A 55,491-nucleotide genomic window follows, 5' to 3' on the forward strand; every position below is an offset into this window, starting at 1 on the left:
CCCGTGAGGGGTGGTGGAGGTATCAGAAGTGCGAATGCTGACATGAGTAACGTAAGGGGAGTGAGAGACTCCCCCGCCGAAAGACCAAGGGTTCCTGCTTAAAGCTAATCTGAGCAGGGTTAGCCGGCCCCTAAGACGAGGCGGAAACGCGTAGTCGATGGGAACCACGTTAATATTCGTGGGCTTGGAGGTAGTGACGGATCATTGAGGTAGTCCAATCTTATCGGATTGAACGGGCTGCTGCGTGGTTCCAGGAAATAGCTCCTCCTTATAAACCGTACCCGAAACCGACACTGGTGGTCTGGTAGAGTATACCAAGGCGCTTGAGAGAACTATGCTGAAGGAACTCGGCAAATTGCACGCGTAACTTCGGAAGAAGCGTGACCCTTTTCTACGCAAGTAGAGGAGGGTGGCACAGACCAGGGGGTAGCGACTGTTTATCAAAAACACAGGGCTCTGCGAAGTCGCAAGACGACGTATAGGGTCTGACGCCTGCCCGGTGCTGGAAGGTTAAGAGGAGGGGTGCAAGCTCTGAATCGAAGCCCCAGTAAACGGCGGCCGTAACTATAACGGTCCTAAGGTAGCGAAATTCCTTGTCGGGTAAGTTCCGACCTGCACGAATGGCGTAACGACTTCCCCGCTGTCTCCAGCATAGACTCAGTGAAATTGAATTCCCCGTGAAGATGCGGGGTTCCTGCGGTTAGACGGAAAGACCCCGTGCACCTTTACTATAGCTTTACATTGGCATTCGTAGTGGCATGTGTAGGATAGGTGGTAGGCTTTGAAGCCTGGGCGCCAGCTCAGGTGGAGCCACCCTTGAAATACCACCCTTATTACTATGGATGTCTAACCGCGGCCCGTTATCCGGGTCCGGGACAATGTATGGTGGGTAGTTTGACTGGGGCGGTCGCCTCCTAAAGAGTAACGGAGGCGCGCGATGGTGGGCTCAGAACGGTCGGAAATCGTTCGCTGAGTGCAATGGCATAAGCCTGCCTGACTGCGAGACTGACAAGTCGAGCAGAGACGAAAGTCGGTCATAGTGATCCGGTGGTCCCGCGTGGAAGGGCCATCGCTCAACGGATAAAAGGTACGCCGGGGATAACAGGCTGATGACCCCCAAGAGTCCATATCGACGGGGTTGTTTGGCACCTCGATGTCGACTCATCGCATCCTGGGGCTGGAGCAGGTCCCAAGGGTATGGCTGTTCGCCATTTAAAGCGGTACGTGAGTTGGGTTCAGAACGTCGTGAGACAGTTCGGTCCCTATCTGCCGTGGGTGTAGGAATATTGAAAGGATCTGTCCCTAGTACGAGAGGACCGGGATGGACGGATCTCTGGTGGACCTGTTGTGGCGCCAGCCGCATAGCAGGGTAGCTATATCCGGACGGGATAACCGCTGAAGGCATCTAAGCGGGAAACCCACCTTAAAACGAGTATTCCCTGAGAACCGTGGAAGACGACCACGTTGATAGGCCGGGTGTGGAAGAGCGGCAACGCTTGAAGCTTACCGGTACTAATAGTTCGATCGGCTTGATCGTTCTCATTCCTTATGCCCATCTGACAAAGTCAGATGGTCTGTTCTCACTCACGCTTGTTCCGCCCTGCGGGCGGCGCTACGTGGGTGCGGCGCATCAGCGCCGACGGTCGGTCGACCTTGCGAAGCTTCGCTTCGAAAGGCGCCAGACCAAGAACCGTAAAGGCACACAAAGACCAGCGAACAGCCCCGAGAGGCACCCGACAGCTCCGCTGCCGATGTCTCTTTGTGCCCTTCGCTCAAAAGCTTCTCGAACAACGTGCGTTTTGCCGACCTGGTGGTTATGGCGGAGCGGCTGCACCCGATCCCATTCCGAACTCGGCCGTGAAACGCTCCAGCGCTGATGGTACTTCGTCTCAAGACGCGGGAGAGTAGGTCGCTGCCAGGTCTGCCAAACGCACGTTGATCTCACATCCAAATCGGATGGAGAAAAATCTTCTCTTTATGAAATGGCCCGCCAAGGGATCACGGGCCGCGTAAGCGGCCCTTTCATTTGGTCAGCCATATACCTATCTGTAGGCCTCGGCTTACACAAAAATTGACGCGGGGTGGAGCAGCCCGGTAGCTCGTCAGGCTCATAACCTGAAGGTCACAGGTTCAAATCCTGTCCCCGCAACCAAATTCAAAAAAGCCCGCCATCGTGCGGGCTCTTTTGTTTTATGCCGTGCTGTGCTGCCGGCCTGTCATCAGGCGCCCGCAACCAGCCAAGCCAAGCCGCCAGACAGAAAACAAATCCTCTCCCCAAAACCAAACTTCAAAAACAGCCCGCCAGCCACAAATGCCCGCGCGCCGTTTTGATATGCGGCTGGGGTGGCCATCGATCTGCCCAGGCTCAGGCCCCCGAAAGCGAAGCCGAAGCTGCAGCCGACTTTCTGGCCAAGCGGACATATGGAGAGCGTCACGCTGCGCCCGGAACAGATCTATCAAAGACAGGATCGGGGGCTTCAGGCGATAAAGACGCGGCCGGCGGGAGGGTACCATGCGAGCCCCCCGTGCGGATACTCCGCCACCCTCTCCGGTTTCGCGGCCAAAGGCCGGTAAGGCCTTGCCCAGCCCGTACGGCATCTTGGCGGCCGCGCCCAGCCTCGTCGACCGGAGCGTAGGAATCCCCTTGAAGTAGAGTATGAAATATATTTCACTATGTGAATTATATTGACAATGCGCGCCCGGGCTGTAATGTCCCGATCGTCGGCTTTCGGAGGAAGGTCGGCATCATCAAATCCATACGGCAGCGCTCACTGAGTGCCTGCAACGGTCATTGAGGATGGCTTCGGCCAAGGGAGGAAACTTGCGCAAATTTCTGAGCACGCTCGCAATCGCGGCGGCTGCATCGACCTGCTTCGGGTCGATGCAGGTACGCGCCGAAACCCCTAACCCGTTCAAATGCGAGCCGGGTGAAAAATACGTCATGAACGTGATGGTCTCGGGCGTCGAATACTGGTTCCCGGTCTATGAAATGTTCAAGCAGGCCGGCCAGCAGTTCGGCTGCGAGACCGCCTATACGGGTACGCCGGAATACGACGTCAACAAGCAGATCGCGACCTTCGACCAGGCGCTGGCGCAGAAGCCTGCCGGCATACTGGTACACCCGATGAACTCCGATCCGTTCATCGAGCCGATCAACCGCGCCATCGAGCAGGGCACCGCGGTGGTGACCTTCGCCGCCGACTCGCCGAATTCCAAGCGCGTCTCCTACATCACCTCCGACAACAATGCCGAAGGCACCTATGCCGCCGACGCCGTTGCCAAGGCGATGGATGGCAAGGGGGAATATGCGGTGCTGGAGAATCCCGGCCAGGACAACCACGACAAGCGCGTCAACGCCTTCGTTGCCCGCATGGAAGCCAAATGGCCTGACATGAAGCTCGTCGGCCGCGCCGCTTCGAACCAGGATCCGACCAAGGCCTATCAGGCGGTTCTGAGCTTGGCGCAGGCGCATCCGGACCTCGGCGCCGTCTTCATGCCGGAGGCCAACTCGGCCATCGGTGCTGCCCAGGCCGCCAAGGAAGGCGGCGGCAAGATCCGCGTCATGCTCGCCGACGTCAACGCCAAGATCCTCGACATGATCAAGGCCGGCGAGATCTTCGGCTCGGTCAATCCCAACCAGGGCATGCAGGGCTATATGGGCTTCATGCTGTTGTGGATGGCCAAGCATCCCGGCCTGATCGATCCGATGAACGACGCCAAGCGTTCGGGTTTCAACCCGATGAGCGTGCCCTTCGTCGACAATGGCTTCTCCATCGTCTCCAAGGACAATGCGGACGACTTCTACTGGGACAAGTACCTCAAGCGTCGCGGCACCAAGGGCATCGAGGAATAGTCTCGATCGCCGCCCCGGCCTCCACAAGGCCGGACCAACCGGGAAGGAGGCTTCGGCCTCCTTCCTCCCCCGCAAGCATCGCAGGAGCATGGCGTGACCCAGTCGCCCATTCTTGAAATCCGCGGCCTGTCCAAGGCGTTCGGCCCGGTCAAGGCACTGAACGACGTGCGGTTCGAGCTGCGGCGCGGCGAAATCCATGCGCTGTGCGGCGAGAACGGCGCCGGCAAGTCGACGCTGATGAACATGATCGCCGGTGTATTGCAGCCCGACGAGGGCGACATCCTGATCGATGGCGAGCGAGTTTCGATCCACTCGCCCGCGGCCGCCCAACGTCTCGGCATCGCGCTCGTCCACCAGGAGATCGCGCTCTGCCAGGACGCCACCGTTGCCGAAAACATCTACATGGCCGCGATCAACAGCCGGCGCGCGCCGCTGATGAATTTCCAGAAGCTCTACGCTGACGCCCAGAAGGTCGTGGACCTGCTCGCGCCCATTCCGGTGCGCACCAGGGTCGCCGACCTCTCCATTTCCAACCAACAGCTTGTCGAGATCGCCAAGGCGCTGACGCTCGACTGCAAGGTGCTGATGCTCGACGAGCCGACCGCCGCACTCACCGAAAGCGAAGCGCAACGCCTGTTCTCGATCGTGCGCGGGCTTAGGGAACGTGGCATTTCGGTGGTCTATATCAGCCACCGCATGGCCGAGATCTTCTCGCTCTGCGACCGCGTCACCGTCTTCCGCGACGGCCGCTACGTGGCGACCGATGCGATAGCCGCCGTTTCACCCGACGATGTCGTGCGCAAGATGGTGGGCCGCGAAATCACCCAGCTCTATCCCGACAAGCTGGCGCCGCAAGAGCCTGGGCGCCTTCTCCTGTCGGTCGAGGGGCTTTCCGATGGGCGCCGCTTCGCCGACGTCGATCTGCAGCTTCGCGCTGGCGAAATTCTGGGCATAGGCGGCCTGATCGGCGCCGGCCGTAGCGAGATCGCACAGACGGTCTGCGGCCTCAGGCCAATGACCTCTGGAACCGTCGCGCTCGACGGAAAGCAGCTGCGGCTGCGCAGTTATGGCGATGCGGTCAAGGCGGGGCTGGTCTATCTCTCTGAGGATCGCAAAGGCTCCGGCGTGTTCCTCGATCTGCCGATCGCGGCGAACATATCGGCGCTCGACCTCGGCCGGCTCACCGGGCGCCTCGGCCTGCTCGACCGCAAGGCCGAGGATCGTCAGGCGCGGGAGCTGACCGGCAGGCTCGGCGTGCGCATGGCCGGCATCGAGGCCACTGTGTCGACGCTGAGCGGTGGCAACCAGCAGAAGGTTGCCATCGCCAAGCAGCTGTCCGTCAGTCCCAAGGTCATCATCATGGACGAGCCGACGCGCGGGATCGATGTCGGCGCCAAGGTCGAGATTCACCGGCTGCTGCGCCAGCTAGCCGGCAGCGGTGTCGGCGTCATCATCATCTCGTCCGAACTGCCGGAGCTGATTGGCTTGTGCGACCGCGTTCTTGTGATGCGCGAAGGCAGGATCGCCGGCGAACTCGCCGCCAGCGAGCTCGGCGAGGAAGCCATCATCATGCTCGCCTCGGGCGTCCAGGACAGTTCAATTCAAAGGCAGGCCCAGAATGTCGCCTAGGGAATCAGGAGAAGCGCTCGTGCACGCCGAGATCAAGTCCGCCGGGCGGCGCATCAACTTCGCTCACCTCGCCTCGATGCGCGAGGCCGGGCTGATCGTCATCATCCTGGCGCTGTGCATCGCCATGAGCTTCGCCTCGCCGCACTTCCTGACATGGGGCAATTTCCGCGCCATGCTGATGAGCTTCTCCATCGAAGGCATCGTCGTCGTCGGCATGACCGTCCTGCTCATCGTCGGCGGCATCGACCTTTCCGTCGGCTCCGTCGTGTGTTTCTCGATGGTGGTCTCGGGTGCGCTGTTCCTCGCCGGGCTCGATCCCTGGACGGCAAGCCTGATCGGCATCGGCGTCAGCGCGCTGATCGGCGCGGCCATGGGCTTCTTCGTGACCGTGATAGGGCTCAATCATTTCATCACGTCGCTGGCCGCCATGGTCATCGTGCGCGGCATGTGCCTGGTGGTCACCAAGGGCACGCCGCTGTCGCTGTTCACCTTGCCGCCGGCCTTCAAGGCCATCGGCCAGGGCAGTTTCAACAACATCCCCTATGTCATCCTGATCTTCATCGTCGTGGTGGCGATCTTCGACTTCCTGCTGCGTCGCGCCACGGCCTTCCGCAAGGTTTTCTACACCGGCTCCAACGAGAAGGCCGCGCAGTTCTCCGGCATCAGGACCAATCAGGTGAAGTTCTGGGTCACGGTGCTGTGCTCGACCCTCGCCGGAGTGGCCGGCGTCATCTACATGGCGCGCTTCGGCGCGGCGACGCCGACCTTCGGCGCCGGCATGGAGCTCAACATCATCGCCGCGGCCGTCATCGGCGGCGCCTCGCTGAATGGCGGCTCGGGCACCATCTTCGGGGCGATCCTCGGCATGGCTCTGCTGTCGGTGGTGACGAGCTCGCTTATCCTGCTCGATGTCTCGGTCTATTGGCAGGACATGATCAAGGGATGCATCCTGCTGGCAGCGGTGTCGATCGATCACTTCCTGCACCGCAAGAAGTCCTGAACCTCAAAGGCGGCGAAACAAGACCATGGCCCCTCCCAACACCCGCGACGACATCGCCGCTGTTCGTCAGATGCACCAGGCGCTTGTCCTGCATTATGTCGAAGGCAAGACCCAGGCCGAGATCGCCGGGGAACTCGGCATCTCGCACGCGACCGTCAACCGGCTGATCAAGCGCGGTCACCAGCTCGGTCTCGTCGAGATCAAGATCAAGTCGCCGATCGACCATCTGGTCGACCTGGAAGCGCGGCTGGTGGCGCTGGGCGGCATCGAGCGGGCGATGGTGGTGCCGTCGGTCTCCGAAAATCCGCACACCGCCCTGCAGCGGGTCGGCGAGGCTGCGGCTGGGCTGCTGCTCGACACCATCAAGGACGGCGACACCATCTCGATCACCGGCGGCAAGGGCGTCAGCGCGCTGGTCGCCGGTCTCAAGCCGGGGCGCCGCTACGACGTCGAAATCATTCCCGCCACCGGGCTGGTGCAGGGCAAGCACTACACCGATGTCAACCACGTCGCCTCGCTGATGGCCGACAAGCTCGGCGGCCGCGCTTACCAGATCCATGCGCCGTTGTTTGCCGATACCGCGCAGCAGCGCGAGATGCTGATGGGCATCAGCTCCGTCGCAGACGTGTTTCGCAAGGCGCGCGAGGCCGATGTCGCGGTGGTGGGTGTCGGCTCCATCCTGACCGACGATTCCAGTTACTACGATTTGCATCCGTCCTCGAATGCCGATCGCCAGGCGATCGAGAAGTCCGGGGCAACAGGCGAACTGCTCGCCCATCTCATCGACCGCCGGGGCAAGCTCTGCAACTACTCGCTCAACCGTTCACTGGTCTCGCTGACGCTGGACGAGTTCGCGACCATCCCGCGCTCGATCGGCATTGCAAGCGGCGCCAGCAAGGTCGCGCCGATCCTCGCCGCAATGCGCGGAAATCATCTCGACACCATCGTCACGGACGAGGCCACGGGGCTCCAAATCCTCGAGCTGGCCGAACAGGAGGCAGCATGAATTCTCGACAGATCCAGCGGCAGATCGGCAAGTCCGGCATATCGGCGTCGGCCGTGGGCCTGGGCACCTGGGCGATTGGCGGATGGATGTGGGGCGGCACCGACGAGAAAGAGTCGGTGCGGGCGATAGAAGCCTCGATCGACGCCGGCCTCGGCCTGATCGACACAGCGCCGGCCTACGGTCTTGGCCGCAGCGAGGCGATCGTCGGCACCGCCATCAAGGGCAAGCGCGACAAGGTGGTGATCGCGACCAAATGCGGGCTGAACTGGCATTCGGGCAAGGGCGGCCATTTCTTCGACCAGGACGACAAGCCTGTGCATCGCTATCTCGGCGCCGACGGCATCGCCTATGAGGTCGAGCAGAGCTTGCGGCGTCTCGGCACCGATCATATCGACCTCTACATCACCCATTGGCAGGACCCGACGACGCCGATCGCCGAGACGATGGCGGTATTGGAAAAGCTCAAGGCAGCCGGCAAGATCCGCGCCATCGGCGCCAGCAATATCAGCGCCGAGGATCTTGGCCATTATATCGACGCCGGCCAGCTCGATGCGATCCAGGAGCGTTATTCGATGATCGACCGCGACATCGAGAGCAGCCTGCTGCCGATTGCTCGCGCGCACGACATCGCCACCCTCAGCTATTCGTCGCTGGCGCTGGGCCTGCTCACCGGCACGGTCGAACCCGGCCGCACATTCGGCGGCGACGACCAGCGCAAGGACAACCCGCGCTTTTCCATGGCCAACCGGCAGAAGGTGGCAAAGCTGAAAGAGGCCATCGCCCCTATCGCCGAGAGCCACCAGGCGTCGACGGCGCAGATCGTCATCGCCTGGACGCTCGCCCAGCCGGGCATCACCTTCGCCCTGTGCGGCGCGCGCAATCCCGAACAGGCGCTCGACAATGCACGGGCCGGGGAGATCACGCTTGCGGCAGGCGAGCTTGCGGCAATCGACGCCGCGGCAGCCGCGCATCTCACTGCGATGGATGCCTGAGAAAAAAGGCAACAGCCCCGATGAACCGTAGCCATACGTTAGCCGGTCTGCGCGACCGGCCTGATATCGCCGTGCTCGTCATCGGTGGCGGCATCAACGGCATCAGCGTCTTTCGCGAACTGGCGCTGCAAGGCGTCGATGTCGTGCTGGCGGAAAAGGGCGATTATTGCAGCGGCGCCAGTGCCGCCCTTTCACGCATGGTGCATGGCGGCCTGCGTTATCTCGAAAACGGCGAATTCAAACTGGTGCGCGAATCGCTGCTCGAACGTGACCGGCTGCTGAGGAATGCCCCGCACTATGTGGCCCCGTTGCCGACGACGGTGCCGATCTTCGACATTTTCTCCGGCCTTGCCAACGGTGCGGTGCGTTTCCTGGGTCTGACGCGGCGGCCGAGCCGGCGTGGTGCGCTGGTCATCAAGACCGGCCTTGCCATGTACGACCTGTTCACCGCCGCACGGCGTTTGATGCCGACGCACAGGTTCAGGGGCCGCGCCGAAACCTTGAGAAAATGGCCGGCGATCAATCCGGCGATCCGCAATTCGGCGACCTATTACGACGCCTGGGTGAGCCGGCCCGAACGCCTCGGCCTGGAGATGCTGCTGGACGCCACGGCGAGCGCGGCGAACGCCCGCGCCTTGAACTACGCTCAGGTATCGTCGACAGGTGATAGCCTCGCCATTACCGACACGCTGACGGGCGAACAACTGCCGGTACGGGCGCAATTGGTCATCAACGCTACTGGCGGCTGGATCGACCTGACCAACAAGGCCATCGGGGCGGCGGCGCAGACGATGATGGGCGGCACCAAGGGCTCGCATCTCATCGTCGACAATGCAGAACTGTTCGACGCGCTCGGCGGCCATATGGTCTATTACGAGAACGAGGACGGGCGCATCTGCATCCTGTTTCCCTATCTCGGCAAGGTGCTGATCGGCTCGACCGACATCCGGGTCGACGATCCGGACAAGGTGCGTTGCGAGGAGGACGAGCAGCGCTACATCCTGCAGTCGCTCGCCTTTGTATTCCCCTCGATCAAAGTAGCTGAAAACCAGATCGTGTTCCGCTTCGCCGGCGTGCGACCCTTGCCCGCCAGCGAGGACAGTTTTACCAGCCGCATACCGCGCGATCATTTTTGCGAGTTCGTAGAAGCGAGCGGGCACCTGCCGGCGACACTGTGCATGGTCGGAGGCAAGTGGACCACCTTCCGTTCGTTTGGAGCGCTGGCCGCCGACATGGCACTGAAGCGGCTCGGCCTCGCGCGCAGCCAGGGCACGCAGGACATGGCCATCGGTGGCGGCCGTGATTTTCCGGCCGACCCGGACGCCTGGTGCGCGTCATTCGCCGCCGAGCATGGCCTGACGGTCGAGCGCGCGCAAACGCTTCTGCAGCGCTATGGCACGTCGGCCAGGGATTTCGTTTCGCACCCGGCGGGCGAACAGATGCTGCCACTGTCGGACTATTCGGCAAGCGAGATAGGGCGCATCATCGAGCGCGAGCAGGTCGAGCGCCTTGCCGACCTGTTCTTGCGCCGCACCACCATCGCCATTTCAGGCGGTCTCAGCTTCGACCTCGTCAACGTCGTTCTCGACATGCTGGCGGCGCACAAGGGCTGGAGCGCCAGCGAGGCTGCCACCGAGCGCTCGACCTTCCTCGCCTTGCTGGCCGACCGGCACGGCATCGACCTCCAGACACATCAAAGGAGCGCCCTATGCGCGTAAACAAGAAAGTCCGTATGAACCGGCTGTTCGGCGGCGGCCGCTGCCTCGACGTCGCCATCGATCATGGCGTCTGCAACGAGCCGAGTTTCCTTGCCGGGCTGGAAGACATGGCCAGCGTGGTCAATCAGCTGGTCAAGGCTGGCCCCGACGCCATCCAGATGAACTACGGCCAGGCCGACCTGCTGCAGGCCGTGCCTGGCAAGGACAAGCCGGCGCTGGTGATGCGCATCGACATGGGCAATCCCTATAACAGGATACGCCACCGGGCGATGTGGGCGGTGCTGCAGAACGAAGCCGAGCCCTTGCTTGGCGCCATCGAGATGGATGCGGCTTGCGTCGTGGTCAATCTGTTCATGCTACCCGACGAGCCGGACCTGTTCCGGCAATGCGTGCAGAACATCGCCCGCGTGCGAGCCGATTGCGAGAAATACGGCCTGCCGCTGATGATCGAGCCGCTGGCCATGCTGCCGGTCACCGAGCATGGCGGCTACATGGTCGACGGCGACGCCGATAAGATCGTCACCTTGACCCGGCTTGCCCGCGAGATGGGTGCCGATATCGTCAAGGCCGACCCGACCACCGATCCCAACGACTTCCACCGCGTCGTCGAGGCGGCGCGCTGCCCGGTGCTGGTGCGCGGCGGCGGCAAGGAGGATCTGCGTGCCGTGTTCGACAAGTCGGCCGCCTTGATGGCACAGGGTGCGCTTGGCATGGTCTATGGCCGCAACATCTACCAGCATGCCAACCCGAGCGCTGTCGTGCGCGGGCTGATGGCAATCATTCACGACGATGCCGATGGCGGCGCAGCCTGGGATCTGTACAACCAGGCATAGGCTGCGGTCTCGGGAGGCGCCAATGGCAAGCTATATCCTCGGTCTCGATGCCGGCAACACCGTCATCAAGGCCATCCTCTTCGACCTGTCGGGCCGCGAACTGGCATTCGCCGCCCGTGACGGCCGCTCGTCCATGCCAAAGCCCGGACATGTCGAACGCGACCTCGACGAACTCTGGCGCAATGCGGTCTCGGTCATTGGTCAATGCATCGCTGAAGCCGGTATCGACGCCGGCGAGATCGTCGCCATCGGCTGCGCCGGCCATGGCAACGGGCTCTACGCGCTCGATCGTGCGGGCGCGCCATTGATCGGCATCCAGTCGCTCGACACACGCGCCGTTGACATCGTTGCCGAGTGGGCAGAACAGAATGTCGGCGACCGCACCTACGCACACTGCCTGCAGCGGCCGTGGGCGGCGCAGACGCCGACCTTGCTTGCCTGGCTCAAGCGCTTTTCGCCGGCTTTGTTTGCCAGCATCGGAACTGTGTTCTTGTGCAAGGATTTCGTCGTCAACCGCCTGACAGGTGCGCGCAGCAGCGATACTTCAGATATGTCGGGCTGCGGCCTGCTGCAGATGCAGGACCGCCGCTACGAGCCGGACCTGCTTGCCGCCTATGGGCTCGGCGATTGCATGGACCTGCTGCCGCCAGTGCTGGAATCGGCCGACATTGCCGGCCATGTCAGCGTGGAGGTGGCGGCCCTGACGGGACTGCGCGCCGGCACGCCGGTCGTCGCCGGGCTGTTCGATGTCGTCGCCAGCGCGGTCGGTTCGGGCGTGACCAGAACCGGTGCCGCCTCGGTCATCGCCGGAACCTGGAGCATCAACCAGGTCATCACCGACAAGCCGATCCGCGACCCTTCGATCTTCATGCTGTCGACTTTCGATCGCCAGCGCTATCTGGCGATCGAATCCAGTGCCACCTCGGCCGCCAATCTCGAATGGATCGTTCGCGAATTCCTCGAACATGGCGGCGAAGCCGGCAAGTCGCCATTCGAATTGTGCAGCGAACTGGTGGCGTCCGTCGATCCCAACAGCGACATCCCGATCTATCATCCCTTCCTTTATGGCTCGCAGCAGAATGGCCATGCGCGCGCCGGCTTCTACGGCATCGCCGGCTGGCACAGCCGAGCCCATCTGCTGCGTGCGCTGTTCGAGGGTGTCGCCTTCGAGCACAAGCGCCATGTCGAGACCTTGCACAAAGCGGGCGCCGATTTCGACCAGGTGGTGCTGTCCGGCGGCGGCTCGCGCAGCAGCGTCTGGCCGCAGATTTTCGCCGATGTGCTCGGCGTGCCCGTCACCGTGGCGCGCAGCCGCGAAACCGGCGCGCTGGGAGCGGCGATCGCGGCGGGCACCGGCGTCGGCATTTTCGCGGACTACAGTGCCGGTGCAGCCGCCATGACAGCGGCCGCCCGACATTTTGTGCCCAACGAGACGGTTGCTCACGCATACGCACGGCGGTATCGACTCTATGGCGAGATCAACCAGGCGATGACCCCGATGTGGGAGCGCATCGCCGGACAGCAGGCGCGCACGTGACCGAAGCTTCACCGTCTCCGTTCGGCAGTTACGACTACGTCATCGTCGGTGCCGGCTCCGCCGGCTGCGTGCTCGCCAACCGGCTCTCGGCCGATCCGCGCAACAAGGTGCTGCTGCTCGAGGCCGGCGGCAGCGACCGCTATCACTGGGTCGATATCCCGATCGGCTACCTCTTCTGCATGGGCAACCCGCGTACCGACTGGATGATGAAGACCGAGCCGGAAGCCGGTCTCAACGGACGCAGCCTCAACTATCCGCGCGGCAAGGTGCTTGGCGGCTGTTCATCGATCAACGGCATGATCTACATGCGCGGCCAGGCTGCCGACTATGATGGCTGGCGCCAGGCCGGCAATGCCGGCTGGGGCTGGGACGATGTCCTGCCTTACTTCCTCAAGTCGGAAGACTTCCATGGTGGCAAGAGCGCCATGCACGGCAGCGGCGGCGAGTGGCGGGTCGAACGGCAGCGGCTTTCATGGCCGATCCTCGACGCCTTCCGGGACGCGGCCGAGGAACTCGGCATTCCGCGCACCGAAGACTTCAACACCGGCACCAATGAAGGCTCGGGTTATTTCGAGGTCAACCAGAGGAAGGGCGTCCGCTGGAACACATCGAAGGCGTTTTTGCGCGGTATAGCGGGGCGCAAGAACCTGCGCGTGGTGCTCGGCGCGGAAACCGAACGGCTCGAATTCGACGGCCGGCGCGTCACCGGACTGGTTTTCCGCCAAGGCGGCCGCCTGCATCAGGTCCGCGCTGGACAGACGATCCTTGCGGCCGGCGCCATCAACTCGCCCAAGCTGCTCGAACTGTCGGGGGTGGGTCGCCCCGATCTGCTCTCGGGCATCGGCGTGGATGTCCGTCACGCGCTGCCGGGTGTCGGAGAAAACCTGCAGGACCATCTGCAGATCCGCACCGTCTTCAAGGTCGCCAACACTGCCACGCTCAACCAGCGCTACCACAATCTTGTCAGCCGCGCGTCGATGGGGCTGGAATACGCGCTCAAGCGCAGCGGGCCGCTGTCGATGGCGCCAAGCCAGCTCGGCATCTTCGCCAGGAGCGATCCGCGCCTCGCAACGCCCGATCTGGAATATCATGTGCAGCCGCTGAGCACCGACCGTCTGGGCGAGCCGCTGCATCGTTTTCCCGCGGTCACCGTCTCGGTCTGTAATCTGCGTCCGGAAAGCCGGGGCAGCGTGCACATGGGTTCGTCCGACGCGCGGGAGGCGGCGAAGATCCGGCCGAACTATCTTTCCACCGAGGGAGACCGCAGCGTGGCCGTCGCGTCGTTGCGCCATGTCCGCAGTTTGATGAAGGCTCGGGCGGTGGCGCGCTTTGCGCCGGAAGAGCTGCTGCCCGGCACGCAGTATGAAAGCGATGAAGAGCTCATCCGCAAGGCCGGCGATATCGGCACGACGATCTTCCACCCCGTCGGCACCTGCAAGATGGGTTCGGATACGATGGCGGTGGTCGACGACGGCCTGCGTGTTCAGGGGCTTGCCGGGCTGCGTGTGGTCGATGCCTCGATCATGCCGACAATCGTCTCGGGCAACACCAACTCGCCGGTCGTCATGATCGCGGAGAAGGCAGCCGAGATGATCCTGCAAGAGGCCCGCTGACCGCCATCGGCTTCAAGCCGTGGCAACACCGCGCGATCGCCGCTTCTCGGCCGCCGCGAGCAGATCGACGAAGGTGCGCACCTTGGCGGGCCGGAACCGGGCCGGCGGAAAGACTGCGTGGATGCCGCCTGACGGCAGGCTCCAGTCGGCAAATACCGGCACCAGCCGCCCCTCGGCGATATCGTCGCTGACGCTGTAGTCCGGAAAGACGCCCAGCCCGATGCCGACGAGCACGCAAGCAAGGGCGGCGGGGCTCTTGTCGCACATGAGGACCGGATTGAGCTCGGTCAGCACCGTTTCGCCATCCCTGGAAAACAGCCATTGGCCGATGCCGCGCAACTGGGTGTTGCCGACCCAGGCCAGCGATCTTGCCTGGCGCGGCGTCAGGTCCGGCGGCAGGCTCGCCGCGAAGCCAGGGCTCGCCACCACGATTTGCCGGATCGTCCCCAGCCGCCGCGCCTGGTTCGAGGAATCGGTGAGCCAGCCGACGCGGATGCCGAGATCGATCTGCTCGTCCACCAGATTGCTGACGGCGTCGTCGAAGATCGCCTCGACGCGCATCTGCGGATAGGTTCTGAGATAGGCCGCCATGACCGGAGCCACCATCTTGGTGCCGTAGTCGAGCGGCGCCGTCAGCCTCAGCGTTCCGCTCGGTTCGACGGTCCCGCGCGAGATTTCGCCATAGGCGGCCTCCGCTTCCCGCAGGATGATCATCGCTGGCTGCCATTTGTATGATCAGATCATACAGTTTGTATTATTGGGTGCCATTTATCGCAAGACCCCCACCTGCCACATATCAGCCAACGGCATTCGATCAAGCCGGCAGCCGGATCATGGGTAGCAGCGATTATGAACAATTCAGAAGTGACCTATCTTTTCGATCCGCTCTGCGGCTGGTGCTATGGTGCCACCCGGATGCTCGGCCGGTTGTCGGCCGCCGGCGTGCGCGTCGAGCTGCTGCCGACCGGCCTGTTTTCCGGCGCCGGCGCGCGTCCGATGGATGAAGGTTTTGCGGCGCACGCCTGGGCGAACGACCAGCGCATCGAGCGCCTGACCGGACAATCGTTCACGCCGGCCTACCGGCACAATGTCCTCAATGTCCGTGGCACCCTGCTCGACTCACATGCCGCCACACTCGGCATCACTGCCGCTGGCCTGGAGGACCCTAGCCACCGGTTTGCGGCGCTGAAGACGATCCAGCATGCGCGCTATGTAAAAGGACGCGATGTCGTGACGATCGGCGGTGTGGCCGAGGTGCTCGCCGCCGACGGCATGGCGGACGCCGCCGAAATGCTCAAGGCGCCGACCGAAACATTGCTGGCGGCTCACCGCGATCAGGTTGGCCGTGGCCGTGCGCTGTTCCAGCGCCTGCATGCCGATGGCGTGCCTTCGCTCGCGGTCATCCGCAACGATGCGCCCCGGCTCATCGGTTCGAACGCGCTGTTCGGCAGCTTCGACAATCTCGTCGCCCACATCGCGGCGGCATGACCCCATCCTCCAGACCCCCAAGCATAAGGAAACAGACATGGCAAAAGTCGCTCTCATTGGTGCATCGGGCGCTGTCGGTTCGCGCCTTCTCAGGGAACTCTCCGATGGCGGCCATACCGTCACGGGCATCGCGCGCAACCCGGAAAAGATTGTCGCGCTTCCGGGCGTGACGGCCAGGAAGGGCGATGTCTTCGACACAGAAGGTCTCGCGGACCTGATCCGCGGCCATGACGCTGTGATCAGCTCTGTGCATTTCCTGGATAGCGATACCGATGCACTGATCGAGGCGGTGCGCGCCTCCGGCGTGAAGCGCTATCTCGTCGTCGGCGGCGCCGGCAGTCTCGAAGTCGCGCCCGGCAAGCGGCTGGTCGATAGCCCCAACTTCCCGGCGATCTACAAGGCAGAAGCGCAGAAGGGCGCCGACTTCCTGGACAGATTGAAGACGGTCGACGACCTCGATTGGACGTTCCTGTCGCCATCCGCCATGTTCGTGCCTGGCGAGCGCACCGGCAAATTCCGCCTCGGCAAGGACACGCTTCTCGCCTCCGACGAGGGCAGCAGCATTTCCTTCGAGGACTACGCGATCGTCATGGTCGACGAGATCGAGAAGCCGGCCCATATCAGGCAGCGCTTCACCGTCGGCTATTGAGCGAACGGATGGTGGCGGCCGGGTCTCAATCGAGGCCGGCCGACGCCAGCCGCATCAGGGTCCGGTTCAATCTCGGTGCTGCCGCCACCAGCGCCTTTCCAATGGCCGATTGCGGTGCGTCGATGACGGTTCGGGCATCGCCGTTCTCGGCAACCCGGCCGGCGTCGAGAAGGATAACGCGGTGGGCGATCGACCGGATGACGCCGAGATCATGTGAAATGAAGAGATAGGCGATCTTTTCCTGGCGCTGCAGGTCGAGCAAAAGCTCGAGGATCTCCCCGCGCACGGAAACGTCGAGCGCCGACACCGCTTCATCGAGCACGATCAGCGACGGCTTCGTGGCGATGGCGCGGGCAATGGCGACGCGCTGCCGCTGGCCGCCTGAGATTTCATGGATGGCACGCGGGGCGAGGTCCGCCGTCAGCCCGACGCGCTCCAGCAAGGCGGCGATGCGGCGCGGGCGCTCGCTGCGGGAAGCGATGCCATGGATGCGCAAGGGATCGTCGAGCACACGCGCCACTGTGGCGCGCGGGTTGAAGGCGGCAAGCGGGTCCTGGAACACCATTTGCAGGCGCGCGCGGCGGGCACGCAGTGCTGCGCTGCGCAGGGCCAGGAAATCGTCGCCTTCGAACTCGATGCGTCCGTCGTCCGGCTCGATCAATCGCAGCACCACCCGCGCGATCGTCGATTTGCCGCTGCCGGAGGGTCCGGCCAACGCCAGCGTTTCGCCCGGCTCGATGTGAAAGGAGACATCGTCGACTGCAGCGATGGTGTTGTCGCCTCGACGGTAGCGCTTGGTGAGATTGGACACCGCCAGCAGGCTCATGCGTGGAGCCCGGCTCGGTTCAGCAGCGGCTTGGTGTCGAGGCCGATATGGGCATCGAGCAATGCGCGCGTATAGGGCTGGGCCGGGGCGCCGACAATCTGCGCCGTCATGCCAAGCTCGACCAACTGCCCATGGCGGAAAACGGCGATGCGCCCGGCAAGCTCGGCCGCCAGCGCGATGTCATGGCTGATGAACAGCAGCGTCATGCCGTCCTCGGTCACCAGGCGTCGGATCAAGGCGACGATCTCGGCCTGCACGATGGTATCGAGCGCGCTGGTCGCTTCGTCGGCGATCAGCAATTTCGGACCGGCCGCAATGGCGGCGGCGATCGCCACACGCTGCTTTTGGCCGCCGGAAAGCTGGTGCGGGAAGGCGCGCAGGGCCGAGTCAGGATCGGGCAGGCGGACGCGTTCGAGCAGGGTTTTGGCCCTGGCATAGGACTGGGACCAGGTGAGGCCGAGATGGGTGCGGGCGACTTCGGCGATTTGTTTGCCGATTGGCATTACGGGGTCGAGGCTGGCGGATGGGTCCTGGAAGACGAAACCGATATCGCGGCCGCCGCGGGGAGGGTGACTTGATCTGGTGAAGAGCTTTTGCGGTCTGTGCTCTACGAGGCCCCCCTCTGTCCTGCCGGACATGTCCGGCAGGACAGAGGGAGGTGCCTTGGCGCCCAACGCCGACGGTAGGAACCAATCGATCTTTCCTTCAGTCTTGGTGCTTGCCGGCAGCAGCCCTGCAATAGCCAGCGCCAGCGTGCTCTTGCCCGAACCGCTTTCGCCGATGATGGCCAAGCGCTCGCCAGCCTCTATGTCGAGGCCGACATCCTTCAGCGCCGCCACCTCGTTGCCGTCGCGGCGGTAGGTCACCGTCAGGTCGCGGATCGAAGCCAGCGCGGTCACGACATGCCTCTCCTGACCGCCGTCGTCTCGACGAGGCCTTCACCGGCGAGATAGACGCCGAGCACGGTCAGCACCAGCGCTATGCCCGGGACGATCGACAAGAAGGGCGCGGTGCGCAGGACAGCGCGGCCCTCGGCAATCATGCCGCCCCAGGTGACCCGGTTGGGATCGCCCAGGCCGAGGAACGACAAGGCCGCCTCGGTGAGGATCGCCGCGGCGACGATCACCGACGACATCGCCAGCACCGGCGGCAAGGCATTGGGCAGCACCTCGCGAAAGGCGATCGCCAGCGGGTGCATGCCGATGACCCTGGCGCCGGCGACATAATCGCGTTCGCGAATGGAGAGGACTTCCGCGCGGGCGACACGGGCTGGTCCGGTCCAGGTGCCAAGCGCGATGGCGATCACGACGATGCCGAGCGACGGTCCGACGACGCTGACGAAGGCCAGTGCCAGCAGGAAACTCGGCACGGTCTGGAAGGCGTCGGTGATGCGCATCAGCACCTCGTCGACGAGGCCGCCGGCAAAGCCGGCCAATGTGCCGACCACTGCCCCGACGACAAGTGCGGCGGCCGCGGCGGCGATCCCGACAGCCAGCGATGTGCGGGCGCCATGAAAAAGCTCGGCCAGCACGTCGCGGCCAAGCCGATCGGTGCCAAGCGGGAGCGACCAGTCCTGGAACGGCGGCAGCAGCGCCGGCCCGGCAATCGCTTGCGGATCGCCGGGGAACAGCAGCGACGCCGACAGCGCCATGGCGATCAGCGCCGCCAGGAGGATGGCGCCGGCGACCGCCTCGGGCGTGCGCAGAAAGCGGCGGAGGGCACTCATGCGCCGGCCTCGCTGGCGCCTACGCGCGGGTCGAGGAAGGCATAAGCGATGTCGACGGCAAGGTTGATGACAATGACCAGGACGGCGCTGGTGAGAATAATGCCGAGCAGAAGCGGCGTATCGCGGGAGGCGACTGCCTCCTGCGCCAGCCGGCCGAGGCCGGGCACGGAAAAGACGCTCTCGATGACGACGCTGCCGCCGAGCATCTGCGCCGACTGCAGGCCCAGCATGGTGACCAGGGGCAGCAGCGCGTTGCGGGCAATGTGGGCGAGCACGATGCGGCGGCGCGAAAGCCCTCTGGCGCGGGCGGCCAGCACAAAATCCTGCCGCCAGACCTCGGCCATGCCGGCGCGCATCATGCGCAGATAGAGCGCCAGGTAGATGAAGCCGAGGGCCGAAACAGGCAGGATAAGATGGACGGCGATGTCGGCTGCGCGGTCAAGGCCGGTCTTGTCGGAAGCCAGGGTCTCGATGCCGCCGATCGGCAGCCAGCGCAGGTCGACGGCAAAGACGACGATCAGCACCAGTCCGAGCCAGAAACCCGGCACGGCATAGAGTCCGAGCGAGCCGATCGACAGGAAGCGGTCGCGGAAACTGCCCGGCCGGGCGCCGGCATAGATGCCGAGTGCCGAGCCGAGCCCGAAGGAGAGCGCGGTGGCGCTGACCATCAACAGCAGCGTGTTGGGCAGGCGTTCGAGGATCACATCGCGGATCGGTCGGGAGAAGGTCACCGACTGGCCGAGGTCGAGATGCAACAGCGCCCAGAGGTAGTTAGCCAGCCGCGTCAGCTCCGACTGGTCGAGGCCCCAGCGATGACGCAGCAATTCGATCATGCCGGCGTCGCCGCCGGTCGAGACGATGTAGGCGTCGACGGCGTCGCCGGGGGCGGCCTCGAGCAAAAGGAACGTGCCGATGACGACGATCAGCAGCACGAAGACGCTGCCGACGAGGCGGCGGCGGAGAAGGGTGAGGGCGCGGTTCATGGGGGCGTCGATGGGTTGGCGATACGTTGATTAGGACCGCGCCTAGGCACCCTCCTCTGTCCTGCCGGACATCTCCCCCTCAAGGGGGGAGATCGGCTGTCTCTTTTGGCTTCGCCAATCTCCAACGTTGAAGAATTCGCGGGACAGACAAGCGGCCAATCTCCCCCCTTGGGGGGGAGATGTCCGGTAGGACAGAGGGGGGCCTCGTAGAACTCAAAGCCTACGATGATTTCGCGAATTTTCATCCGCGCAATTCTGTCACGATTCCAGATACGTGTCCGCCCAGTTCGACACCGCCCAGCGCGGGTTGTTGGCGATGTTGCCGACGGTGTCTCGCGCGACGCTGATGAAACTCCATTCGGCGACGTTGATCAGCGGCAGGTCGGCAGCCACCGCCTTCTGGAACTCCTTGTAGAGGTCGGTGCGGGCTGATGCGTCGAGCGTCTCCGATGCCTTGGCGATGAGCGCATCGAGCGCATCGTTCTTGTAGCCGCCCTGGTTGGAGAACGGCACGCCGTCGGGAATGCCGCTCTGCACCAGGATGGTGGTCGAGATCGCCGGATCGCCGCGGAACACCGGCGGACCGACCGCGAGATCGAAGGCGTGGTCGGTGTAGACCGCCTTGATGTGCGCGGCCGAGTCGTTGTTGACCAGCTCAGCGTCGATGCCGATGGCGGCGAGCGCCTGGCGCAGATAGTCGCCGAACTGTTTTGTCTCGTTGAAATAGGGCGCAGGCAGCAGTTTCAGCGTGAAGCGCTTGCCGTCCGGGCCTTTCTTGTAGCCGGCTTCGTCGAGCAGCGCGTTGGCCTTGGCGACGTCGAAGGCATAGGTCGGCACATCGGCGGTGTAGAATTGTGGATCGTTCTTCGGCACCGGGCCGGTGGCTGTCGCGGCATAGCCGAGGAACACCGTCTTGACGACGAAATCCTTGTCGATGGCATGCGCGATCGCCTGGCGCACTTTGACATCGGCCAGTTCCTTGCGGCGATGGTTGATCTCGACGACGAGCTGATAGGTCAGCCCTTCGTAACCCTTGGTGATCACCTTCAGCCCCGGCACTTTCGAGATGCGGTCGAGGTCGGCCAGCGGCACGGCGGAAAAGGCCGCCAGCTGGATCTCTCCGGCCTCCAGCGCGCTCGCCGCGGACGTGCGATCCGGCAGCACCTGATAGATGATCTCGTCGAGATAGGGCTCGTCCTTGCCCCAGTAGTCGGTGTTTTTGGTCAGCCGGTAATATTGGCCGGCCTTGTACTCGCCGAATTTGAACGGTCCGGTGCCGATGGGCGCGTTGTTGGCCGGGTTGTCCTCGATCTTGCCGACCTCGTAGATGTGCTTCGGCACCACGCTGCTCAGCGCCGGCAGCGCGTTGCGGATCAGCTGGAACGGCGTCGGCTTGGCGAATTTGAACACGGCGGTGAGATCGTCAGGGGTCTCGACGCTGGCCAGGTCCTTGAACACGGTGCGGCCGAGGTTCTGCAATGGCTTCCAGATCTGCAGCGCCGAGAAGGCGACGTCGGCCGAGGTGAACGGTTTGCCGTCATGCCATTTGACGCCGTCGCGCAGTTTGAACGTCACCGAGAGCCCATCGGCGGCACCCTCCCAGCTCAGCGCCAGCCTTGGCGCGAGTCCGTCCTTGCCGTCGTAGGAGGCTTCGGCCAGCGTTTCGACGATCTTGCTGGAGATGAAGAAGACGCCGTTGGAAGCGACGATCGCCGGGTTGAGGTTGCGCGGTTCGGAATCGGCGGCAAGCACAAGCCGCCCGCCCTTCTTCGGCGTCTGCGCCCAGCCCGGTGTCGGGATGGCGGTGGAGGCCAGCAGCATTGCCGAGCCGGAAAGCATCGTGCGCCTGGAAATCGTGAAACCTGACATGATCGAACTCCGTCCTCTCCGCGACCCGGTTGGGCGCGCCAATACCCCTCGGACGCCGGCAAGCCCGCCAGCATCCTTGCGGCGGCGATTATGAGCCTTGCCGAGGGTTTCGCCAGAGACGGAATTGGCGCATCCTCGCTTGGCTTTGAAATTTTCGTCCGCTGGACCAGTTTGGAGCATGCGCTTCTATCACGTCAATCTGGTAGGACCAAATTGATGGGATATGCGACAGACAAAGGTATGATGACATCGAACGGTGCTGTTTGCCCTATTTCTGGCTGGACCAGAGCGGGCAAGATGGTGCAGATTTGAGTCATGGCCAGGGGATCGCGAGCGGAACGGCCGGCGGTCCCAGGCAATTCAGGGAGAGAGAGATGAACATTGCTCCGGGCAAGAATGCCGTCGGCAATATCCCGTTCGACCAGGCAAGGGTCGACCGGCTGATGGAGGAGGCCGGCATCGATGTGCTGCTCGCCACCTCCAAGCACAACACGCAATACCTGCTGGGCGGTTACAAGTTCATCTTCTTCGCCGCCATGGATGCGATCGGCCACAGCCGGTACCTGCCGATCGTCGTGTACGAAAAGGGCGGGCCGGACCATGCCGCCTATATCGGCAACCGCATGGAGGGCGGCGAGCACCAGAACAATCCGTTCTGGACGCCGACGCTGCACGCCGCCTGCTGGGGCACGCTCGACGCCGCCAACCTTGCGGTCGAGCACCTGCAGAAGATCGGCAAGGCCGGCGCGCGCATCGGCATCGAGCCTGGCTTCCTGCCATCGGACGCCTATACGCTGATCCGCAAGGCGTTGCCGGATGCCAGGCTGATCGATGCGACCGACATGCTGGAGCGCATGCGCGCCATCAAGACCGATGCGGAGCTGGAGAAGCTGCGCACGGCCTCCGAACTGATCACCGATTCCATGCTGGCGACCATTGCCTGGGCGCGTGAAGGCACGACTAAAAGCGAGATCATCGAGCAGCTGCGGCGCGAGGAAACCAATCGCGGCATCCATTTCGAATATTGCCTGCTGACGCTGGGTGCCAGCCACAACCGCGCCGCTTCACCGCAGGCGTGGAAAAAAGGCGAGGTGCTGTCAATCGATTCCGGCGGCAATTATCACGGCTATATAGGGGACCTCTGCCGGATGGGCATTCTCGGCGAACCGGATGCCGAGCTGGAAGATCTGCTGGCCGAGGTCGAGACGGTGCAGCAGGCGGCCTTCTCAAAAGTCAAAGCGGGCACGCTGGGCGGCGACATGATTTCGCATGCCGAGGGCGTGCTGAAGGCTTCGAAGGTCGCGCCCTACACGGATTTCTTCGCCCATGGCATGGGGCTGATCACGCACGAGGCGCCGTTCCTGATGACCAACCACCCGGTGACCTATGAAGGCACCTATGCGGCCAAACCGCTGGAGAAGAACATGGTGCTGTCGGTGGAGACGACCATGCTTCACCCGACACGGGGCTTCATCAAGCTGGAAGACACGCTGGCGGTGACGGAGAGCGGATACGTGATGTTCGGTGATCGGGGCCGGGGGTGGAACAGGGGTGGGACGGCCTAGCTGGTATTGAGGCTGCTGCCCCCTCACCCGGATTGCCATCCGGGAAAAGCAATTCGGGGCAATCCGACCTCTCCCCGAGGGCAGAGGTCGGAGCCGGAACCGAGGAAAGATCACTGCCCCGGCGGAATCAGCCTGAAATCCGGCAGCTCACGCAAAACCAGTTCAGGTCCTGCCGGCGAATAGACGACGAACAGCTGCATCGGCCCGTCGCCGGTGTTGAGCGTCGAATGAAAGCGGCTTTCCGGCACGTAGATGGTGCAGCCGGGGCCGACCTTCTCGACCATCGGATTGCCCTTCTCGTCCTCGACCATCTGTTCGCCATGGCCTGAGATGACGAAGATGATTTCTTCCGCGCCCGGATGGTTGTGGCGCGTGTGGCCCTTGCCGGAAGGCAGGTCGACGACGCCGCCGGAAAAGCGGGTTGCGCCATTCACTTCGGGCGCCACCGTCAGCGCCAATTTTCCCCAGTCGAAGCCGAAGGCGCTGACGTCCTTCGGGTACACGAACACTTTGCTCTTGTCGGTCATCTCACTCATCCCTTCTTTTTCTTGAATGTGGTCTTCTGGCCGCCGAGCGCGACGGCCTTGAAATCGGCCGTCTGCTTGGCGATCGCGGCTTCCGCCGGCAGCCGTTCCATCGAGCTGGCGCCATAGAAGCCGTGCAGGCCCTTGGCCTGGGAGAGAATGTAACGGGCGTCGTCGGGCATCGAAATCGGGCCGCCATGGCAAAGCAGGATGACATCCTTGCGCACCGAGCGCGCGGCATTGGCGATGGCGTCGATCTCCTGAATGCAGTCGTCGAGCGACTTGGCTGACGTGGCGCCGATCGAGCCGCCTGTCGTCACACCCATATGGGCGACGACGATGTCGGCACCGGCCTTGGTCATGGCGCGGGCCTCATCCGGGTTGAAGACATAGGGCGTGGTCAAGAGATCGAGCTTGTGCGCCTCGGCGATCATGTCGACCTCGAGGCCGAAGCCCATGCCGGTTTCCTCGAAGCTCTGCCGCATGCTGCCGTCGAACAGGCCGATGGTGGGAAAATTCTGCACGCCGGAAAAGCCCATCGTCTTCAGCTCTGCCAATAGCAGCGGCATGATGACGAACGGGTCGGTGCCGTTGACGCCGGCCAGCACCGGCGTGTGTCTGACCACAGGCAGCACCTCATAGGCCATTTCCTTGACGATCTCGTTGGCGTTGCCATAGGCGAGCAGGCCGGCGGCCGAGCCGCGCCCGGCCATGCGGTAGCGGCCGGAATTGTAGATGATGATGAGGTCGATGCCACCGGCCTCCTCGGCCTTCGCCGACAGGCCGGTGCCGGCGCCGCCGCCGACGATCGGCACGCCCTTGTCGATCATTCCCCTGAATTTCTTCAAGATGTCCTTGCGCGGTATGGCGGGCATTTTTTGAGGTCTCTCACTGTCTGGCGATGTCGAGGAAGGCCGCTGTTGCTGCCTTTGCGAATTCCGGGTCGTTGATATGCAGCGGCAGGCGCGTCACGCGGCGCTTGCCGTTGGGCTTGATGGTGCGCTCGATGGCATCGAACAGAACGGCGTCGGCTTCCGGGTCGAAGAAGGCGCCGCCTTCGATGTCGAGCGCCGAGACGCCTTTTTCCGGGATGAGAAAATGCACCGGTCCCCCGCAGCGGGCGAGCCTGGTGCCGATCCACTCGCCGATCGCACGGCATTCGTCCGCCGTGGTGCGCATCAGCGTGACATTGGGATTGTGTTCGTAGAACAGCCGGTCGCGATAGTGCTCCGGGATGGTCGAAGGCGCCCAGAAGTTCACCATATCGAGCGCGCCGACGGAGCCGACATAGGGCAGCCCCGTGCGTGCGACGGCGCCGAAACGATCCTCCGTCGCCGGCAGCACGCCGCCGAACAGAAGATCGCAGACTTCGGTCGTGGTGATGTCGACGACGCCGGACAGCAAGCCGCTGTCGGCCAGCTTTTCCATGCTGCGGCCGCCAGTGCCGGTGGCGTGGAAGACCATGCAGTCATATCCGGAACGGAGCTGGTCGGCGATGGCGGTCACGCAAGGCGTGGTGACGCCGAACATGGTGAGGCCGATCGACGGTTTGCCGTCGGGTGGTGGCGCCGGGCTGGCCGCCATGCCTGATATGGCTTGAGCCGCGTTGTGCAACACGACACGGGAGAGCCGGTTCAGTCCGGCCATGTCGGTCACAGAAGGCATCATGATGATGTCGGAGACATCGACGTAGGGAGCGGTGTCGCCGGAGGCGAGCGTCGAGACCATGATCTTGGGCAGGCCGAGCGGCAGGGCGCGCATGCCCGACGTGACGATCGATGTGCCGCCACCGCCGCCAATGCCGATCATGGCCGCGATGTCGTTGCGCGATTGGGCAAAGCGGGCGAAGGCGATGCCCATTGCGGCGACCGCGGCGCCGCGATCATTGCCGCCGAGCACGGTTTCACTGCCGCCGGGATGATGGTCGGCGATTTCCCTCGCGCTGATATCGACGGGGATGGTTGCGTCGCGCGTTCCGACATCGACACGACAGACGAGGGCGCCCGCAGCCGTGATCGCATCGGCCAGGAAGGCGAGTTCCTCGCCCTTGGTGTCCGCGGTACCCACCACATAAATACGCTTCATTGCGCTCTCCCAATCCTGGCAGGCGCGATGCCGCCCCCATCGCTCATTGCCCGGGCCACTCGACGATGCGGACCATTGCAAATTTTTGAGACGCGCGTATCGTATTGGTATGAATGTCTCACGTCAACAATCCGCTGCGAGCGACGAGGCTGAACGGGCAACCGGCCCAGTGCCCGAACGTGGGCCACGCGCGCGGACCAAACGGCTGATGCTGGAGACGGCAACAAGGCTGATGCAGGCGGGCGTCACGCCCTCGGTCAGCGAGGTCGCCGAGGCGGCCGAGGTTTCCCGCGCCACCGCCTATCGTTACTTCCCGAGCCAGTCGGCACTGGTGCAGGCCGTCGTCGACGAGGGGCTGGGGCCAATCCTCACCTGGCAATCGACCTCCGCCGATGCCGAGCGCCGGGTCGCCGAGCTGTTCGACACGGCCATGCCGCGCATCGAGGCCTTCGAGGCTACGTTCAAGGCAGCACTGAAGCTGTCGCTCGATCAATGGGCGCGGCGTCAGGCCGGCACGCTGGGCGGTGAGCCCGCCTTTACGCGTGGCCACCGCATCGACCTGCTGAAGGATGCGATCGCGCCGCTCAAGGGCCGTTTGCCGCCGCGCGACTTCAAGCGGCTGGCACAGGCGCTGTCGCTTATCTTCGGCGTCGAGGTGCTGATCGTGCTCAAGGATATCTGGGGGCTGGACAGCCGCCGGACGATGTCGGTCGCACAGTGGGCGGCCGGGGCGCTGGTGCGTGCGGCAGTGGCGGAATCGGTCGATGAAGGAGGCAGCCTCGATCCGAAGGCAGTCGTGAAATAGAGCCTAACTGGTTCGACCAGATTGGCATGTACACTACTGATCTTAGCGGTTGGGTGGGGTATTGGACAATACCCGATCATATCACTGAGTAGGAAAATCTTGGTAAAACAGGCAGATAAAGCGGTAATCCGATGGAAATGGCCGCGTCAAGCTGCCAAGAAAGGGCTTGACGCGCATGCAAAATTGGTAATACCAGATTGGATCAGAAAAGCGGATCGAAAGTGAGGGCTGCGATCCATTTTCCGGCGGGGCGAGGAGGTTCGAAACCGGAAAGGTGCGATCACGGGAGGAACTACCAGGGCCGGCCACGTTGCCGGCTCGCACGATAAGGTAGAACGCGCACAAGGGAGGAAATCATTATGCGCAAGTTAGTGACCAGCGTACTTGCTGGTATCGGCTTAACGCTTGCCTGCGGAACGTCCGTTTACGCGCAGGAAAAGTCACTCACCATCTTCTGGGCTGAATGGGATCCCGCAAATTATCTGCAGGAGCTCGGCAACGAGTACGAGAAGCAAACCGGCGTCAAGATCACGGTGGAAACCACCCCGTGGGCCGATTTCCAGACCAAGGCCTTTACCGAGTTCAACGCCAAGGGCAGCGCCTATGACCTGGTCGTCGGCGACTCGCAATGGCTTGGTGCCGCCTCCGAGGGCGGTCACTATGTCGACCTCACCGACTTCGTCAAAGAGAACAAGGTTCTCGACAAGATGGCTCCGGCGACGGTCAAGTTCTACTCCGAATATCCCGGCAACAGCGGCAAATACTGGTCGATCCCGGCCGAGGGCGACGCCGTGGGCTGGGCCTACCGCAAGGACTGGTTCGAGGATCCGAAGGAAATGGAAGCGTTCAAGGCCAAGTATGGCTACGACCTTGCCGTTCCGAAGACCTTCAAGGAAATGACCGACATCGCGGAGTTCTTCAACAGGCCCGACCAGAACCGCTACGGCATCGCCATCTACACACAGAACCAGTATGACGGCCTGGCGATGGGCTTCGAGAACGCGCTGTTCTCGTATGGCGGTGAGCTCGGCGACTTCGGCACCTACAAGGTCGACGGCATCATCAACTCGGACAAGGCGGTGGCCGCGGCGGAAAACTACCGCAAGCTGTTCGGCTTCACGCCTCCGGGCTGGACCAACGCCTTTTTCGTCGAGAACAACCAGGCCATCACCGAAGGCCTGGCGGCGATGAGCATGAACTACTTCGCCTTCTTCCCCTCGTTGATCAACGAGGCGTCGAACCCGAACGCCAAGAACACCGGCTTCTTCGCCAACCCGGCAGGTCCAGGTGGCGAGCAGTTCGCCGCGCTCGGCGGCCAGGGCATTTCCGTCGTCTCCTATTCCAACAACAAGGAAGAGGCGATGAAATTCCTGAAGTGGTTCATCCAGGACGATACGCAGAAGAAGTGGGCGGCCCTCGGCGGCTACACCTGCAACAAGGCCGTGCTGGAATCGGCCGAGTTTCAGAACGCCACGCCCTACAACAAGGCCTTCTACGACACGATGTTCAAGGTCAAGGACTTCTGGGCGGTGCCGGAGTATGCGGAACTGCTGCAGCAGCTCAACCAGCGTGTCTATCCGTACATCGTAAACGGCGATGGTACGGCCAAGGAAATGCTGGATGCGCTGGCGAAGGATTGGGACGCCACGTTCAAGAAATACGGCCGCGGCCAATAACCGACATGTAGTGCGGAGGAGGCCTGCGCCTCCTCCGTTTTCTTTTTCAGGAATGGGAGCAGGTCTTGGCGACCACAATGATCACACCGCTGAATACCTCCTCCAGAGCCGCCTCTCGCGGCCTCAGCGACATTTCGATACGCAACCTCTTCATCATTCCGACGATCGTGTTCCTGATCGTCTTCAACATCTTTCCGCTGATCTATTCGCTCGGCTATTCCTTCACTGACTTCCGCGCATCGACCAATGCGCCGGCCAATTTCGTCGGACTGAAGAACTATCGCGAGCTCCTCAGCGACCCTTATATCTGGAACAATTTCGCGGTGACCGCGAAATACGTCATCGTCTCGGTCGTCGGTCAGGTTGTCGTCGGCTTTGGAACGGCAATGCTGCTCAATCGCACCATTCCGCTCAAGGGCCTGATCACGACATTGCTGCTCTTGCCGATGATGCTCTCGATGGCGGTGGTCGGCCTGTTCTGGAAGCTGCTCTACGATCCGTCCTGGGGTGTCATCAACTACGTGCTCGACCTCGGCAAATTCCAATGGCTCGGCGACCCGAAGATGGCGCTCTACGCGGTCGCGTTCACGGACATCTGGATGTGGTCACCCTTCGTCATGCTGTTATCGCTCGCCGGGCTTTCGGCGGTGCCGAAGCATCTTTACGAAGCTGCCGCGATCGACCGCGCCGGGCCGTTCTATACCTTCTTCCGCATCACGCTGCCGCTGGTCGCGCCGATCCTGATGATCGCGGTCATCTTCCGCACCATGGAAGCCTTCAAGACTTTCGATCTTGCCTATGTGCTGTCGACGCAGCCGAGCACCGAGGTGATTTCCATCCGTCTCTACAAGATGGCTTTCCAGGAATGGCAGACGGGGCGCTCCTGCGCGCTTGCCTATATCGTGCTGATCATGGTGCTGGCGATCACCAACATCTATGTGAAATACCTCAACAAAGTTAAGGAGCGCTGAGATGGCGGCCGTCCAGACTTCGGGTGAACGGGCGCTCAACAAGGTCGCTATTGTCGCCGTCCTCTTGGTGACGATCATCTTCCTGGCGCCGATCTACTGGATCGTGGCGACCTCGTTCAAGCCACGCAACCTGGCCACGACGATCCCGCCGACGGTGATGTTCGAGCCGACCATCTCGCCTTTCGTCAAACTTTTCACAAAGCGCTCACAGTTGCGCAGCCCGCCGTCGGCCGAAGAATATGCCGCCGCCCCGTGGTGGGAACGCGTCGTGTTCGACGGCGGCGAGAAGATCGTGCGCGACGGCAAGGGCCAGGTGCAATGGTCGGGATATCCGAGCCGCTTCCTGAACTCGCTCATCATCGCCATCACCTCGACGGTGTTGGCGGTCGGCATGGGGACATTCACCGCCTATGGCTTCTCGCGCTTCAAGGTGAAGGGGGAAGCGGACCTGCTCTTCTTCATCCTGTCGACGCGCATGTTGCCGGCGGTGGTGGTCGCCATCCCGATGTTCCTGATGTACCGGGCAGTCGGGCTCAACGATACGCATCTGGGCCTGATCATTCTCTACACCGCCTTCAACCTGTCCTTCTCCGTGTGGCTGATGAAGGGTTTCATGGACGAGATTCCGAAGGAATATGAGGAGGCCGCGCTTGTCGACGGCTACACGCGCATGGAGGCGTTCTTCAAGATCGTGCTGCCGGAGGCCGCCACGGGCATCGCCGCCACCGCCGTGTTCTGTTTCATCACCGCATGGAACGAATACGCCTTTGCGCTGATCATGACCAACCGCCGCGCCCAGACCGCGCCTCCCTTCATCCCGAGCCAGGTCGGTTCGGGCCTGCCGGACTGGACGGTGATCGCCTCCGGAACCTTCCTGTTCCTGCTGCCGGTCGCCATCTTCACCTTCCTGCTTCGCAATCATCTGCTGCGCGGCATGTCCTTCGGAGCGATCCGCAAATGAGTTTTCGCGCCTTCAACCAGAAATACCTTGAGCCTGGGTCGCAGATACTGATGGTGCTCGGCATCGTCGCGCTCTGCCAGCCCTGGAACATGCTGCTGCACAGCTATGGCCTGACCATCATCCTGATCGGGCTCGTCGGCTTCAACGTAACCTCCAAGATCGCGCCCGAGGAGAAGGCCGGCACCGGCCAGGTGCGCAATCCGGGAGCACAGCATTGACCCAGATCGAGCTTCGCGGCGTCCAGAAATTCTTCGGCGCCGTCCAGGTCATCAAGGACCTGAACCTCAAGATCGCCGACAACGAGTTCATCGTGCTGCTCGGCCAATCGGGCTGCGGCAAGACGACGACGCTGCGCGCCATCGCCGGGCTGGAAACCATCGACGAGGGCGACATCTTCATCGACGGCAAGCCGGTGCAGCATTTGAAGGCCGCCGACCGCGACATCGCCATGGTGTTCCAGTCGTTCTCGCTCTATCCGCATATGAGCGTCTACGAGAACATCGCCTTCCCCTTGCGCGCCACGCGCAAGAGCAAGACGGAGATCGACAGCGAGGTGCGTTCGGTCGCCAAGACGCTGCAGATCACCGACCTGCTGGACAAGAAGCCGTCGGCGCTCTCGGGTGGCGACATGCAGCGCGTCGCCATTGGCCGCGCTCTGGTGCGGCGACCGAAGGCCATGCTGATGGATGAGCCGATCGGCGCGCTCGACGCCAAGCTGCGCGAGGAGATGCGCGCGGAAATCAAGCGGCTGCACATCAAGCAGGGCTCGACCACCATCTATGTCACGCACGACCAGATCGAGGCCATGAGCCTGGCCGACCGCATCGTCATCATGCACGCAGGCGTCTTGCAGCAGGTCGGCACGCCCGACGAGGTCTATTCGCAGCCGGCAAATCTGTTCGTGGCGCAATTCGTCGGCAGCCCGGTGATGAATGTCACCGATGCGGCGGTGGCCGAGACGGCGTCCTCGGTTTCGGTGACGGTCGGTGGAGCCGCCGCCGGCTTCGAGTTCCCGCGAGCGCTGCTGTCGAAGCTCAACGGCCATGCCGGCGGCCAGTTGGCGCTTGGCATACGGCCGGAAGGCGTGCTCATCCGGCGCGAGGCGACCGAGGGCTTCGTGCCTGTCGACACACATATCGTCGAGCCGCTCGGCTCCTTCGACATCGTCGATCTCAAGGTCGGAACCGAGTTGCTGCGGGCCCGCACCAAGAGCGGCTTCGTTGCCGGACCCGGTGAAAGGGTCTTCGCCAGGATCGACCCGACCCAGGCGCATTTCTTCGACAAGGCAAGCGGCAAGTCGCTCGAGGTGAGACTCTGATGGCCCATATCCAGCTCAAGAACATCTCAAAGACCTTCGGCAACCACACGGCGCTCACCGGGCTCGATCTCGATATTGCCGATGGCGAGTTCTTCGTGCTGCTGGGCGAGACGGGCGCCGGCAAGACGACGACGCTGCGGCTTATCGCCGGCCTGGAGAAGCCCAGCGAAGGCCAGGTCTTCATCGACGGCGTCGACGTTGCCGACTGGGGTGCGGCCGAGCGTGACGTGGCGCTGGTGCTGCAGCAATATTCGCTCTATCCGCGCTACACGGTGCGCGAAAATCTCGAATTCCCGCTGAAGCCGAAAATTCGCCGGCTGCCCGACGCCGAGATCAAGGACCGTGTCGACCGTGCCGCCCGTACGCTGCGGATCGAGCATCTGCTCGACCGCAAGACGGATCGGCTGTCCGGCGGCGAGATGCAGCGCGTCTCGATCGGCCGCGCCATCGTGCGCAAGCCGCGTGTGTTCCTGATGGACGAGCCGCTGTCTGCGCTCGACGCCAAGCTGCGCGAGGCCCTGCGGACTGAACTGAAGAACCTGCAGATACAGCTCGGCGCCACCTTCCTGTTCGTCACCCACGATCAGATCGAGGCGATGTCGATGGGTGACAAGGTCGGCGTGCTCAACCATGGCCGAATCGTCCAGACCGGCACACCGCATGAGATCTACAACAATCCACGCGACACCTATGTGGCGAGCTTCGTCGGCTCGCCGCCGATGAACCTCATCGACGGCAAGCTCGTGAACGGCCGCGCGGTGATGGCGCCGCTGAATTTCGAATTGCCTTTTTCAGGGGGAGCCAAAGCGGGCGGGGCGACCGACGGTCGCCCGCTCGTCTTCGGCATTCGTCCCGAGGACGTCTATCTCGAGAGCGGCGCGCCGGTCGAGGCGCGTGTCCACGACGTCGAGAACCACGGCGTCGAAAAGATCCTGACGCTGCGCGTCGGCGACGCGACACTGCGTGCAACCGTGCCGGCCAGGACCGACGTCGCCATCGAGCAGGCGGTGCGCTTTGCCTGGAACCCCGACAAGGTGGTGCTGTTCGACAAGGGCAGCGGCGTCAGCTTGCGTCACGCCTCGTAGCCGCATCCCAGCCTATTTCTGGAAGTAGGTTTCGTAGGGCGTGTCGTTGATCAGCAGGATCACGCATTCCGTGTCGGAGACGCAGGCGTCGTCATGCATCTCATTGGCTTTCTGGGTCCAGTAGGATCCAGGAGGCAGTTCGACCTTGGTCGCCTCGCCGCCATCCATCTGCCAGTGCGCCCACATCCCCTTTATGACCACCGCACGGTAATCCGCGGTGTGCGCATGGACCGGTGCGCGCCAGTTGCCGGGAACCTTCAGCAACGTGCCTGCCGGACCCTTGGCCCGCTCGCCCCACAATGGGCCAAGACGATGCGGCTGGTCGGGTACTTCCGCCACATAGGGGATCTTGTCGGCCGGCAGGTAGCTGTCCTCGAGGGCAAAGGCGCGCCCGGGAACCGCAAGCATGACGGCGAGTGCGATGAGCTTCGGATGATTTGGCATTGGTTCTCCTCTTCGGACCGGCTTGCCGCCGGCCTCTCGCTGCCTGGTTCTGGCAAGCTATTGCATGCGGGTGGCCCGGCAATGGCATTGCGTCCGGAAGGCTTGGCAATTCATCCAGACTCGGCGATCCACGGCCACGCTGCGGCTGGTGCCGATGCGATTGATGCCGCGCGCCATGTCGATCATCCTGACCGGCGTTTCGCTGGCGACCGTCTGTGCGGCGCCGGTCGGCGCCTATGTCGGTGACATCTGGGGCTGGCGCACGGCCTTCATGATTGCGACCGTGGTCGCCGCCCTGGCGCTGCTGGTGCAGCTGGCCACCATTTCGAAATTGCCCCCGTGGGTGTGGCAAGCTTCCGCACCTTGCTCGACGTGCTGAAGCGTCCGTCGATCCGGGTGGCGCTGCTGGTCGTGCTGCTGGTCGCTTCGTGACACTTTGCCGGCTTCACCTATGTCCGTCCCTTCCTCGAGAAGGTCCCCGTGCTCGACATCGAGACGATCTCGCTGGTGCTGCTGGCCTATGGCATTGGCGGCTTCTTCGGCAATGTCGCCGGCGGCATCCTGGCCGAGCGCAGCCTCAAGGCAGCCGTTGGGCTGGCGCCCTTGCTGATCGCACCGGCCGCCGCCTCGATGCTGGTTTTCGGAGCTTCGCCGACGATCGCCGCTGCCGCCGTTGCGGTCTGGGGCTTTGCTTTCGGCGCGGTTCCGGTCGGGCTGCAGAGCTGGCTGGTGCGGGCAGCACCCGACCAGGCAGAAAGCGCCGGCGGACTGATGGTGGCGACGTTCCAGGTGGCGATCGCGCTCGGCGCCGTCTTCGGCGGCCTGCTGGTCGACCACACCGGCGTCGCCAGTGCCTTCGCCTATTGCGGCGCGGCGACATTGCTGGCGGCCAGCGTGGTGTTCCTGCGCGGCCCGAAGCAGGCCGAGTAGCCTCGCCGCAATCAGGCTTCCCTGACACCTGCGCGTCGGCCCGAGAACCATCACGGTTTTCGGGTCGACGCCGTTGTGACGGCAGCTACGAACGAACTCAGGCCGACCGCCCGTCGAAATCGAAGACCGACAGGGTCGAGGGGTCGAGATCGGCCACGCAGTTGATGTTGATGTAGGCGCTGCGTTCACGGCCCTCGCGGACATCCTCCGCAAAGGGATGGATGCCGCAGGCCCGGCAGAACCGGTGCGCGATGGCATGATTGCCGAATGTGTAGGTGCCCAAATCGTCGCCCCAGGCCAGGACCCGCAAGGTCCCGTGCGGGATGGCACACAACAGGGCGCCCTTGCGCGAGCAGATCGAGCAATTGCACCTGATGGCGCTGGTCAGTTCGGCCTTGAATTCGAAGGCGACCTTGCCGCAGTGGCAACTGCCTTTGTAGAGCATCGGATTTTCCTCGCATTCGACAGGGTGCAAAACCGTCTGCGCCGGGTTAAGTCTCGGCAAGCCAGGCACTGGCCGCTATCCCTTAAGACGTTCAGGGCGTCCGGAGTCCGACACCGAAAATGCAATCCGTCCGTGATCATCTGGAAATCATCCTTGCGCGCCTCGCCGCCCGTGCCGGCGAAGAGCGTGTGTTCACGAAGCTCTATGCCGAAGCCGCGAGGGCCGCGGCCGATGCCAGCGATGCGCGCAGCCAAGCCGGCGTGACGCTCGGGCCGCTCGACGGCACCATCGTCTCGATCAAGGATTTGTTCGATGTCGCCGGCGAGCCAACCACGGCCGGCTCGCTGATGCTCAAGACCGCAGCACCTCCGCTGCGCGATGCCGCGATCGTCAGCCGGCTGCGGCAGGCCGGCGCGGTTATCACCGGCAAGACCAACATGACCGAATTCGCCTTCACCGCGATCGGCGACAACCAGCATTTCGGCACGCCTGGCAATGCTGTGGACACCAATCGCATTCCGGGTGGTTCTTCCTCAGGCGCCGGCGTTTCCGTCGGCGAGCGCACGAGCGAAATATCGATCGGTTCCGACACCGGCGGTTCGATACGCATTCCGGCTTCACTCAACGGTGTCGTCGGCTTCAAGCCGACGGCGCGACGTGTGCCGCTCGCCGGCGCGTTCCCACTGTCGGCCACGCTGGACTCGATCGGTCCGCTTGCCCGAACCGTCGCCCAGTGTGCCGCCGCCGACGCCGTGATGGCCGGTGAGGTGCCGACCGCGCTGACGCCGATTGCCCTGGCAGGGCTTCGCATAGGCATTCCGCGCGGCGTCCTTTTCGAAGAGACGGAAGACGAGGTGGCGACCGCGTTCGACCGCTGCCTTGGCAAGATCGAGCAGACGGGCGCGCGGATCGCGGAACTGTCGATCGACGATCTGCTTGCCGATTTGCGCGCGGCCACCAAGCGTGGTTCGATCGCCGCGATGGAGGGGGCCGAAGTGCATGCCGACTGGCTGGCGACAGGGGCATCGGTGCCGGTCGACCCGCATGTCAGCGGACCTTTGTCGCGGGCAGCCATGCTGCCGACGCCTGTCTACATCAGGGCAATGCGCCGTCGTACAGCGCTCGGCGCCGCCATGGACGAGCGGCTGTCCTCGGTCGATGTGCTGGCCTTGCCGACCACACCGGTGACGGCGCCGACCATCGTCTCGATGGCTGACCACCCTGAGTTGCGTGACCGCACCGAAGGCCTGCTGCTGCGCAACACGCAGGTTGCCAACCAGTTCGATCTCTGCGCGATCTCGCTGCCGATGCCGGGCACTCAGCTGCCCGCCGGCTTGATGCTGGTGGCGCGCAACGGCCATGACCAACGCCTGCTGCGCATAGCAGCAGAGGTGGAGCAGCTGCTTGGCGCGTGAGCAGGGCTGAACCGCCCATCAGCGCGACGAACAGTGCTTGCGTTCGCTGTCCTTGGCGGTCCGTACGATCCGGGTCGCGACCAGCCAGGGCAGATTGTACTCCTTGCCGGTGATCGTCTGGGTGCGGTGCTCGATCGAGCCCCTGACGACGATCTTGCCTGCATAAAGCGCGTCGGAAAGATCGGTTATGGCCTTGTCGGCCCGCGGCAATCCGCTGGGGTCGATCGACACGCCCTTGATGATCGCCCCGGTGGCAAGGTCGAGTGCGCTGTTGGACGGGCAGGGCGCCTTGAAGCAGCGCAGCCCGTTGTCGCAATAGACATAACTTCTCTCGGCCGCGAATGCCGGCATGGCACAGAGCGAACAGGCAGCGACAAAGAGGAAGGCGAGGCGAGGACCGGACATGGCTCTCAACGTCGCGGAGAATTGGGGCGAAACCGCGATGTGTTACAGGCGCGCCGGAAACCGCCGCCGATAGTGATCGACCACTTCTGGATTGCGCAGATTGACCGGCAGCTTGCCCGCCAGAACCAGCAGGGCTTCGCCCACCGCGCCGACGCCCATGCGCATCATCGATTCCTCGGTGATCCCCGCCATGTGCGGCGTGACGATAACATTGTCGAAGCCGAAATAGGGATGGTTCGACGGCAGCGGCTGCGTCGCAAACACGTCGAGCGCGGCGCCGCCGATGCGCCGTTTCTGCAAGGCCTCGATCAGCGCGTCGTCGTCGACGACCGGTCCGCGCGACACGTTGATCAGCAGCGCCTGCGGCTTCATGCGGGCGATCCGCTCACGGTTGATCAGGCCGCGCGTTTCCGGCGTCAGCGGGCAGCACAGAACGATGATGTCGCTCTGCTCGACGAGAGCGTCGATCGACAGGAAGCCGACCTTGTCCGGCGCTGGCTGCATGCTGCGCGTCGTTGCCACCACCTTCAGGTCGAAGCCGTGCGCGGCGATATGGCCGACCGCCTGGCCGACGGCGCCGAGGCCGACAATGCCGATCGTCTTGCCGGCAAGCTCGCTGTTGGCGTTGGCGTGCTCGCGGCCGGCAAGCCAGCCTTTGGCGCGCAGGTCGCGGTCGACGACGCGGAAGTTGCGCAGCAAGGCGAGGGCCACGAACATGACGTGTTCGGCCACCGATCGGGCATTGACCGCCGGCACATTCGCCACCAGCACGCCGGCGGCCGTCGCTGCTTCCATCGGGATCATGTCGAGCCCGGCGCCATGACGGATTGCCGCCCGCAGCAGCTTTGCGCCGTCGAAAAGCTGTGGGGGCAGCGGCGCGCGCACGATGACGATGTCGGCATTCCTGGCTTCGGCGGCCAGCGTGGCCGGATCGATGGCGGAGGCGACGACGAGCTCTCCGGCGCCGGAGAGCACAGCCGAGGCGCGCGGGTGCAGGGCGTGGGTCGTGAGGATACGGGCCATGTCGGTCAAGCTTTTTCGAGCGCCGGGCTTTGCGGCTCCTCGCCATGGCCCTCGATCAGGCCCTTCCAGTAGCTCTCAGCGCCCTGCAGATGGGCGCTCATCAGCGCCTGTGCGAGATTGCCGTCGCGGCGCAGCAGCGCCTCATAGATCTGGATGTGCTCGGCATGCGAGCGCACGTTGCGCTCGGGGTCGTTGAAATAGATCGGCAGGCGCTGCTCGCCCATCATGTAGTAGACGCTGCAGACATTGTGGAAGACGCTGTTCTTGGTGGCGCGCACGATTTCGAGGTGAAATTCGCGGTCTTCCCTGGCAAGCCCTTCGCCGGCGGCGATGCGCTCTTCCGAAGCCTTCAGGATTTCGCGCAGCCGCTCGAAATTTTCCTCTGTGGCACGCGAACAGGCAAGTTCGGCCGCCTTGATCTCGTGGATCTTGCGCAGTTCGACCGTCTCGTAGATCTGGATCGGGTCGAGCGGCAGGCCCGCGCGGGCAAAGAGCGCCATGGCCTCCACACTGGCCTGCTTGGTGTCGATGTAGATGCCGGACTTGGCCCGGCGCTCAACGATGCGCATGGCCTCCAGGATGGCCAGCGCCTCGCGGATCTGACCGCGGCTGACGGCGAAATGCTCCGCCAGTTCGCGCTCCGATGGCGTTCGGCCGCTCTCCTTGTCCGAATGGGAGAACAGGTAGGCAGCGAGTTCCGCGAGAAGGTTCTTTTCTTTCATCGTCAACCGCGTTGCGCGTGCGCCTCCAGGAACCGCTCCGAAATGGTGAATCCCAGACCCGATTTTTCCGGGATCGCTATCATACCGTCCCTGGCTTCGACAGTCTCTTCGACCAGATCATGGATCATCGGGTTGGCGCCGAGCGAATATTCGACGGTGAAACTCGACGGCGAGGCGGCGCAGACATGCAAGCCTGCGAAAAAACAGGGCGCGCCGGCCCACAAATGCGGTGCAAAGCGCAGATTGAAGGCGCTGGCGATGGTGCCGATCTTCATCGCTTCGCTGATGCCGCCGCAGAAGGCGGGATCGGGCTGGAAGATGTCGGCGGCTTTGAGCACGGCGAGGTCGCGGAAGGCGTAGCGGGTCGCCTCGCTTTCGCCGGTGGCGATCGGAACGGCGCCACTTGCCCGCACTTCGGCCATGCCCGGCTTATCGTCGGCGATGATAGGTTCCTCGAACCAGGCGAGGTCCAAATCGTTGACAAGGTGGATGAAGCGCTTGGCTTCAGCCACCGTGTAGGTGCCGTGCGCGTCGACCATCAGTTCGACATCGGGGCCGAGCGCCTGCCGTGCGGCGCGCACGCGGGTGGCGGAAATGTGCGCCGCGCCGTCCATGGCGCCAACCCGCATCTTCAGTGCCTTGAAACCGCCCTTGGCGATATAGGATTTCAACTGCTCGCCGATGGCGTCGGCGGCCGCCCAGCCGCCGGACGCATAAGCCGGCATGCGATCGAGCTTGCGGCCGCCGAGCAGCCGCCAGACCGGAACGCCAAGCGATTTGCCAAGAATGTCCCACAGCGCGATGTCGACGGCGCTGATCGCGGCGATGCTCATGCCGCGCCGCGCCAGCTGCGGCATGGCGTGGCCGCCGCGTGCGGCGCTGTCGTGGCGCACGCCATTGTAGAGCATCTCCCAGATGACGCCGATGTCGGCCGGATCGCGGCCAACCAGCTGCGGCCCGACCTCATGGTTCAGCATATGGACGAGCGCGCCGTAACTGCCGGCGCTGCCGGCGGCGTTCTTGCCTTCGCCCCAGCCGACCAGACCGTCATCGGTCTCGATGCGCAGGATGGCGGCGTCGAAGGTCGTCACCTGACCGAAGTCGCTGCGGTGCTGCCGAGCGGCTTCGATCGGAACGCGGATCCACCAGGCTTGGACGGACTTGATACGCATATTCTTCCCCAGCCCTGCGCCGGTCAGGGCGGAAGGGCGAATTTCCCTGAGGCAGTCGACTACTTGATCAGCGGCAGCAACGTTTCGGCGTTGATGCGCATCTGGTCGGTGTAGAATTTCTCGGTGAGCACGCTGGAGCCGTGGTCCTGGATGAACTTCAGCTGTTCGGGCGAGATATCGACCGGATTGCGCTCGACCATGTCGGGATAGGGGGCCGCCGGCGTCCGGTCGACGGGCGCGACGAACTCGTTGGTCAGCGCGCCGTCGTAGCCGATCTCGCGCAAGGTGGCGACGATCTTCGGCCAGTCGATCTGGCCGAGACCGGCGGCGAAGCGGTTGTTGTCGGCGACATGGAAGTCGAACAGGCGCTTTCCGGCCTGCCGGATCGCGTCATAGACGTTAAATTCTTCCATATGGAGGTGATAGGCGTCGAGGCAGACACCGCATTCGGGGCTGACCGCGTCGGCCAAAGCCAGCGCCTGGGCGCCGCGATTGAACAGATAGGTCTCGAAGCGGTTGAGCGGTTCAACAGCGATCTTGACGCCGACCTTCTTGGCGTGGGTGAAGCATTCGCGGGTGGCGTCGACGACCCACTTCCATTCCTCTTCCTCGGTGCCGTCAGGCACGACCTTGCCGACGGTCGCCGGAACCAGCGTGATGATCTCGCCATCGAGTTCGCTGACCATGGTCAGCACGTCCTTGACATACTGAACGGAACGCTCGCGCTGGCCCTGGTTCCTGGCGGCAAGGTTGCGCTCGCCCAGCATCAGGGTCACCGCGCCCCAGCAACGAATGCCATGCTCCTTCAGCAGCGCCCGGGTCTCCCTGGTCTTGTACTGCTCGGGTTCGCCGGAAATCTCGATCGACTCATAGCCGAATTTCTTGATGCGCTTGAGCGTCGTTTCCAAAGGTTCCGCGCGCATCCAGTTGTGCGTCGAAAGATGCATGGTCTGTCCTTCCCAACTCGTCTCTATGGTTCGCCTGCGACATGCATCGCCAAAAGGCGACACAAAGGTTCCTCCCCAAGGCGTTCCCAGCCTTTTCTCGCAAACTGGTTCGACCAATTGGGCCTGAAGCGAGGTCTACAGCAAATTATCCGGATCGGCAAGAAGCGCCGGGATGCAACTTTCGCTGTGGAGTATTTCCTTGATTATATTGAGATATATATGCCTGCGCCGGGTGGTTTTGGGGTCATGATGGCGCATTGCAAGGCTTGACCAAAATTCCACATTTGGTAATACCAGAATGGTGGTGCGTGCAAGCGCCCGTTGAGAAAAGACCAAAGTGGCTGGCCCTGTTTCCAATCGGCGCTATGCTCGGTCGCGAGAGAAATGAGGGAGGATGCCGATGCCGACGACAATGAAGGGCCCGGGGCTGTTTCTGGCGCAGTTCGCGGGCGACGCCGCGCCGTTCAACTCACTGGCGTCGATCACCAAATGGGCGGCCGGTCTCGGCTACAAGGGCGTGCAGATCCCGACCTGGGACGCGCGGCTGTTCGATCTCAAGAAGGCGGCCTCTTCCAAGGCCTATTGCGACGAGGTGAAAGGCATTTGCGCCGACGCCGGCGTCGAGATCACGGAATTGTCGACGCATCTGCAGGGGCAATTGGTGGCGGTGCATCCTGCCTATGACGCGCAGATGGATGGCTTTGCGCCGCCATCGGTGCACAACAATCCCGCAGCCCGGCAGAAGTGGGCTGTCGAGCAGATGAAGTTCGGCGCCAAAGCATCGCGTAATCTAGGCCTGAATGCTTCAGTGTCGTTTACCGGCTCGCTGGCTTTCCCTTACCTCTATCCGTTCCCGCAGCGGCCGGCTGGACTCATTGAGGAAGCGTTTGGCGAGCTCGGCAAACGCTGGAAGCCGATTCTCGACGTGTACGAGGACAACGGCGTCGATGTCGGCTATGAAATTCACCCGTCTGAAGACGTTTTCGACGGCGCCACTTTCGAGATGTTCCTCGACGCGGTCGGCGGCCACAAGCGCTGCAACATCAATTACGATCCGTCGCATTTCCTGCTGCAGCAGCTCGACTATCTCGAATTCATCGACATCTATCACGAGCGCATCAAGGCGTTCCACGTCAAGGACGCCGAGTTCAACCCGACCGGCCGGCAAGGCGTCTATTCCGGCTATCAGAGCTGGACCAACCGCGCCGGGCGCTTCCGTTCGCTGGGCGATGGACAGGTGGATTTCGGCGGCATCTTCTCCAAGCTGACGCAGTACAATTATGATTCCTGGGCGGTGCTGGAGTGGGAGTGCTGCCTGAAGCATCCGGAGGATGGTGCGGCCGAAGGCGCGCCTTTCATCGAGCACCACATCATCCGGGTGACGGAAAAGGCATTCGACGACTTCGCCGCTGGCACCACCGACAAGAAGTTGCTGCGCGCCATGATGGGAATCTAGCCCGATTTTCCCTCCCCTTCGCGGGGAGGGTGGCCCAAGGCCGGGTGGGTCGGTTCACACCGCGCTCTGCCTCAACGACCCCACCCGATCCGCTGCGCGGATCGACCTCCCCTCAAGGGGGTAAGCAACAGCGAGGAGCAAGATATGGTCGGCGCATCGAAGTCGGAAACGGGAGGCGGCCCGATCCGCTACGGCATGGTCGGCGGCGGGCAAGGCGCCTTCATCGGCGCGGTGCATCGGATCGCGGCGCGGCTGGACAACGAGTTCGTGCTGGTTGCCGGCGCTTTGTCAGCCGACCCGGCCCGTGCCAAGGCCTCGGCCGCCGAACTGGGGCTCGACTCCGCACGCAGCTACGCATCCTATGCCGAGATGGCCAAGGCCGAGGCGAAGCACCCCGACGGCATTGAGGCGGTGGCCATCGTCACGCCCAACAATGTGCATGTGCCAGCGGCAAAAGCTTTCCTCGAGGCCGGCATCCACGTCATCTGCGACAAGCCGCTGGCGACGACGCTGGCCGAAGCGAAAAAGCTTGCGGCGATAGTCGAGAAGACCGGCAAGGTGTTCGTGCTGACGCACAACTACACCGCCTATCCGATGGTGCGGCAAGCACGCGAAATGGTCGCCAAGGGCGTGCTCGGCGACATCCGCATCGTGCAGTCCGAATATCCGCAGGACTGGCTGACCGAGGATTTGGCGGCGACAGGCCAGAAGCAGGCGGCGTGGCGCTCCGACCCCAAGCAGGCAGGTGCCGGCGGTGCGCTGGGCGATATCGGCACGCATGCCTACAACCTCGCCCGCTTCGTCTCGGGGCTGGAACTGGACTCCCTGTCGGCCGATCTCGACGCCTTCGTGCCGGGACGGCTACTGGATGACAACGTCAACGTCATGCTGCGCTTCAAGCCTACCGGCAAGACGCACCCGGCCAAGGGCATGATCTGGGCAAGCCAGGTGGCGCCCGGCCATGAGAACGGGCTGAAGCTGCGCATCTATGGCTCGAAGGGTGGGCTGGAATGGGTGCAGGCCGACCCGAACTATCTCTGGTACACGCCGTTCGGCCAGCCAAAGCAACTGATCACCCGCAATGGCGCCGGCGCGCTGCCGGTGGCGGGCCGTGTCAGCCGCGTCCCGTCGGGCCATCCGGAAGGCTACCTCGAAGGTTTCGCCAACATCTACCAGGAGGCCGCGCGCGCCATCCGGGCAGCGCGCCGCAAGGGTGGCAAGCCGCCCAAGGACGTCGTCTTCCCGACCATCCAGGACGGCGTAGAAGGCATGGCCTTCATCGAGGCCTGCGTGAAATCGTCGAAGAAAAATGGGGCGTGGACGAAGCTGTAGTCGCACGGCGGGTAACGAAGGCCCCCTCACCCGGATTGCCAGCCGAATTGCGAAGGGCAATTCGGGGCAATCCGACCTCTCCCCGAGGGAGAGGAGGAGGAGGAGATGGCGCGACGCCAAGTCTCTTCTCCCCAGCGGGGAGAAGGTGGCCGCGAAGCGGCCGGATGAGGGGGCATGGCGCGAAGCTGGCGGAACAGCCAGTGCGCCGTCAAAGGGAGGGGGCGTCGATGAAAATCGGCATGTGCATGTTCTTGTGGACGACGGCGGTGTCGAAGAAACACGAGCCGTTGCTGCGCGACATCAAGGCGACCGGTTTCGATGGCGTCGAGATACCGATCTTCGCCGGCACGCCGGACGATTATAAAAAGCTCGGCGATCTGCTCGACCGCATCGGGCTGGAGCGGACTGCGGTTTCGGCCATGGGCGATCCGGCGATGAATTTGATCTCGGCCGACGCGGCAACGCGCAAGGCCGGTGTCGACTACATGAAATGGGCGATCGACTGCGCGCAGGCGCTTGGGGCCAACACGCTGAGCGGCCCTCTGCATTCGACGCTCGGGTCCTTTTCCGGCTCTGGGCCGACGGCCGCGGAGAAGAAGCGCTCCGTCGGCTCGCAGCGCGCCATCGGCGACCATGCCGGCAAGAGGAATGTCACCATCGGGCTCGAGGCGCTGAACCGCTTCGAATGCTATCTCGTCAACACGATGGCGGACCTGTCGGAGCATATCGACGCCATCGACCGGCCGCACATCAAGGCGATGTACGACACCTTCCACGCCAATATCGAGGAGGCCGACCCGATCGGCGCCTACACGAAACACCGCAGGAATGTCGTGCATATCCATATTTCGGAGAATGATCGCGGCGTGCCGGGGCGCGGCAACATCCCCTGGGCCGAAACGTTTTCCGCCATCCGCAAGAGCGGCTATGACGACTGGCTGACGATCGAGGCGTTCGGCCGCTCACTCAAGGATTTGGCGGCGGCGACCAAGGTGTGGCGGGATTTTTCAGAGACCCCGGAAGCGGTCTATCGGGAGGGGTATAGGCAGATCAAGAGCGGGTGGAAGAAGGCGGCTTAGGCGCCCTGGCCCATTTTCTATTTGCGTTCGCGGCGGTTGCCAGGTGGTTCCCCCACTCCGTCTCGGCTTCGCCGAGCCACCAGCGAAGCTCGACGGAGTGGGGGTCGATCCTTTGGCGCCGGTCGAGACGACTTGCGCGTCTGCATCACAAGCCTACCCCTGCTCAGCCTGGATCCTGTTGTAGTCGTGGATGGTCCGGCTCAGCCGGCGGCGCAGGAAGTTGGAGATGTTGTCGAAGATGAAGACGACGGCCAGGATCAGCAGCACCATGTAGAAGACGTTGGCCCAGTTTGAGTTGGTGCGCATCGCTTCCCACAGTTTCAGGCCGATGCCGCCGGCGCCGACAGCGCCGATGATGGTGGCGCCGCGGGTGTTGGATTCCCACTGATAGAGCGTCTGGCTGATGAACACCGGCACCACTTCCGGCAGCACGCCGTAGCGCTGCACCAGGAGGCCGTTGGCTCCGGTCGAGGTAATCCCCTCGCGCGGCCTGTCGTCGATGTTCTCCAGCGCCTCGGAATAGGTTTTGCCGAGCGTGCCGACCTCTGTGAAGAAGATCGCCGCACTGCCAGCCAGCGGTCCCGGCCCGAAGGCGCGGGTGAAGAACAGCGCCCAGATCAGCATGTCGATGGAGCGCATGAAATCGAAGAAGCGCTTGAGCACCTGGTTGACCAGCCGGCTGGGCGTGATGTTGCGGGCGGCGAAGAAGGCCAGCGGGAAGGCGACGATGCCGCCCAGCATGGTGCCGAGAAAGGCCATGACGATGGTCTGCAGGAGCTTCGTCCAGACATCGCCATGCTGCCACTGGGCGTTGTTCCAGATGTTGTCGCCGGCCAGCGCCAGATTTGACGTGCCCGGTTTCAGTTCCGGTCCGGAGACGATCAGCGAGGCGACTTCGCTCGCCGACTTGCCGAAGAAAGGCGAGCGCGTGTCGAAGACGAAGTTTGCCCAGCCTAGAAACCGCTTGCGTATCCTGACGCGGTCAACGGCGACGCGGGCCTCGCCGGCAAAGCCCATGTCGGCGACCACCTCATCCTCATGCGCGGTGATCCAGCCGGGAGCCGGTCCCGAAATCAGCGGCTTGCCGGTGCCGAGCGCGACCGCGACAGTCTCACCGTTGGCAATTATCGTCGCTTGCGTCTTGGTGAAGGTGATCGACTTGGCGGTGCCGTCGATCAGGATCGTCACCGAACCATCGGCATTGGTCTTGACCCAGTCCGGATCCGGGTTCGGGCCGAGCACCGAGAAGCGTGGATATTTGGCAGTGATCTGCGGCTCATCGAGGCGGAAGATCGGCTGCACGTCGTAGCTGATCCACTGGGTCAGGAACAGCGGCAGGCGCTCCCAGTGCGATTCTCGCATGACCTGCGGCAGGTTGAAGAACCACAAGGCGTACAGCAGGTAGAGAAAGATGCCGCCAAGCAGCATCAGCGGCCCGAAGCGCTTGTGGAACGGCCGCTGGAACACCTGCGGGAAGCGCTCTTCGATCGACTGGATCTGATCGGCGGTCATGGTGGCCATGGTCAAGCGCTCATCACGAAAGCCTGCTCGCCGACCAGCTTGCGGCGCAGCCAGGCGGAGAACTGGTCGACGATGAAGATCGTCGTGAACAGGAGCAGCACGAGGGCTATCGTCTTGGCGCCGAAGCCGCGCGAGATCGACAGCTTCAACTCCTCGCCGATACCGCCGCCGCCGACCGCGCCCATGATGGTGGAAATGCGGACATTTATCTCAACACGCAGCAGCGTGTAGGACATGAAGTTGGGCAGCACCTGCGGCAGGCCGGCGAAGCGAACCCGCTCGAACCAGTTGGCGCCGACGGCCCTCAGGCCTTCCTCGGCGCGCATGTCGATGTTCTCGTTGATCTCGTAGAACAGCTTGCCCAGCGCGCCGATCGAATGCAGGCCGATGGCGATGATGGCAGCGATCGGGCCGATCGAGACGATGGCGGCGAACAGGCCGGCGATGACGATCTCGGGAAAGGCGCGCAGCAGTTCCATGAGGCGCTTGACGATCAGCCGCAGCACCGGATGCGGCGTCAAATTGCGCGCCGCGATGAAGGAGAACGGCACGGCGAAGACGAAGCCGATGAAGGTCGAGACCAGCGCCACGTTGAGCGTTGTCAGCATCAGCTCGAAATATTCGGGGATGTAGAAGCTGCCCCAGACATAGGAGCGGCCAAGCGGAAAATTGAATTCCTGGGTGCCGGTGTCATGCGGAGAAGCGATGTCGAACATCGCCCGCCAGACATCGTTCCAATCCTTGGGGACGAGCCAGCTCAGGAAATCCAGCAAATGCGGCAACCGGTCGAAGAAATGCCCGGCATTGGCCTCGTCGGCGAACCACATGGTGCTGCCGAGCGCGGTGATGAGCAGGCCGACACCGATGGCGGTGTAGAGCCGGCGCAAGGACGTCTGGCGACGCCAGGCGTCGGCCATCTGATGAGTGGCGCCGGAAGGGGCTGTCACGGAAAGGGTCATGATCGGACATGCAAGAAGGGCGGCGTTTTCTCGACGCCGCCCTTCCTGATTTCGCCGTTAGCCGCCGATGGCTGCCTTACGGGCTTCGACGATGACGTTGTAGAAGTCCGCCTTAACCGGGACGTAGCCGGTAAAGTCGCCGCCCTCGACGCCTTCGAAGCAAGCCTTGTCCTTCTTCGGCAACTGCGTGAAGAAGTCGGCGAGCTTGGCGGTCATTTCGTCGCCGAGCGCGGTGCGCACGACCAGCGGGCCGTTCGGGATCAGACCCGAGCGCCAGACTTCGACGAAGTCGTTGGGGTCGACGGCGCCCTTGGCGACTTCCTTGTGGAAGGTGCCGGAGGTGTAGCCGTCCTTGAAGTCGCCGATGCCGGAAGAATCGTCCACCGCCACGTCGACCTTGCCGTCACGCACGGCCAGGACGTTGTTCTCGTGACCGCCGTTGAACTGGGTCGAGGCGAAGAAGGTTTCGTTCGAAGCACCGGTATCCTTCGGGATCTGGGTCAGCGGGATCAGGTAGCCGGAGGTAGAATCCGGATCGGCGTAGCCGAGCTTCTTGCCCTTGGCCGACTTGATGTCGGTGATGCCGGAGGATTTCAGCGCCAGGCCGATCGAATAATAGCCTGTGGCGCCGTCGGTCTGCTGGGTGGTGAGGATCGGGGTGACCGCCTTCGGGTCCTTGAGAGCGACGCTGGCGTAGCCGGAAGCGCCGAGTTCGGCGAAGTCGAGCGTGCCGCCGAGCAGGCCCTGGATGACGCCGTCATAGTCGGCGGCGGGGAACAGCGAGACCTTTTCGAAGCCGAATTCGGCCTTCAGATGGTCGGCGAGGCACTGGTAGTTGCGCAGCCGGTCGGTTTCGTTTTCGCCGCCGAGAATGCCGACGCGAAATTCCTTCATGTCGGCGGCATGGGCCATGCTGGTCGCCATGGCGAGCACCGAAACGGCGCCAAAGACCATCTTCCTGAACATTGGATATTTCTCCTGTAGGTTCCGGCCCCGCGCCGGCAGCGTTATCGATTTTGACAGGTGCCCTTGACGTGGGCTGGCGATCCCAACCGCTCTCAATATCCCGGGAATGCGGGCTCGAGCGGTCCGGCGGATGCGGCGATCTTTCGGCTGAAGGCAACGCTGGTCGAGGTGATGGCCTCGGAGATTTCCTGGCCATTGCTGTCGGCGCCGTAGACGAGGCGCACCGCCTCGCGGTTGAGCTCTTCCGGCGGGCCGTCGAAGACGACCTTGCCGGCAGCCATGCCGATGATGCGGTTGCAGTAGGTGCGGGCGGTGTCCAGCGTGTGCAGATTGGTGACGACGGTGATGCCTTCGCGCAAATTGATGTCCTGCAGCGAATCCATCACCACCTTGGCGTTGAGCGGGTCGAGCGAGGCGATCGGCTCGTCGGCGAGGATCACTCTGGGCTGCTGCATCATGGCACGAGCGATGGCGACGCGCTGCTGCTGGCCGCCCGACAAGGTGCCGGCGGGTTGCAGGGCGGTGCGGGCGATGTCGAGCCGCTCGAGTGCCGCGACCGCCTCGGCGCATTCGGCGCGGGAGAACATGCCGAACAGGTTGGTGATGGTCGAGCGGTGGTTCAGCTTGCCGAGCAGCACATTGGTCAGCACGTCGAGGCGCGGCACCAGGTTGAACTGCTGGAAGATCATGGCGCAGTCGCGCTGCCAGCGCCGCATCGGCGAGCCGCTCAGCTTCGAGACCTCGGCGCCGTCAAAAAAAATCGACCCCTGGCTGGGATCGATGAGACGGTTGATCATGCGAAGGAGGGTCGATTTGCCGGCGCCCGAACGGCCGATGACGCCAACCATCTGACCCTGCGGGATCGCGATGTTGATGTCGCTGACGGCAGTGTTCTTGCCAAATCGTCGGGTGACACCGCGGATTTCGAGCGTGGCAGAATTTGCTGGCATGGGGGCAGGTTCCAGTCCGGGACCATTGATCGTCAGGCATTCGCCTAGCGCAGCCACATGAACCTGCCGTGTCGCGTTGATGTCAGTTTTGTTACGCTCCACAGGCCGGAGTCTGCGGCCGGCCCAGGATCAGCAGTCGAAGGTGATGTGGAATGCAGGCCTGGCGAGCTGGCGCCGGTGGCCAGACGGCACCACTTGATGCGCATATACTCGCCCGTCGCGCGCCGGCGATGGCGAGGCCGTCCTTCAGGCGTTCCAGACAAGGGCCGTCATGGCGTCGATGCCGGTGTCGAGAGGCACGTCATGCGGATAGCAGGGGCGGGGGCGGTTTGCCCCCGCTGCCCAGCGTCAGTGACAGCCCGTTCCTGGCGTCGCTATCCGCCATATTTCTCCAAGAACGCCTCGGCCTCGAGCTCCCGGAAGTCATCCAACGCGGCCCGCAGCCTTGCATGGTCCCAGTCCCACCAGGCCAGCGCCTGGTAGCGTTCGGCCGTGCGGCGATCGAAGCGCTCGCGGATCGGCTTTGCCGGCACGCCGGCGACGATCGTATAGGGCGCTACATCTTTCGAGACGACAGCGCCGGCGCCGACCGCGGCGCCATCGCCGATGGTGACGCCGGGCAGGATGGTCGAGCCGTGACCGAGCCAGGTGTCGTGGCCGATGGTGACCCGCTTGGCGCGGCGCTGGGCGAAAAATTCTGTCTCGTGCTCGGCATCGTCCCAGTAATCGGAGGCGCGATAGGTGAAATGGTGCAGCGTCGGCCGCCAGGTCGGGTGGTTGGTGGCGTTGATGCGCACGCTGGCCGCGATGTTGGCGAACTTGCCGATCGTCGCGCACCAGACGGCGCAGTCCTGCATCATGTAGGAATAGTCGCCGAGTTCGCTTTCCGAGACCCGGCTGCGGTCGGCGATCTCGGTCCAACGGCCGAGCGTCGAGTTCTGCACCTCCGCCGTCGGATGGATCAACGGCGTCTCGGATAATTTCCTGGTCATGCGGCGATTTTTCCGGGCGCGAAAGCGGTGACGTCGATGATGCGGTCGGCAACCGCCTCGCGCACGTCGTGGTCGTGGAAGATGCCGAGCAGGGCGACATCAGCCGCCTTCTTGGCGGCGATGAGTTCGATCACGACATCGCGGTTCCTGGCATCGAGCGAGGCTGTCGGCTCGTCGAGCAGCAGGATCGGGTGCTCGGTGATGAAGCCGCGTGCGATGTTGACGCGCTGCTGCTCGCCGCCGGAGAAGGTCGCAGGCGGCAAAGCCCAGAGTTTCTCCGGCAGGTTGAGCTGCGCCAGCAAGGCGCGTGCCTTGCCGCGGGCAATCTCGCGATCCTCGCCGCGCTCGACCAGCGGTTCGGCGACGACGTCGAGCGCCGAGACGCGCGGCACGGTGCGCAGGAACTGGCTGACATAGCCGATCGTTTGCCGGCGTATGGCCAGCACGGTGCGCGGGCTGGCGGTGGCGAGGTCGATCAGCCCATCACCATGCGTGACGATGATCTGGCCTTCGTCGACGGCGTAGTTGCCGTAGAGCATCTTCAGGATCGAGCTCTTGCCGGCACCGGAAGGACCGCCGAGCACGGTGCATTCGCCAGCCCTGATCGAGAACGAGACACCGGCGACAACAGGCAGTTTGATGCCGTCGCGCAGGTGCATGGTGAAACTCTTGGCGACATCGGAGACAACGAGGGGGGTTGCCATCAGAAGGCCCTCCAATTGTCGTTCGTTTGCGGGCCAACGCCCCCCTCTGCCTTGCCAGGCATCTCCCCCTCAAGGGGGGAGATCGGCGGCTTTCTCGTTGCGCTTGTTCTGCAACGTTGGAGAGTGGCGAAACCGAGGACGATAGCCAATCTCCCCCCTTGAGGGGGAGATGGCCGGCAGGCCAGAGGGGGGTGCCTTGGCGCCATCGTCAAACCTGCAGAATCGAGGAAACAAGCAATTGCGTGTAGGGCGCGCGGGGATCGTCGAGCACGCGGTCGGTGAGGCCGCTTTCGACGACGCGGCCGTCCTTCATCACCATCATGCGCTGCGACAAGAGCCGCGCCACGGCAAGGTCGTGGGTGACGACGATGGCCGCCAGACCGAGATCGGTGACCAGACCACGCAGCAGGTCGAGCAGGCGGGCTTGCACCGAGACATCGAGGCCGCCTGTTGGCTCATCCATGAACACCAGGCGCGGCCCGGTGACGAGGTTGCGGGCAATCTGCAGGCGCTGGCGCATGCCGCCGGAAAAGGCGCGGGGCTCGTCGTCGATGCGGTCCTCGTCGATCTCGACGCGCGACAGCCAGTCGACGGCGGTGGCGCGGATCCTGCCGTAGTGACGGTCGCCGACCGCCATCAGCCGCTCGCCGACATTGGCGCCCGCCGACACCGTCATGCGCAGGCCGTCGGCGGGGTTCTGATGGACAAAACCCCAGTCGGTGCGCATCAGGAAGCGGCGCTCGGCCTCGCTCATGCGGTAGAGCTCGCGGAACTGGCCGTCGCGCATGCGGTAGCTGGCGGTGCCGGAGCTCGGTAGCAGCCGGGTCGACAGGCAGTTGAGCAGCGTCGTCTTGCCGGAGCCGGATTCGCCGACGACAGCCAGGACTTCGCCCGGCCACAGGTGGAAGGAGACGTTGTCGCAGCCGACGCGCGAACCGTAGAATTTAGAAAGTGCTGCGACATGCAGCAGCGGTTCGTCGGTCATTGCGCCGGCTCCATTTTTTCCGAGGCAGGATGGGTTTCCGAGGCAGGATGGGTTCCCGAGGCAAGATGGTTTTCCGGGGCAAGATGGCCGCGATAGCCGTCCGCTCGCCGCTTCTCGCAATGGTCCGTGTCGGAGCAGACGAACATGTGGCCGCCATGGTCGTCGAGGATGACTTCGTCGAGATAGACGTTCTCGGCCGCGCACAGCGCGCAGGGCTGGTCGAAGGTCTGCACCTCGAACGGATGATCCTCGAAGTCGAGGCTGACCACTTCGGTGAAAGGCGGCACCGCGTAGATGCGCTTTTCGCGGCCGGCGCCAAACAGCTGCAGGGCCGGCGAGCGGTGCATCTTGGGATTGTCGAATTTCGGCGTCGGCGAGGGGTCCATCACATAGCGGCCCTCGACCTTGACCGGATAGGCATAGGTGGTGGCGATGCGGCCGTGCTTGGCGATGTCCTCGTAGAGCTTGACGTGCATGAGGCCATATTCCTCCAGCGCGTGCATTTTGCGCGTTTCGGTCTCGCGCGGTTCGAGGAAGCGCAGGGGTTCGGGGATCGGCACCTGGTAGACCAGCACCTGGGCCGCCGTCAGCGGATGCTCGGGAATGCGGTGACGGGTCTGGATGATTGTGGCGCTGGCAGTGTCGGTCGTCACCGCGACATTGGCGACCTTCTTGAAGAAGGCGCGGATCGACACCGCATTGGTGGTGTCGTCGGCGCCCTGGTCGATGACCTTCAGCACATCGTCCGGGCCGATGATCGAAGCGGTGACCTGGACGCCGCCGGTGCCCCAGCCGTAGGGCATCGGCATTTCGCGCGAAGCGAACGGCACCTGGTAGCCGGGAATGGCGATGCCCTTGAGGATCGCCCGGCGGATCATCCTTTTGGTCTGCTCGTCGAGATAGGCGAAGTTGTAGGTGGCGATGTCGGTCATGGCGATCACATCCACATTGTGCTATCGAATTGGCGTCCAGGACGCGGATACAGGGGCGAATTCAGATGAACTCGACCGGATGGATGCATCTCGGAATTCTGTTGGTGGTGTTCGCCGGCGTCGTTCTCTTCTTCCTTCGGCGCATGATTTTGCCCGGCCCCAAAGAAGGCTCTCAAGGTGAGTCCGTGGGCGTCGGGAATGGTGATTACTCCGGGTATGACGGCTATGGCGGTCATTCCCACGATGGCGGCGGCCATGGTGGCGTCGGGCACTAAATTCATTCCGCAGCCTCCGATCCCCTGGCATAGCGCGCCAGCCGCTCATTGAGCGTGCCGGTGTGCAGTTCGAACATGTGGTTGTCCTCGTCGTAGAAATAGATCGAGCGGCCTTCACCCTCGACGCGCGGGCGCGGCGGGCGCATGTCGAGGCCGAGCCTGCCGATGCGCTCGGCATAGCGGTCGAAATCGGCGTCATCGATCTTGAAGGCGATGTGGTTGTAGCTGCGCTCCGGCAAGGGTTCACCCTCCATGATGGCGACCCAGATGTCACCGATCAGGAAGAATTTTTCGGGCGACAGCGAGAACTGCCTGGCGTCGCTGACATAGACTTCGCGTGCGTCGAATACGCCCTCGAGGATTTCGGTCATCCGCTCGAGATCGCGGACGATGAAGGTCATGTGGGAAAGGCCCTCGATCATTCCGCGGCCTCCCGCTTCTCTTCGACCTTCACGGGGTTTTCGCGCGCGTCATATTCGGTGCGCATGCGGCGTACGAGATCGAGTTCTGCCTGGAAGTCGACATAGTGCGGCAGCTTCAGATGCTCGACGAAGCCGGTCGCCTGGACATTGTCGGAATGCGAGATGACGAACTCCTCGTCCTGGGCCGCGGCGACGACATCCTCGCCGAGCTCTTTCGTGCGCAGCGCCCGGTCGCAGAGTGCCACGGCCATCGCCTTGCGTTCGCTCTGGCCGAAGACCAGGCCGTAGCCGCGGGTGAATTGCGGCGGCGCCTTGGCCGAGCCTTTGAACTGGTTGACCATCTGGCATTCGGTGACCCGGACAGTGCCGAGCGGCACCGCGAAGGGCAGTTCGGGCACGTCGAGCTCCAGCTCGACTTCGCCGATGCGGATCTCGCCGACGAAGGGGTGGTTGCGGGCATAGCCGCGCTGGGTGGAATAGCCGAGCGCCAGCAGGAATCCTTCATCGCCGCGTGACAGCGCCTGCAGGCGGATGTCGCGCGCCATCGGGAATTCGAGCGGCTCGCGGGTGATGTCGCCGGGGACATGGTCCTGCGGCATGTCGCCATCCGGTTCGATCAAGCCTTCGCGGGCGAGGATCGCCGAGACGCGTGGCATGGCTTGCGCTTCCGTCTCGCGCAGCAAGGGCTCGGCGACATCGGCGCCGGCGGCAAGCTCGGGATCGAGCAGCCGGTGGGTGTAGTCGAAGGTAGGTCCGAGCAACTGCCCGCCGGGCAGATCCTTGTAGGTCGCCGACACGCGCCGCTCGACCAGCATATTGGCGGTGTCGATGGGCCTGGAGTAGCCGAAGCGCGGCAGCGTGGTGCGGTAGGCGCGCACCAGGAAGATCGCCTCGATCATGTCGCCGCGCGCCTGGACGATGGCGAGCGCGGCCAGTTCACGATCATAGAGCGAGCCTTCGCTCATCACCCGGTCGACGCCGAGCGCCAGCTGCTCGACGATCTGGTCGAGACGAAGGGCGGGCACCGAACGGTCGCCACGCCGGCGGTCGGCCAGCAGGCTGTGGGCGTTGGCGATTGCCGCTTCGCCACCTTTTACCGCGACATACATCTTACGCCTCCATCGTCTTGATGCGCGTCGTGCGCGGCAGGCAGGCGATGCCGCCTGATGTGGCGAGGATGATGTCGACGCCGCGCGGAAAGCGCTTGATATTCTGCTTCCACTGCTCGACGAAATGGCGTGGCATCTGCGCCGGCGCGATCGTGGCGCTGGTTTCGATGCCGGGACCTTCGAGCAATAGCGGCGTGCCGGAGACCAGATCGCTGACCTGCAGGATCAGCGTCGTCGAGCGGTCGGGATAATCCTGCGTGCCCTGCGAAAAGCCATCGAGCGCCATCATCTCGGCAGGTGCTGCGATCAAGGCGAAATGCGCATCGGCCGGTGTGTTGGCCAATGGCGCGCCGGTATGGAACCCAAGCCACGATCTGATCGCGGTGGAGGCCTGCAAAGCCGGGTCGAGCCAGAGCGGCGTGTCATTGTCGCACAGCGCCAGTGCGATGGCGCCGGCGGTAGCCGAGAGCGGCACCGGCGGGCGGGCGAAGGCCGGCAGCGGTTGCACGCTGCCCGGCCGAGCCATTGCGTCCATCACGGCGCGGAACACGGTCTGGGCGTTGAAGACCGGATCGGCGAACCCGCCCTCGATCGATTGCGCTGCAATGTCCATCAGTCTTCTCCGCGAACCATGGTGAAGAAATCGACCTTCGTTGCCGCCGTCTCGGCGCGGCGTTTTTCGTGCGCCAAGGTCAGAGCCGACCGCAGAGGCGCTATCAGTCCGGTCTCGACCTCATTGCGGCGGGCAGGGTCCTGCCATAGGGCGTCGGCGATAGCCGCCAGCTTCGCCTTCTGCTTGTCGCGGCCAAGCGCATAGCAATGGCCGACCTGTCCGGTGGGTAGCCTGACCGTGGCGCGGGTGACGGTCGCCTCGCCGACATTGAAAGGGGCGCCGCCGCCGCCGATGCGGCCGCGCAGGGTGACAAGGCCGGTTTCGGGGCCGCGCAACAGCTCGGCGTCCGAAGGCAGTCCGGCCTCATTCCAGAGCCGTACGATGTCATCGCCGCTGGATTGCGTAAGGGTTGCCATGGCGGCTTTGCGCTCGGCCTGGTCGCGGGCTTCCTGTCCTCGCATCAGCAGCATTCCTCTTTGTTAATTTGTCTATTGATGTAGACAACTATACAAATTATATCTATTATCTAACGCGTGTCCATGACGGGTGGATGACAGCGATAGAAGACTGGGCGCTGGAAGACTGGGCGCTGGAAGGTTGGGGGCAATGATGGTCGGGCGGCTGTTAGCGGACAGCATCGAGCGGCGCAGTGGCGTTTCGCTGTGGCGGCAGATCGCCGACAAGATCCTGCATGCGATCGCCATCGGCGATTTCACGGAGAATGCAGCGCTGCCGCCGGAGGTGGCGCTGGCAGAACGCTATGGCGTCAACCGTCACACGGTGCGCAACGCCATATCAGCCCTTGTAAGGGAAGGCGTGCTGCGGGCCGAGCAGGGGCGCGGCACCTTCGTACTGTCGCGCAAGCGGCTGTCCTATCCGATCGGGGCGCGCACACGGTTTTCGACAGGGCTGCAAGGGCAAACGACGGAACGGCACATCGTCCTGCTCGCCTCGTCGGTCGAGCCGGCCAGCCAGCGCGTC

General features: G+C 63.5%; 54 protein-coding genes, 1 tRNA gene, 2 rRNA genes and 1 pseudogene (2 of these 58 cut by a window edge). 29 read left to right on the forward strand and 29 right to left on the reverse strand.

The annotated features are described in order from the left end of the window. The 12 genes from RPF88_RS28355 to RPF88_RS28410 form a co-directional block, all read left to right on the forward strand. Nucleotides 1–1,537: ribosomal RNA gene (locus RPF88_RS28355) — 23S ribosomal RNA — on the forward strand; it begins 1,285 nt to the left of the window's first position. Between the two features lie 269 nt (nucleotides 1,538–1,806). Then, nucleotides 1,807–1,921, forward strand: a 5S ribosomal RNA gene (gene rrf, locus RPF88_RS28360). A 154-nt stretch (nucleotides 1,922–2,075) separates the two neighbouring features. Beyond that, a tRNA-Met gene (locus RPF88_RS28365) sits at nucleotides 2,076–2,152 on the forward strand. A 669-nt stretch (nucleotides 2,153–2,821) separates the two neighbouring features. Further along, entirely contained in the window at nucleotides 2,822–3,853 is a 1,032-nt protein-coding gene (locus tag RPF88_RS28370) for a substrate-binding domain-containing protein (protein ID WP_013529471.1), read from the forward strand. 93 nt (nucleotides 3,854–3,946) lie between these two features. After that, a complete protein-coding gene (locus RPF88_RS28375) occupies nucleotides 3,947–5,482 on the forward strand; it encodes a sugar ABC transporter ATP-binding protein (RefSeq protein WP_337123584.1) in 1,536 nt (511 codons plus the stop codon). Between the two features lie 76 nt (nucleotides 5,483–5,558). Next, nucleotides 5,559–6,482 (forward strand): ABC transporter permease, encoded by a 924-nt coding sequence (locus tag RPF88_RS28380; protein WP_224674565.1) that lies wholly within the window; start codon nucleotides 5,559–5,561, stop codon nucleotides 6,480–6,482. A gap of 25 nt (nucleotides 6,483–6,507) precedes the next feature. Then, on the forward strand, nucleotides 6,508–7,488 hold the full coding sequence (locus RPF88_RS28385; RefSeq protein ID WP_024504451.1) for a sugar-binding transcriptional regulator: 981 nt from the start codon (nucleotides 6,508–6,510) through the stop codon (nucleotides 7,486–7,488). Beyond that, nucleotides 7,485–8,480 carry an aldo/keto reductase gene (locus tag RPF88_RS28390; RefSeq protein WP_337123585.1) on the forward strand — a complete coding sequence of 332 codons (996 nt, stop codon included), beginning with the start codon at nucleotides 7,485–7,487 and terminating at the stop codon, nucleotides 8,478–8,480. Before RPF88_RS28385 ends, RPF88_RS28390 begins: the two co-directional genes overlap by 4 nt. A 20-nt stretch (nucleotides 8,481–8,500) precedes the next feature. After that, nucleotides 8,501–10,198, forward strand: a complete 1,698-nt coding sequence (locus RPF88_RS28395; protein WP_337123586.1) for a glycerol-3-phosphate dehydrogenase/oxidase — start codon at nucleotides 8,501–8,503, stop codon at nucleotides 10,196–10,198. Beyond that, nucleotides 10,189–11,031 (forward strand): class I fructose-bisphosphate aldolase, encoded by an 843-nt coding sequence (locus RPF88_RS28400; protein ID WP_032808092.1) that lies wholly within the window; start codon nucleotides 10,189–10,191, stop codon nucleotides 11,029–11,031. The genes RPF88_RS28395 and RPF88_RS28400 overlap by 10 nt, the downstream gene beginning before the upstream one ends. Nucleotides 11,032–11,053: 22 nt before the next feature. After that, nucleotides 11,054–12,568: an FGGY-family carbohydrate kinase gene (locus RPF88_RS28405; protein WP_337123587.1), complete on the forward strand. Its 1,515-nt coding sequence runs from the start codon at nucleotides 11,054–11,056 to the stop codon at nucleotides 12,566–12,568. Further along, nucleotides 12,565–14,181 carry a GMC family oxidoreductase gene (locus tag RPF88_RS28410; RefSeq protein ID WP_337123588.1) on the forward strand — a complete coding sequence of 539 codons (1,617 nt, stop codon included), beginning with the start codon at nucleotides 12,565–12,567 and terminating at the stop codon, nucleotides 14,179–14,181. Before RPF88_RS28405 ends, RPF88_RS28410 begins: the two co-directional genes overlap by 4 nt. 12 nt (nucleotides 14,182–14,193) lie before the next feature. On the opposite strand, the gene RPF88_RS28415 is transcribed toward RPF88_RS28410, so the two are convergent. Then, the gene (locus RPF88_RS28415; protein ID WP_337123589.1) at nucleotides 14,194–14,895 is read right to left on the reverse strand and encodes a substrate binding domain-containing protein; all 702 of its coding nucleotides are present in this window, start codon (nucleotides 14,893–14,895) and stop codon (nucleotides 14,194–14,196) included. A gap of 135 nt (nucleotides 14,896–15,030) precedes the next feature. On the opposite strand from RPF88_RS28415, the gene RPF88_RS28420 reads away from it, so the two are divergent. Together RPF88_RS28420 and RPF88_RS28425 are read left to right on the forward strand one after the other, a co-directional pair. Next, entirely contained in the window at nucleotides 15,031–15,669 is a 639-nt protein-coding gene (locus RPF88_RS28420; protein WP_337123590.1) for a DsbA family protein, read from the forward strand. 37 nt (nucleotides 15,670–15,706) lie between these two features. After that, nucleotides 15,707–16,318 carry an NAD(P)-dependent oxidoreductase gene (locus RPF88_RS28425; RefSeq protein WP_024504443.1) on the forward strand — a complete coding sequence of 204 codons (612 nt, stop codon included), beginning with the start codon at nucleotides 15,707–15,709 and terminating at the stop codon, nucleotides 16,316–16,318. A 25-nt stretch (nucleotides 16,319–16,343) separates the two neighbouring features. Here the strand turns inward: RPF88_RS28425 and RPF88_RS28430 are convergent, their stop codons facing one another. The 5 genes from RPF88_RS28430 to RPF88_RS28450 all read right to left on the reverse strand — a co-directional run bounded on the left by RPF88_RS28430 (nucleotide 16,344) and on the right by RPF88_RS28450 (nucleotide 21,722). After that, a complete protein-coding gene (locus RPF88_RS28430; RefSeq protein WP_013529483.1) occupies nucleotides 16,344–17,144 on the reverse strand; it encodes an ABC transporter ATP-binding protein in 801 nt (266 codons plus the stop codon). Next, nucleotides 17,141–18,043, reverse strand: coding sequence for an ABC transporter ATP-binding protein (locus RPF88_RS28435; RefSeq protein WP_337123591.1), 903 nt, complete (start codon nucleotides 18,041–18,043; stop codon nucleotides 17,141–17,143). Before RPF88_RS28435 ends, RPF88_RS28430 begins: the two co-directional genes overlap by 4 nt. After that, nucleotides 18,040–18,870, reverse strand: a complete 831-nt coding sequence (locus tag RPF88_RS28440; protein ID WP_064995527.1) for an ABC transporter permease — start codon at nucleotides 18,868–18,870, stop codon at nucleotides 18,040–18,042. The genes RPF88_RS28435 and RPF88_RS28440 overlap by 4 nt, the downstream gene beginning before the upstream one ends. Continuing rightward, the gene (locus RPF88_RS28445; protein ID WP_337123592.1) at nucleotides 18,867–19,853 is read right to left on the reverse strand and encodes an ABC transporter permease; all 987 of its coding nucleotides are present in this window, start codon (nucleotides 19,851–19,853) and stop codon (nucleotides 18,867–18,869) included. Before RPF88_RS28445 ends, RPF88_RS28440 begins: the two co-directional genes overlap by 4 nt. A 258-nt stretch (nucleotides 19,854–20,111) precedes the next feature. Continuing rightward, nucleotides 20,112–21,722 carry an ABC transporter substrate-binding protein gene (locus RPF88_RS28450; RefSeq protein ID WP_337123593.1) on the reverse strand — a complete coding sequence of 537 codons (1,611 nt, stop codon included), beginning with the start codon at nucleotides 21,720–21,722 and terminating at the stop codon, nucleotides 20,112–20,114. Nucleotides 21,723–21,812: 90 nt separating this feature from the next. On the opposite strand from RPF88_RS28450, the gene RPF88_RS28455 reads away from it, so the two are divergent. Continuing rightward, nucleotides 21,813–22,034, forward strand: coding sequence for a hypothetical protein (locus tag RPF88_RS28455; protein ID WP_224620196.1), 222 nt, complete (start codon nucleotides 21,813–21,815; stop codon nucleotides 22,032–22,034). 62 nt (nucleotides 22,035–22,096) lie between these two features. After that, nucleotides 22,097–23,287, forward strand: coding sequence for a M24 family metallopeptidase (locus RPF88_RS28460; protein WP_063169052.1), 1,191 nt, complete (start codon nucleotides 22,097–22,099; stop codon nucleotides 23,285–23,287). Nucleotides 23,288–23,397: 110 nt separating this feature from the next. On the opposite strand, the gene RPF88_RS28465 is transcribed toward RPF88_RS28460, so the two are convergent. From RPF88_RS28465 to RPF88_RS28475, 3 genes are read right to left on the reverse strand one after another with little or no spacing between them, the layout of a single operon-like run. Continuing rightward, a complete protein-coding gene (locus tag RPF88_RS28465; RefSeq protein WP_013529490.1) occupies nucleotides 23,398–23,814 on the reverse strand; it encodes a cupin domain-containing protein in 417 nt (138 codons plus the stop codon). 5 nt (nucleotides 23,815–23,819) lie between these two features. Further along, a complete protein-coding gene (locus tag RPF88_RS28470; RefSeq protein WP_024504438.1) occupies nucleotides 23,820–24,686 on the reverse strand; it encodes a phosphoenolpyruvate hydrolase family protein in 867 nt (288 codons plus the stop codon). Between the two features lie 13 nt (nucleotides 24,687–24,699). Then, nucleotides 24,700–25,896, reverse strand: coding sequence for a Tm-1-like ATP-binding domain-containing protein (locus RPF88_RS28475; RefSeq protein ID WP_337123594.1), 1,197 nt, complete (start codon nucleotides 25,894–25,896; stop codon nucleotides 24,700–24,702). Between the two features lie 109 nt (nucleotides 25,897–26,005). On the opposite strand from RPF88_RS28475, the gene RPF88_RS28480 reads away from it, so the two are divergent. The 7 genes from RPF88_RS28480 (at nucleotide 26,006) to RPF88_RS28510 (ending at nucleotide 32,712) form a co-directional block, all read left to right on the forward strand. Next, nucleotides 26,006–26,701 carry a TetR/AcrR family transcriptional regulator gene (locus RPF88_RS28480; protein ID WP_013529493.1) on the forward strand — a complete coding sequence of 232 codons (696 nt, stop codon included), beginning with the start codon at nucleotides 26,006–26,008 and terminating at the stop codon, nucleotides 26,699–26,701. Nucleotides 26,702–27,060: 359 nt separating this feature from the next. After that, a complete protein-coding gene (locus tag RPF88_RS28485) occupies nucleotides 27,061–28,377 on the forward strand; it encodes an ABC transporter substrate-binding protein (protein WP_013529494.1) in 1,317 nt (438 codons plus the stop codon). A gap of 65 nt (nucleotides 28,378–28,442) precedes the next feature. Further along, the gene (locus tag RPF88_RS28490; RefSeq protein ID WP_013529495.1) at nucleotides 28,443–29,348 is read left to right on the forward strand and encodes a carbohydrate ABC transporter permease; all 906 of its coding nucleotides are present in this window, start codon (nucleotides 28,443–28,445) and stop codon (nucleotides 29,346–29,348) included. 1 nt (nucleotide 29,349) lies between these two features. Beyond that, the gene (locus RPF88_RS28495; protein ID WP_013529496.1) at nucleotides 29,350–30,309 is read left to right on the forward strand and encodes a carbohydrate ABC transporter permease; all 960 of its coding nucleotides are present in this window, start codon (nucleotides 29,350–29,352) and stop codon (nucleotides 30,307–30,309) included. Continuing rightward, nucleotides 30,306–30,527 (forward strand): hypothetical protein, encoded by a 222-nt coding sequence (locus tag RPF88_RS28500; protein WP_013529497.1) that lies wholly within the window; start codon nucleotides 30,306–30,308, stop codon nucleotides 30,525–30,527. Before RPF88_RS28495 ends, RPF88_RS28500 begins: the two co-directional genes overlap by 4 nt. Further along, entirely contained in the window at nucleotides 30,524–31,627 is a 1,104-nt protein-coding gene (locus RPF88_RS28505; RefSeq protein ID WP_013529498.1) for an ABC transporter ATP-binding protein, read from the forward strand. The genes RPF88_RS28500 and RPF88_RS28505 overlap by 4 nt, the downstream gene beginning before the upstream one ends. Beyond that, nucleotides 31,627–32,712: an ABC transporter ATP-binding protein gene (locus RPF88_RS28510; protein WP_013529499.1), complete on the forward strand. Its 1,086-nt coding sequence runs from the start codon at nucleotides 31,627–31,629 to the stop codon at nucleotides 32,710–32,712. Before RPF88_RS28505 ends, RPF88_RS28510 begins: the two co-directional genes overlap by 1 nt. A 12-nt stretch (nucleotides 32,713–32,724) precedes the next feature. On the opposite strand, the gene RPF88_RS28515 is transcribed toward RPF88_RS28510, so the two are convergent. Further along, nucleotides 32,725–33,156 (reverse strand): DUF4437 domain-containing protein, encoded by a 432-nt coding sequence (locus RPF88_RS28515; protein ID WP_013529500.1) that lies wholly within the window; start codon nucleotides 33,154–33,156, stop codon nucleotides 32,725–32,727. Nucleotides 33,157–33,295: 139 nt separating this feature from the next. Here RPF88_RS28515 and RPF88_RS28520 point away from each other — a divergent pair. Further along, nucleotides 33,296–34,086 (forward strand): annotated as a pseudogene (locus tag RPF88_RS28520) (MFS transporter); the annotation flags it as partial. 97 nt (nucleotides 34,087–34,183) lie between these two features. Here RPF88_RS28520 and RPF88_RS28525 read toward each other — a convergent pair. Beyond that, a complete protein-coding gene (locus tag RPF88_RS28525; RefSeq protein WP_063169049.1) occupies nucleotides 34,184–34,531 on the reverse strand; it encodes a GFA family protein in 348 nt (115 codons plus the stop codon). 119 nt (nucleotides 34,532–34,650) lie between these two features. Here RPF88_RS28525 and RPF88_RS28530 point away from each other — a divergent pair, with 119 nt between their 5' ends. After that, nucleotides 34,651–35,946: an amidase gene (locus RPF88_RS28530; protein WP_224620201.1), complete on the forward strand. Its 1,296-nt coding sequence runs from the start codon at nucleotides 34,651–34,653 to the stop codon at nucleotides 35,944–35,946. Between the two features lie 18 nt (nucleotides 35,947–35,964). Here the strand turns inward: RPF88_RS28530 and RPF88_RS28535 are convergent, their stop codons facing one another. From RPF88_RS28535 to RPF88_RS28555, 5 genes are read right to left on the reverse strand one after another with little or no spacing between them, the layout of a single operon-like run. Continuing rightward, entirely contained in the window at nucleotides 35,965–36,351 is a 387-nt protein-coding gene (locus tag RPF88_RS28535) for a hypothetical protein (RefSeq protein WP_337123595.1), read from the reverse strand. Nucleotides 36,352–36,393: 42 nt separating this feature from the next. Then, on the reverse strand, nucleotides 36,394–37,374 hold the full coding sequence (locus tag RPF88_RS28540) for a hydroxyacid dehydrogenase (RefSeq protein WP_337123921.1): 981 nt from the start codon (nucleotides 37,372–37,374) through the stop codon (nucleotides 36,394–36,396). Between the two features lie 5 nt (nucleotides 37,375–37,379). Further along, the gene (locus RPF88_RS28545; RefSeq protein ID WP_013529506.1) at nucleotides 37,380–38,096 is read right to left on the reverse strand and encodes a FadR/GntR family transcriptional regulator; all 717 of its coding nucleotides are present in this window, start codon (nucleotides 38,094–38,096) and stop codon (nucleotides 37,380–37,382) included. A gap of 2 nt (nucleotides 38,097–38,098) precedes the next feature. Next, the gene (locus tag RPF88_RS28550; protein ID WP_337123596.1) at nucleotides 38,099–39,268 is read right to left on the reverse strand and encodes a mandelate racemase/muconate lactonizing enzyme family protein; all 1,170 of its coding nucleotides are present in this window, start codon (nucleotides 39,266–39,268) and stop codon (nucleotides 38,099–38,101) included. 59 nt (nucleotides 39,269–39,327) lie between these two features. Next, nucleotides 39,328–40,215: a sugar phosphate isomerase/epimerase family protein gene (locus tag RPF88_RS28555; RefSeq protein ID WP_013529508.1), complete on the reverse strand. Its 888-nt coding sequence runs from the start codon at nucleotides 40,213–40,215 to the stop codon at nucleotides 39,328–39,330. Nucleotides 40,216–40,615: 400 nt separating this feature from the next. Between RPF88_RS28555 and RPF88_RS28560 the strand changes: the two genes are divergently transcribed. The 3 genes from RPF88_RS28560 (at nucleotide 40,616) to RPF88_RS28570 (ending at nucleotide 44,082) form a co-directional block, all read left to right on the forward strand. After that, nucleotides 40,616–41,671 (forward strand): sugar phosphate isomerase/epimerase family protein, encoded by a 1,056-nt coding sequence (locus tag RPF88_RS28560; RefSeq protein ID WP_013529509.1) that lies wholly within the window; start codon nucleotides 40,616–40,618, stop codon nucleotides 41,669–41,671. Nucleotides 41,672–41,815: 144 nt separating this feature from the next. Further along, on the forward strand, nucleotides 41,816–43,003 hold the full coding sequence (locus RPF88_RS28565; protein ID WP_337123597.1) for a Gfo/Idh/MocA family protein: 1,188 nt from the start codon (nucleotides 41,816–41,818) through the stop codon (nucleotides 43,001–43,003). A 227-nt stretch (nucleotides 43,004–43,230) separates the two neighbouring features. Next, on the forward strand, nucleotides 43,231–44,082 hold the full coding sequence (locus RPF88_RS28570) for a sugar phosphate isomerase/epimerase family protein (protein WP_337123598.1): 852 nt from the start codon (nucleotides 43,231–43,233) through the stop codon (nucleotides 44,080–44,082). A 153-nt stretch (nucleotides 44,083–44,235) separates the two neighbouring features. Here RPF88_RS28570 and phnE (RPF88_RS28575) read toward each other — a convergent pair whose 3' ends face one another. The 13 genes from phnE (RPF88_RS28575) to phnG form a co-directional block, all read right to left on the reverse strand. After that, complete coding sequence (phnE, locus tag RPF88_RS28575) at nucleotides 44,236–45,603, reverse strand: phosphonate ABC transporter, permease protein PhnE (RefSeq protein WP_337123599.1); 1,368 nt, start codon at nucleotides 45,601–45,603, stop codon at nucleotides 44,236–44,238. Nucleotides 45,604–45,605: 2 nt separating this feature from the next. Then, nucleotides 45,606–46,562 (reverse strand): phosphonate ABC transporter, permease protein PhnE, encoded by a 957-nt coding sequence (phnE, locus tag RPF88_RS28580; RefSeq protein ID WP_024504428.1) that lies wholly within the window; start codon nucleotides 46,560–46,562, stop codon nucleotides 45,606–45,608. Nucleotides 46,563–46,619: 57 nt separating this feature from the next. Next, entirely contained in the window at nucleotides 46,620–47,528 is a 909-nt protein-coding gene (gene phnD, locus RPF88_RS28585; protein WP_063169040.1) for a phosphonate ABC transporter substrate-binding protein, read from the reverse strand. 92 nt (nucleotides 47,529–47,620) lie between these two features. Then, nucleotides 47,621–48,478 (reverse strand): phosphonate ABC transporter ATP-binding protein, encoded by an 858-nt coding sequence (gene phnC / locus RPF88_RS28590; protein WP_337123600.1) that lies wholly within the window; start codon nucleotides 48,476–48,478, stop codon nucleotides 47,621–47,623. Between the two features lie 374 nt (nucleotides 48,479–48,852). Further along, nucleotides 48,853–49,470: a DapH/DapD/GlmU-related protein gene (locus RPF88_RS28595; protein WP_337123601.1), complete on the reverse strand. Its 618-nt coding sequence runs from the start codon at nucleotides 49,468–49,470 to the stop codon at nucleotides 48,853–48,855. After that, entirely contained in the window at nucleotides 49,467–50,174 is a 708-nt protein-coding gene (gene phnL / locus RPF88_RS28600; RefSeq protein WP_064995543.1) for a phosphonate C-P lyase system protein PhnL, read from the reverse strand. The genes RPF88_RS28595 and phnL overlap by 4 nt, the downstream gene beginning before the upstream one ends. A 208-nt stretch (nucleotides 50,175–50,382) precedes the next feature. Then, complete coding sequence (gene phnK, locus RPF88_RS28605) at nucleotides 50,383–51,159, reverse strand: phosphonate C-P lyase system protein PhnK (RefSeq protein ID WP_337123602.1); 777 nt, start codon at nucleotides 51,157–51,159, stop codon at nucleotides 50,383–50,385. Then, on the reverse strand, nucleotides 51,156–52,091 hold the full coding sequence (locus tag RPF88_RS28610) for an alpha-D-ribose 1-methylphosphonate 5-phosphate C-P-lyase PhnJ (protein ID WP_337123603.1): 936 nt from the start codon (nucleotides 52,089–52,091) through the stop codon (nucleotides 51,156–51,158). Before RPF88_RS28610 ends, phnK begins: the two co-directional genes overlap by 4 nt. Before the next feature lie 5 nt (nucleotides 52,092–52,096). Then, nucleotides 52,097–52,372, reverse strand: coding sequence for a hypothetical protein (locus RPF88_RS28615; RefSeq protein ID WP_337123604.1), 276 nt, complete (start codon nucleotides 52,370–52,372; stop codon nucleotides 52,097–52,099). Continuing rightward, entirely contained in the window at nucleotides 52,369–52,788 is a 420-nt protein-coding gene (gene fosX / locus RPF88_RS28620) for a FosX/FosE/FosI family fosfomycin resistance hydrolase (protein WP_063169035.1), read from the reverse strand. Before fosX ends, RPF88_RS28615 begins: the two co-directional genes overlap by 4 nt. Continuing rightward, nucleotides 52,785–53,897, reverse strand: coding sequence for a carbon-phosphorus lyase complex subunit PhnI (locus RPF88_RS28625; RefSeq protein WP_337123605.1), 1,113 nt, complete (start codon nucleotides 53,895–53,897; stop codon nucleotides 52,785–52,787). Before RPF88_RS28625 ends, fosX begins: the two co-directional genes overlap by 4 nt. 1 nt (nucleotide 53,898) lies before the next feature. Then, the gene (gene phnH, locus RPF88_RS28630) at nucleotides 53,899–54,510 is read right to left on the reverse strand and encodes a phosphonate C-P lyase system protein PhnH (protein ID WP_127368880.1); all 612 of its coding nucleotides are present in this window, start codon (nucleotides 54,508–54,510) and stop codon (nucleotides 53,899–53,901) included. After that, complete coding sequence (gene phnG / locus RPF88_RS28635; RefSeq protein ID WP_063170338.1) at nucleotides 54,510–54,971, reverse strand: phosphonate C-P lyase system protein PhnG; 462 nt, start codon at nucleotides 54,969–54,971, stop codon at nucleotides 54,510–54,512. The genes phnH and phnG overlap by 1 nt, the downstream gene beginning before the upstream one ends. 148 nt (nucleotides 54,972–55,119) lie before the next feature. Here phnG and phnF point away from each other — a divergent pair, with 148 nt between their 5' ends. Continuing rightward, nucleotides 55,120–55,491 carry the 5' portion of a phosphonate metabolism transcriptional regulator PhnF gene (gene phnF, locus RPF88_RS28640; RefSeq protein ID WP_164755509.1) on the forward strand. Its footprint extends 378 nt past the window's final position, so only the first 372 of its 750 coding nucleotides appear in the window; the start codon lies at nucleotides 55,120–55,122; its stop codon lies off the right edge, out of view.

This window comes from Mesorhizobium sp. ISC11 (assembly GCF_037162595.1).
GTDB classification, from domain to species: Bacteria; Pseudomonadota; Alphaproteobacteria; order Rhizobiales; family Rhizobiaceae; genus Mesorhizobium; species Mesorhizobium ciceri.

Excerpts from the sequence above, each read along its gene's own strand:
- RPF88_RS28380 (WP_224674565.1), top strand. The coding sequence starts at position 5,559 with ATGCGCGAGGCCGGGCTGATCGTCATCATCCTGGCGCTGTGCATCGCC.
- RPF88_RS28385 (WP_024504451.1), top strand. The coding sequence starts at position 6,508 with ATGGCCCCTCCCAACACCCGCGACGACATCGCCGCTGTTCGTCAGATG.
- RPF88_RS28390 (WP_337123585.1), top strand. The coding sequence starts at position 7,485 with ATGAATTCTCGACAGATCCAGCGGCAGATCGGCAAGTCCGGCATATCG.
- RPF88_RS28395 (WP_337123586.1), top strand. The coding sequence starts at position 8,501 with ATGAACCGTAGCCATACGTTAGCCGGTCTGCGCGACCGGCCTGATATC.
- RPF88_RS28400 (WP_032808092.1), top strand. The coding sequence starts at position 10,189 with ATGCGCGTAAACAAGAAAGTCCGTATGAACCGGCTGTTCGGCGGCGGC.
- RPF88_RS28405 (WP_337123587.1), top strand. The coding sequence starts at position 11,054 with ATGGCAAGCTATATCCTCGGTCTCGATGCCGGCAACACCGTCATCAAG.
- RPF88_RS28415 (WP_337123589.1), bottom strand. The coding sequence starts at position 14,895 with ATGATCATCCTGCGGGAAGCGGAGGCCGCCTATGGCGAAATCTCGCGC.
- RPF88_RS28420 (WP_337123590.1), top strand. The coding sequence starts at position 15,031 with ATGAACAATTCAGAAGTGACCTATCTTTTCGATCCGCTCTGCGGCTGG.
- RPF88_RS28425 (WP_024504443.1), top strand. The coding sequence starts at position 15,707 with ATGGCAAAAGTCGCTCTCATTGGTGCATCGGGCGCTGTCGGTTCGCGC.
- RPF88_RS28430 (WP_013529483.1), bottom strand. The coding sequence starts at position 17,144 with ATGAGCCTGCTGGCGGTGTCCAATCTCACCAAGCGCTACCGTCGAGGC.
- RPF88_RS28440 (WP_064995527.1), bottom strand. The coding sequence starts at position 18,870 with ATGAGTGCCCTCCGCCGCTTTCTGCGCACGCCCGAGGCGGTCGCCGGC.
- RPF88_RS28445 (WP_337123592.1), bottom strand. The coding sequence starts at position 19,853 with ATGAACCGCGCCCTCACCCTTCTCCGCCGCCGCCTCGTCGGCAGCGTC.
- RPF88_RS28450 (WP_337123593.1), bottom strand. The coding sequence starts at position 21,722 with ATGTCAGGTTTCACGATTTCCAGGCGCACGATGCTTTCCGGCTCGGCA.
- RPF88_RS28455 (WP_224620196.1), top strand. The coding sequence starts at position 21,813 with ATGAGCCTTGCCGAGGGTTTCGCCAGAGACGGAATTGGCGCATCCTCG.
- RPF88_RS28460 (WP_063169052.1), top strand. The coding sequence starts at position 22,097 with ATGAACATTGCTCCGGGCAAGAATGCCGTCGGCAATATCCCGTTCGAC.
- RPF88_RS28465 (WP_013529490.1), bottom strand. The coding sequence starts at position 23,814 with ATGACCGACAAGAGCAAAGTGTTCGTGTACCCGAAGGACGTCAGCGCC.
- RPF88_RS28470 (WP_024504438.1), bottom strand. The coding sequence starts at position 24,686 with ATGCCCGCCATACCGCGCAAGGACATCTTGAAGAAATTCAGGGGAATG.
- RPF88_RS28475 (WP_337123594.1), bottom strand. The coding sequence starts at position 25,896 with ATGAAGCGTATTTATGTGGTGGGTACCGCGGACACCAAGGGCGAGGAA.
- RPF88_RS28480 (WP_013529493.1), top strand. The coding sequence starts at position 26,006 with ATGAATGTCTCACGTCAACAATCCGCTGCGAGCGACGAGGCTGAACGG.
- RPF88_RS28485 (WP_013529494.1), top strand. The coding sequence starts at position 27,061 with ATGCGCAAGTTAGTGACCAGCGTACTTGCTGGTATCGGCTTAACGCTT.
- RPF88_RS28495 (WP_013529496.1), top strand. The coding sequence starts at position 29,350 with ATGGCGGCCGTCCAGACTTCGGGTGAACGGGCGCTCAACAAGGTCGCT.
- RPF88_RS28500 (WP_013529497.1), top strand. The coding sequence starts at position 30,306 with ATGAGTTTTCGCGCCTTCAACCAGAAATACCTTGAGCCTGGGTCGCAG.
- RPF88_RS28510 (WP_013529499.1), top strand. The coding sequence starts at position 31,627 with ATGGCCCATATCCAGCTCAAGAACATCTCAAAGACCTTCGGCAACCAC.
- RPF88_RS28515 (WP_013529500.1), bottom strand. The coding sequence starts at position 33,156 with ATGCCAAATCATCCGAAGCTCATCGCACTCGCCGTCATGCTTGCGGTT.
- RPF88_RS28525 (WP_063169049.1), bottom strand. The coding sequence starts at position 34,531 with ATGCTCTACAAAGGCAGTTGCCACTGCGGCAAGGTCGCCTTCGAATTC.
- RPF88_RS28530 (WP_224620201.1), top strand. The coding sequence starts at position 34,651 with ATGCAATCCGTCCGTGATCATCTGGAAATCATCCTTGCGCGCCTCGCC.
- RPF88_RS28535 (WP_337123595.1), bottom strand. The coding sequence starts at position 36,351 with ATGTCCGGTCCTCGCCTCGCCTTCCTCTTTGTCGCTGCCTGTTCGCTC.
- RPF88_RS28540 (WP_337123921.1), bottom strand. The coding sequence starts at position 37,374 with ATGGCCCGTATCCTCACGACCCACGCCCTGCACCCGCGCGCCTCGGCT.
- RPF88_RS28545 (WP_013529506.1), bottom strand. The coding sequence starts at position 38,096 with ATGAAAGAAAAGAACCTTCTCGCGGAACTCGCTGCCTACCTGTTCTCC.
- RPF88_RS28550 (WP_337123596.1), bottom strand. The coding sequence starts at position 39,268 with ATGCGTATCAAGTCCGTCCAAGCCTGGTGGATCCGCGTTCCGATCGAA.
- RPF88_RS28555 (WP_013529508.1), bottom strand. The coding sequence starts at position 40,215 with ATGCATCTTTCGACGCACAACTGGATGCGCGCGGAACCTTTGGAAACG.
- RPF88_RS28560 (WP_013529509.1), top strand. The coding sequence starts at position 40,616 with ATGCCGACGACAATGAAGGGCCCGGGGCTGTTTCTGGCGCAGTTCGCG.
- RPF88_RS28565 (WP_337123597.1), top strand. The coding sequence starts at position 41,816 with ATGGTCGGCGCATCGAAGTCGGAAACGGGAGGCGGCCCGATCCGCTAC.
- RPF88_RS28570 (WP_337123598.1), top strand. The coding sequence starts at position 43,231 with ATGAAAATCGGCATGTGCATGTTCTTGTGGACGACGGCGGTGTCGAAG.
- phnE (WP_337123599.1), bottom strand. The coding sequence starts at position 45,603 with ATGGCCACCATGACCGCCGATCAGATCCAGTCGATCGAAGAGCGCTTC.
- phnE (WP_024504428.1), bottom strand. The coding sequence starts at position 46,562 with ATGACCCTTTCCGTGACAGCCCCTTCCGGCGCCACTCATCAGATGGCC.
- phnD (WP_063169040.1), bottom strand. The coding sequence starts at position 47,528 with ATGTTCAGGAAGATGGTCTTTGGCGCCGTTTCGGTGCTCGCCATGGCG.
- phnC (WP_337123600.1), bottom strand. The coding sequence starts at position 48,478 with ATGCCAGCAAATTCTGCCACGCTCGAAATCCGCGGTGTCACCCGACGA.
- RPF88_RS28595 (WP_337123601.1), bottom strand. The coding sequence starts at position 49,470 with ATGACCAGGAAATTATCCGAGACGCCGTTGATCCATCCGACGGCGGAG.
- phnL (WP_064995543.1), bottom strand. The coding sequence starts at position 50,174 with ATGGCAACCCCCCTCGTTGTCTCCGATGTCGCCAAGAGTTTCACCATG.
- phnK (WP_337123602.1), bottom strand. The coding sequence starts at position 51,159 with ATGACCGACGAACCGCTGCTGCATGTCGCAGCACTTTCTAAATTCTAC.
- RPF88_RS28610 (WP_337123603.1), bottom strand. The coding sequence starts at position 52,091 with ATGACCGACATCGCCACCTACAACTTCGCCTATCTCGACGAGCAGACC.
- RPF88_RS28615 (WP_337123604.1), bottom strand. The coding sequence starts at position 52,372 with ATGAATTTAGTGCCCGACGCCACCATGGCCGCCGCCATCGTGGGAATG.
- fosX (WP_063169035.1), bottom strand. The coding sequence starts at position 52,788 with ATGATCGAGGGCCTTTCCCACATGACCTTCATCGTCCGCGATCTCGAG.
- RPF88_RS28625 (WP_337123605.1), bottom strand. The coding sequence starts at position 53,897 with ATGTATGTCGCGGTAAAAGGTGGCGAAGCGGCAATCGCCAACGCCCAC.
- phnH (WP_127368880.1), bottom strand. The coding sequence starts at position 54,510 with ATGGACATTGCAGCGCAATCGATCGAGGGCGGGTTCGCCGATCCGGTC.
- phnG (WP_063170338.1), bottom strand. The coding sequence starts at position 54,971 with ATGCGAGGACAGGAAGCCCGCGACCAGGCCGAGCGCAAAGCCGCCATG.